The 46289-nt window shown below is 63.8% G+C and carries 36 protein-coding genes and 1 pseudogene; 10 read left to right on the top strand and 27 right to left on the bottom strand.

Annotation, left to right across the window (positions count from 1 at the left end; all coding sequences use genetic code 11):
* The coding region (locus FPZ47_RS09470; RefSeq protein WP_246859839.1) for a hypothetical protein at nucleotides 1-640 on the top strand (640 nt) is incomplete at its 5' end.
* A gap of 81 nt (nucleotides 641-721) precedes the next feature.
* On the opposite strand, the gene FPZ47_RS09465 is transcribed toward FPZ47_RS09470, so the two are convergent.
* From FPZ47_RS09465 to FPZ47_RS09455, 3 genes are all read right to left on the bottom strand, one after another.
* A complete protein-coding gene (locus FPZ47_RS09465; RefSeq protein WP_225325865.1) occupies nucleotides 722-1342 on the bottom strand; it encodes a hypothetical protein in 621 nt (206 codons plus the stop codon).
* Between the two features lie 497 nt (nucleotides 1343-1839).
* Nucleotides 1840-2352, bottom strand: a complete 513-nt coding sequence (locus FPZ47_RS09460) for a hypothetical protein (protein WP_225325864.1) — start codon at nucleotides 2350-2352, stop codon at nucleotides 1840-1842.
* Between the two features lie 9 nt (nucleotides 2353-2361).
* Nucleotides 2362-2874, bottom strand: a complete 513-nt coding sequence (locus tag FPZ47_RS09455) for a hypothetical protein (RefSeq protein ID WP_007172179.1) — start codon at nucleotides 2872-2874, stop codon at nucleotides 2362-2364.
* 295 nt (nucleotides 2875-3169) lie between these two features.
* On the opposite strand from FPZ47_RS09455, the gene mobF reads away from it, so the two are divergent.
* From mobF to FPZ47_RS28330, 4 genes are all read left to right on the top strand, one after another.
* The gene (gene mobF / locus FPZ47_RS09450; RefSeq protein WP_046182041.1) at nucleotides 3170-9025 is read left to right on the top strand and encodes a MobF family relaxase; all 5856 of its coding nucleotides are present in this window, start codon (nucleotides 3170-3172) and stop codon (nucleotides 9023-9025) included.
* A 248-nt stretch (nucleotides 9026-9273) separates the two neighbouring features.
* The gene (locus FPZ47_RS09445; RefSeq protein ID WP_197083339.1) at nucleotides 9274-10788 is read left to right on the top strand and encodes a serine/threonine-protein kinase; all 1515 of its coding nucleotides are present in this window, start codon (nucleotides 9274-9276) and stop codon (nucleotides 10786-10788) included.
* Between the two features lie 46 nt (nucleotides 10789-10834).
* Nucleotides 10835-12631 (top strand): DEAD/DEAH box helicase, encoded by a 1797-nt coding sequence (locus FPZ47_RS09440; protein WP_007172175.1) that lies wholly within the window; start codon nucleotides 10835-10837, stop codon nucleotides 12629-12631.
* A gap of 553 nt (nucleotides 12632-13184) precedes the next feature.
* Entirely contained in the window at nucleotides 13185-13358 is a 174-nt protein-coding gene (locus FPZ47_RS28330; RefSeq protein WP_154074410.1) for a hypothetical protein, read from the top strand.
* Here the strand turns inward: FPZ47_RS28330 and FPZ47_RS09435 are convergent.
* The 7 genes from FPZ47_RS09435 to FPZ47_RS09405 form a co-directional block, all read right to left on the bottom strand.
* Nucleotides 13348-15153, bottom strand: a complete 1806-nt coding sequence (locus FPZ47_RS09435) for an AAA family ATPase (RefSeq protein ID WP_007172172.1) — start codon at nucleotides 15151-15153, stop codon at nucleotides 13348-13350. The two genes, FPZ47_RS28330 and FPZ47_RS09435, sit on opposite strands and share 11 nt — an antisense overlap.
* Nucleotides 15150-17252 (bottom strand): hypothetical protein, encoded by a 2103-nt coding sequence (locus tag FPZ47_RS09430; RefSeq protein ID WP_047323961.1) that lies wholly within the window; start codon nucleotides 17250-17252, stop codon nucleotides 15150-15152. The genes FPZ47_RS09435 and FPZ47_RS09430 overlap by 4 nt, the downstream gene beginning before the upstream one ends.
* A gap of 53 nt (nucleotides 17253-17305) precedes the next feature.
* Entirely contained in the window at nucleotides 17306-20221 is a 2916-nt protein-coding gene (locus FPZ47_RS09425) for an ATP-binding protein (protein WP_225325408.1), read from the bottom strand.
* Nucleotides 20215-20505: a hypothetical protein gene (locus FPZ47_RS09420; protein ID WP_225325409.1), complete on the bottom strand. Its 291-nt coding sequence runs from the start codon at nucleotides 20503-20505 to the stop codon at nucleotides 20215-20217. The genes FPZ47_RS09425 and FPZ47_RS09420 overlap by 7 nt, the downstream gene beginning before the upstream one ends.
* A gap of 61 nt (nucleotides 20506-20566) precedes the next feature.
* A complete protein-coding gene (locus tag FPZ47_RS09415; RefSeq protein ID WP_073877513.1) occupies nucleotides 20567-21490 on the bottom strand; it encodes a conjugal transfer protein in 924 nt (307 codons plus the stop codon).
* A gap of 10 nt (nucleotides 21491-21500) precedes the next feature.
* Nucleotides 21501-22583: a hypothetical protein gene (locus FPZ47_RS09410; RefSeq protein ID WP_046182038.1), complete on the bottom strand. Its 1083-nt coding sequence runs from the start codon at nucleotides 22581-22583 to the stop codon at nucleotides 21501-21503.
* Nucleotides 22580-23116: a hypothetical protein gene (locus tag FPZ47_RS09405; RefSeq protein ID WP_144947711.1), complete on the bottom strand. Its 537-nt coding sequence runs from the start codon at nucleotides 23114-23116 to the stop codon at nucleotides 22580-22582. The genes FPZ47_RS09410 and FPZ47_RS09405 overlap by 4 nt, the downstream gene beginning before the upstream one ends.
* A gap of 40 nt (nucleotides 23117-23156) precedes the next feature.
* Between FPZ47_RS09405 and FPZ47_RS09400 the strand changes: the two genes are divergently transcribed.
* From FPZ47_RS09400 to FPZ47_RS09390, 3 genes are all read left to right on the top strand, one after another.
* Nucleotides 23157-23540 carry a helix-turn-helix domain-containing protein gene (locus tag FPZ47_RS09400; protein ID WP_073877511.1) on the top strand — a complete coding sequence of 128 codons (384 nt, stop codon included), beginning with the start codon at nucleotides 23157-23159 and terminating at the stop codon, nucleotides 23538-23540.
* Entirely contained in the window at nucleotides 23530-24348 is an 819-nt protein-coding gene (locus FPZ47_RS09395; protein WP_007172163.1) for a hypothetical protein, read from the top strand. The genes FPZ47_RS09400 and FPZ47_RS09395 overlap by 11 nt, the downstream gene beginning before the upstream one ends.
* A 99-nt stretch (nucleotides 24349-24447) precedes the next feature.
* Nucleotides 24448-24726: a hypothetical protein gene (locus FPZ47_RS09390; RefSeq protein WP_007172162.1), complete on the top strand. Its 279-nt coding sequence runs from the start codon at nucleotides 24448-24450 to the stop codon at nucleotides 24724-24726.
* 199 nt (nucleotides 24727-24925) lie between these two features.
* On the opposite strand, the gene FPZ47_RS09385 is transcribed toward FPZ47_RS09390, so the two are convergent.
* From FPZ47_RS09385 to FPZ47_RS29345, 16 genes and pseudogenes are all read right to left on the bottom strand, one after another.
* Nucleotides 24926-26329, bottom strand: coding sequence for a type IV secretory system conjugative DNA transfer family protein (locus tag FPZ47_RS09385; RefSeq protein WP_040624275.1), 1404 nt, complete (start codon nucleotides 26327-26329; stop codon nucleotides 24926-24928).
* A 94-nt stretch (nucleotides 26330-26423) separates the two neighbouring features.
* The gene (locus FPZ47_RS09380; protein WP_080691135.1) at nucleotides 26424-27245 is read right to left on the bottom strand and encodes a DUF2637 domain-containing protein; all 822 of its coding nucleotides are present in this window, start codon (nucleotides 27243-27245) and stop codon (nucleotides 26424-26426) included.
* A gap of 65 nt (nucleotides 27246-27310) precedes the next feature.
* On the bottom strand, nucleotides 27311-28855 hold the full coding sequence (gene eccE / locus FPZ47_RS09375; protein WP_007172159.1) for a type VII secretion protein EccE: 1545 nt from the start codon (nucleotides 28853-28855) through the stop codon (nucleotides 27311-27313).
* Nucleotides 28855-30492, bottom strand: coding sequence for a S8 family serine peptidase (locus FPZ47_RS09370; RefSeq protein WP_040624272.1), 1638 nt, complete (start codon nucleotides 30490-30492; stop codon nucleotides 28855-28857). The genes eccE and FPZ47_RS09370 overlap by 1 nt, the downstream gene beginning before the upstream one ends.
* The gene (eccD, locus tag FPZ47_RS09365) at nucleotides 30492-31988 is read right to left on the bottom strand and encodes a type VII secretion integral membrane protein EccD (protein WP_007172157.1); all 1497 of its coding nucleotides are present in this window, start codon (nucleotides 31986-31988) and stop codon (nucleotides 30492-30494) included. The genes FPZ47_RS09370 and eccD overlap by 1 nt, the downstream gene beginning before the upstream one ends.
* Nucleotides 31985-32866 (bottom strand): MinD/ParA family ATP-binding protein, encoded by an 882-nt coding sequence (locus FPZ47_RS28325; protein WP_007172156.1) that lies wholly within the window; start codon nucleotides 32864-32866, stop codon nucleotides 31985-31987. The genes eccD and FPZ47_RS28325 overlap by 4 nt, the downstream gene beginning before the upstream one ends.
* 768 nt (nucleotides 32867-33634) lie before the next feature.
* On the bottom strand, nucleotides 33635-34576 hold the full coding sequence (locus FPZ47_RS09355) for an ESX secretion-associated protein EspG (RefSeq protein ID WP_007172155.1): 942 nt from the start codon (nucleotides 34574-34576) through the stop codon (nucleotides 33635-33637).
* Entirely contained in the window at nucleotides 34573-34839 is a 267-nt protein-coding gene (locus tag FPZ47_RS09350) for a hypothetical protein (protein WP_232060647.1), read from the bottom strand. Before FPZ47_RS09350 ends, FPZ47_RS09355 begins: the two co-directional genes overlap by 4 nt.
* Nucleotides 34840-34914: 75 nt before the next feature.
* The gene (locus tag FPZ47_RS09345) at nucleotides 34915-35217 is read right to left on the bottom strand and encodes a WXG100 family type VII secretion target (RefSeq protein WP_007172153.1); all 303 of its coding nucleotides are present in this window, start codon (nucleotides 35215-35217) and stop codon (nucleotides 34915-34917) included.
* A 78-nt stretch (nucleotides 35218-35295) separates the two neighbouring features.
* A complete protein-coding gene (locus FPZ47_RS09340) occupies nucleotides 35296-36777 on the bottom strand; it encodes a PPE family protein (protein WP_007172152.1) in 1482 nt (493 codons plus the stop codon).
* A gap of 15 nt (nucleotides 36778-36792) precedes the next feature.
* Entirely contained in the window at nucleotides 36793-37089 is a 297-nt protein-coding gene (locus FPZ47_RS09335; protein ID WP_040624290.1) for a PE domain-containing protein, read from the bottom strand.
* A gap of 236 nt (nucleotides 37090-37325) precedes the next feature.
* A complete protein-coding gene (locus tag FPZ47_RS09330) occupies nucleotides 37326-37742 on the bottom strand; it encodes a helix-turn-helix domain-containing protein (RefSeq protein ID WP_007172150.1) in 417 nt (138 codons plus the stop codon).
* On the bottom strand, nucleotides 37739-40837 hold the full coding sequence (gene eccCb, locus FPZ47_RS09325; RefSeq protein ID WP_007172149.1) for a type VII secretion protein EccCb: 3099 nt from the start codon (nucleotides 40835-40837) through the stop codon (nucleotides 37739-37741). The genes FPZ47_RS09330 and eccCb overlap by 4 nt, the downstream gene beginning before the upstream one ends.
* Complete coding sequence (locus tag FPZ47_RS09320; RefSeq protein WP_007172148.1) at nucleotides 40827-41882, bottom strand: hypothetical protein; 1056 nt, start codon at nucleotides 41880-41882, stop codon at nucleotides 40827-40829. The genes eccCb and FPZ47_RS09320 overlap by 11 nt, the downstream gene beginning before the upstream one ends.
* A 73-nt stretch (nucleotides 41883-41955) precedes the next feature.
* A complete protein-coding gene (gene eccB / locus FPZ47_RS09315) occupies nucleotides 41956-43446 on the bottom strand; it encodes a type VII secretion protein EccB (protein ID WP_007172147.1) in 1491 nt (496 codons plus the stop codon).
* Between the two features lie 177 nt (nucleotides 43447-43623).
* Nucleotides 43624-43796 (bottom strand): annotated as a pseudogene (locus FPZ47_RS29345) (type II toxin-antitoxin system prevent-host-death family antitoxin); the annotation flags it as partial.
* A 135-nt stretch (nucleotides 43797-43931) separates the two neighbouring features.
* On the opposite strand from FPZ47_RS29345, the gene FPZ47_RS09305 reads away from it, so the two are divergent.
* Complete coding sequence (locus FPZ47_RS09305) at nucleotides 43932-44159, top strand: ribbon-helix-helix protein, CopG family (protein WP_042910679.1); 228 nt, start codon at nucleotides 43932-43934, stop codon at nucleotides 44157-44159.
* Nucleotides 44156-44461 carry a hypothetical protein gene (locus FPZ47_RS09300; protein WP_007172144.1) on the top strand — a complete coding sequence of 102 codons (306 nt, stop codon included), beginning with the start codon at nucleotides 44156-44158 and terminating at the stop codon, nucleotides 44459-44461. The genes FPZ47_RS09305 and FPZ47_RS09300 overlap by 4 nt, the downstream gene beginning before the upstream one ends.
* Before the next feature lie 371 nt (nucleotides 44462-44832).
* On the opposite strand, the gene FPZ47_RS29340 is transcribed toward FPZ47_RS09300, so the two are convergent.
* On the bottom strand, nucleotides 44833-45768 hold the full coding sequence (locus tag FPZ47_RS29340; RefSeq protein WP_109413176.1) for a hypothetical protein: 936 nt from the start codon (nucleotides 45766-45768) through the stop codon (nucleotides 44833-44835).
* Nucleotides 45769-46289: the final 521 nt, after the last annotated feature.

Below are 46289 nucleotides of genomic sequence, written 5' to 3'. Positions count from 1 at the left end.
CCGCCACCCCACCCGCACCAGCAACCCCCGCTTCGGAGGCCACCGCATGACCACAACCACCGACACCACGTCGAATCACACACGCGCACAATCTGTCTCGTCGAGCACACGCACCCGATCGATGCTCGACGGCCGTCGCGGCGACTCGATGCGCCGACGCCGGCGCGTGCTGGCCGCGATCGACCAAGCCGCAGCCGCCGGCGACCGGCTCAGCGCGGCCGCGATCGCTCGTGCGGCCGGAGTCGACCGCACATTCCTCTATCGGTACCGCGACCTACTCGAGAAAATCCATGCGCTGCAAACAGATCCAGTCCCCGACGAACACACCGGCCCCACGGTCACCCAAGCCTCACTGCAGGCCGACCTGCTCGCCGCCCACGAACGCGCCGCCCGGCTCAACGCCCGCATCCGCCAACTCGAGCAGCGGCTCTCCCAAGCACTCGGCGAACAAACATGGCGCGAGTCCGGGCTCGACGCCCCAACCGACATCGATGCACTCCACCAACGGATCACCCATCTCGAACAGCAGGTCCTCGACCAACAACAACAACTCGACGAACGCGACGAAGACCTCGCCGCCGCCCGCGCTACCAACCGCGAACTCATGGCCCGACTCAACGCGCCAGGCCGGCCCCGCTGAAACCGCGAGTCGACTTGCACCACACCTGTTGCAGCAGATAGCATCCCAACATCAGCTTCTGAACTGCACAAACTCAGAGAATCACGCCGCTGCATCTGGTTGAGCCCCGGAGAGCAGCCCATACGCGTAGACGGTCTTCAGCAGCGTCGAGTCCCGCAACGCTGACAACGCTCCCTTGCGGTGGCGAAGTCGCGCCTGATCTACCAAGCCATCGGCGGCATCGAAGAGCTCTTGAACCTCGTCATAGCTCAGCGGGCGCCGTCCCGGCCGCCCCTCAAACTCGTTGACGTGACGCACGGTGTTCCAGTCATGCAGGATCTGTGCCGGGGCCTGCCCGAACCGCTCAGCGCACAAAGACGCCCATCCATATCGCGTGTCAGTAACGAAGTCGCCGAACAACCGCAATGCGTTTTGGTATCCCCGTACCGTCGAGTCAGCTTTTGGCTCCGCACCGGAAAGCAGTTGGGAGAAAAACGCATCCGCGTCATCTGCTTGCCACTGCCAGGGATACGTCCCGGTGAACTCGGCGAAACGGCGCACCACGCTCGCCCGCGCCTGCACCGTCGGTGGCTTGCACACCCGGGCTCGCTGCTGATCAGCCCAGCCAGACAGCATCGCGGTGAAGACCGTGGCTTCTGGATCCAACGGAAGCACTTTCGACACCAGCGACAGCGCTGCTGACCCCGGCAACTCGACGCCCACCATCCTGTTGTACTAGATGCGACAATGATGCGCCAGACGTAAGTGTCGAGACAGCACCCTTTCTGAGGTGTGATCCGATGTCCGCGGGACGCGCTTTACTGGGCGCTATACTCGCTCTCAACCGAGCAATTATGTTGCAGCAGATGCAATTCCGCTCGTCCTGCGGCAGAAGTGAGTACGGTGCATCGACCCGCAAGTGCACTGAACTAGTCCGACAAGCACCCTGTTGGCGCCAAGCGTCGCCTCACACCGCCCACAGCGCCCCGGCCAGGGTTCTTCCCAGCCCCGAGCAGTGCGCCGCAGCCGCATACGGTGAAGCAATCCGGCCGACGTGCGGGCCCGTCTTAGCCAGCGTGATACCCGGGGCCAACATCGTCGCCGTCTACTGGGCGATGCATACCGCCGTCTATCGGCTGGATCGCATCCACCCCGTTCCCACAGCAGCGCAGCACGACCGGCAGTACTCGCCGGCTAAATCACCAACAGTGCTTACACCCTCACCACAACATCGGCATATCACCGAGGCGCGCCGCCTCCACTGCGGCCCGATCCCAGCCGCGTTCCCGCAACACCGTGTGCAACGCGACCGAGCGCTCCCGCCGAGCCCATAACCCATCACTGGGAATCGACCTGCGGCCTCCTCCGCGCCGCATCCGGGCCATTCGTCGCATATTTTCACTCTGAGTGCCGATTACCACATGCTGGAATGTCGCCTCGGCCGCACAGACTTTCACGCACAGCGGGCTATCGCACTCGTGCAGGCCCAACTCGTCTGGCTGAAGGAGCACACTGAGTCGACGCGCCAGCGCGTACCGGTGCGGCCGCACGCAAATCCCTTTACCCCCACGGTAAATGAAGAACCGGCCATATCCGTCTTTACCGATAGCCCCCGTGAAAAAATCGCAGTCGTCAGCGCCGGGTCCTTGCACCACGTCGGAGTCAAAGCGCCGGCATTCGTCGGCGTGCACAACAGGATCGACCCACAGCGGCATCCCCAGATGAACACGCACGCGCCCACGCTAAACCCGGCCACCGACACCTTCGTCATGCGCCGCAGCGCCATTCGCACCTAGTGCTTGCGCCGCCGCGCCATCGTCATGCGCAGTAACGCCGTTCGCACCTAGTGCCAACGGCGCCGCGCCAGGGGCCGCCGCGCCGTTGCCCTCACCTAGTGCTTGCACCGCCGCGCCAGTGTGCGCGCTCGCCGCCTTTAACATCATCCGAACGCTACCGACTTTGACCCCAGCCAATTCCGCTATCGCCGCGAGTGATTCGCCGCGACCCTGCATTCGAGCCACCGCGATGCCGCCGGCCTGGCGGTGCGTGTGCCGACGCCGCTCTGCCTCTGCCCGAATCTCGAGGATGCGAGTTGCCTCCCACTCCTCCACGGCCGCCAGGCGACCCAGCTCAACGAGTAACGACGCCGCGTCATCGACGTTTTGCCGCTCGCACTCCACGCGTGCCTCGTTCGCTCTAAGCTGCGCCTCGCGAACCCGCCTACGCGCCGCTGATTTCGAGTTGATCGTTCCCATCGCCGCACCATACGACGAACCGGCTGTCCCGCTCTACCACACTGACCAACATCAGTGCGTCCACATTTGTCCACCACCAATGTTTCCCGATCCCCCAGTCCCACAACATAAGCCGATCCCACCCTCATGCACCACACACCAATGACCACCGGCATCAACCGTTCTGAACCACCCCAGACACCACACACCTCTTGCATTAAGGTCACAGTTTCCTAAGAACCGCCTGATCTGTGTAGGACAGATCTGCGGTGTCGTCTCTAACGTGCGCCTCGAAAGGGATTGCACTGCAGTGACGATGACTAGCCACAAGCTCACCGCCGGAGACGGTTACCAGTACCTGATCCGGCAAGTCGCTGCTGTCGACACCACCGCGCGCGGCCGGGCCCCGCTGATCGACTACTACTCGACCAAAGGCGAATCTCCGGGCCGATGGGTGGGATCGGGTCTGGCATCGCTGTCCTCGACAAGGGCACGTCCGGTGCCCCCCGAAGACCTCGCGAAAGTTTGGGCCGTACCGGTTGATTCGCCGGTCACCGAGGCCCAAATGAAGGCCCTGTTCGGGGAAGGCTTGCACCCCAACGCCGATGCGATCACCAAGTATGTCGCCGAATGCGGCGTGCGCGGCCTCGCGGCCGCCGAAGCCGCCAAACTGGGCCGCAAGTTCCATATCCGCGACAGCGAAACCACCTTTGTGCGCGCCCTGGCAGTGGCCTACCGCGATCACAACGAAGAAGCCGGCCTGCACTGGAACGCGCCCATCGCCGCGCCCACGCGCGCCGCGATCCGCACCGTTGTCGCGCGCCGAATGTTCGCTGAGCAGTACAAGCGCGCGCCCGCCGACGATCGCGAACTCAGTGGGTTTATCGCGCGGGAAACTCGCGCGCGCACGACCGCGGTCGCCGGCTACGACTTGACGTTTTCGCCCGTGAAGTCAGTGTCGACGCTGTGGGCGATCGCACCGCGCGCCGTCGCAACAGTGGTAGAGGAATGTCACGACGTAGCGGTCGGTGATGCGCTGGCGTGGCTAGAAACTCACGCCGCATTTACCCGTTCAGGTAAGGGTGGTGTCGCCCAGGTCGACACCACCGGGCTGCTCGGGGCGGCGTTCACCCACCGCGATTCACGCGCTGGCGATCCTGATCTGCACACCCATGTCGCGATCTCCAACAAGGTCGCCACGGTGGGCCCTGACGGTGTGTTGCGTTGGCTGGCGCTTGACGGGCAGCCTGTGCACCAGTTCACCGTGGCCGCCTCCGAGCTGTACAACACGCGCCTGGAAGCCCACCTTGGACAGCGACTGCAGCTGCGGTTCGCTGATGTGGTCGGCGAGGGCCGCGGCAAGAGGCCGGTGCGTGAAATCGTGGGAATCTCAGTCGAGCTGATGGCCGCGTGGTCGTCGCGGCGGCTGGCCATCGAAGCCCGCACCGCCGATCTGGCCAAGCAGTTTCAAGCCGCCCACGGCCGCGAGCCGACCCACGTGGAAACCATCGCGTTGGCTCAACAAGCGACCCTAGAGACCCGCGAAGCCAAACACGAACCCCGATCATTCGCCGAGCAGCGCCACATGTGGCGCGGCCAAGCGATCGAGGTGCTCGGCGCTGTGCGGGAGCTGACCGCGATGCTGGGCACCGTCTTGTCCGCGCCGGCGCCCCAAATCGATGCTGTCGATGACGACTGGATCACCGCGCGCGCTGCCCAAGTCATCGCCACGGTTGCCCGGTCCCGCGCGACCTGGCAACGCCACCACGTGTTCGCCGAGGCGCAGCGCCTCGTTCGTGGCAGCGGGCACGCCGCCGACGAGACGCTGGCCGACAAGATCACCGAGACTGCTTTGGCCGAGCCGCTGTCGGTTCAGCACATCGATATCGACGACGGTGAAATGGGAGAACCTGCGCAGCTGCGTCGCCGCGATGGAACCAGCGTGCATAGCCGCCACGGCAGCGCTACCTACACCTCTCAGGAGCTGCTGGCCGCTGAGCGACGCATCGTTGCTGCCGCCCTCCGACGCGGCGGGCGCACGGTCGAGGACATCGATATCGAGCTGGCGCTGGCAGACTCGGCCGCACGCGATAAGCAACTCAACGAGGGCCAGGTCGCACTGGTCCGGGAAATGGCAAGCAGCGGGCGCCGAGTGGCGTTGGCGCTGGCCCCGGCCGGTACCGGGAAGACCACGGCGATGGCCGCGCTGTCGCATGCGTGGCGCTCCTCGGGCGCGACCATCGTCGGCTTAGCCCCCACCGCGGCGGCAGCCATCGAACTGGGCGAGGATCTGTCGGCCCCGACCGACACCATCGCCAAATACGTCTGGTCGGCCGACCCGGCCAGCGGGTCGAGTCGCTCTGCCCCACCGCCATGGTTCACCAACGTCGGACGCGACACGCTCATCATCATCGACGAGGCCGGCAAAGCCGGAACGCTCGAACTTGATGCGGTGATCACCCACGCCTTAGCCCGTGGCGCCAGCATCCGGCTGGTCGGTGATGACTGCCAACTCGCGTCGATCTCAGCCGGTGGCGTGCTGCGCAACATCGCCCACAAGACCGATTCACTGACGCTGTCTCAGTTGGTTCGCTTTGGCTCCACCGCCGAAAGCGCAGCGACCCTGGCGATCCGCAGAGGAGACCCCTCTGGACTCGGGTTTTACATCGACCACCAGCGTGTGCACGTCGGTGCCGATCAGACCGCCGCCGACATGGCCTACACCGCGTGGGCCGCCGACCTCGACGCGGGCCGCGATTCCCTCCTGTTAGCACCCACCAACGCCATCGTCGATACCCTCAACGCCCGAGCCCGACTCGATCGCCTCGCCGCGGCTGACCCGGCAACACGGCGCGGCCACGAAATCACCCTTTCTGATCGGCTTGCCGCCTCTCCCGGCGACCTTATTCGCACCCGCCGCAATGCCCGCCGGCTGCGCTTGAGCCCCACCGATTACGTGCGCAACGGCTACCGCTTCCAAATCCTGGAAATCCACCGAAACGGCAGCATCAAAGCCCGCCACCTCGGCAGCGGCCAAACAGTGCGCCTCCCCGCCCACTACGTCATAAAGCACGTCACCCTCGGCTATGCGGCAACCATTGACTCCGCACAAGGACTCACCGCCGGACACGCCTGCCACATCGTCGGTGCCGGGAGTCTCACTCGCCAACTGCTCTACGTGGCATTAACTCGCGGCCGCATCGAAAACCACATCTATCTATCCACCGCGGAATCCGACCCGCACCGGGTGTTGTCGCCCAAAGCAACTCACCCCGAAACGGCCGTCGATGTCCTGACCAAAACGCTGTCACGCGACGGCGCACAAGTCTCGGCCACCAGTGCCGCACGCGAAGCCCGCGACCCCTTCGTGCGGTTGGGCCCGGCCGCGGCGATGTACTACAACGCCTTGGGCGACGCCGCCCAGGCCCTGGCTTCCCCGGCCCTGCTGGCCCAACTGCACATCACCGCCGATCAGCTCTATCCAGGGTTGACCCGCGCCGAAGCATGGCCAGTGCTCTGCAAACACTTGGCGATCATCGGCGCCGACGGGCGCGACCCGTTCGCCACACTGACCGAGGCCGCCAGCGTAGGCGAGCTTTTCAGTGCCCACGATCCCGCCGCGGTGCTCGACTGGCGCATCGACCCCACCGGCGGACACTCTGCCGGTATCGGGCCGCTGCGCTGGCTGCCCGCCACTCCCACTTTGCTGGCCAACGACCCCGCATGGGAGAACTGCCTGACCGGTCGCGCCGTGCTGGTTGCCGAGCTGGCAGACCAGATCCGTGAAACCGTCACCCACCAATGGACACCGGCGACCGCGCCGGCCTGGGCCAAACCCGTGCTGGCCGCCAACCCCCAACTCGCCGCCGAAATCGCGGTCTTCCGCGCCGCCCACAACGTGGTTGCCGAAGACACCACCCTGCTCGGCCCACCCCAATACGCCGTGCGCGCCCGCACCATCCAAAAACTCCTCGAAAACCGGGCTCAAGCGGTGGTGCGCACCCAAAGCCCGCATGCTCGCCGCTTTGAGCAGCTGATCGACTCCATCGATCCGCGCATCCGCGCCGACGGGTACTGGCCCCAACTGGCCGCCCACCTCGCCCAAGCCGCCACCAGCCGGCCCGACCTGCCCGGCCTCGTTCGCGCGGCCGCCATCCAACGTCCGCTCCCCGACGAGCTGCCCGCCGCCGCGCTGTGGTGGCGTCTTGCCGCCGAACTCACGCCCGCGGCCACCGTCGATGCCCCCCACACCGGCCTGCGCCCTGCCTGGATCGCTGACTTGCACAACGTCTTTGGGTCAGCAACCGCGCAATCCATCGTCGCCGATCCCGCCTGGCCCGGCCTCGTCTCAGCTGTCAATGCCGCCGACCCCACCCGCTGGACCCCCGCCGACCTTCTTCACGTCGCCGCCGAGCACCTGGCCGACGTCGACCCCGACCACACCATCCCCGCCTACCAATACGCCCGCACCATCACCTACACCGTCGACCTGATCGGCGGCCACCACGACCACGCCGACCACCCGCTACCCGAACAACCCCCACTGCACCCCGAGGAAGAAGAACAACTTCCCCCCGACCCCCACGCAACCAGGATTGACATGCCTGCCACCGACCTGTCTACGCAACCGTGGCACCCCGAACTCGTTGAGCCCGACCCGACCAACACCCCGCTTGAGACCGCCGACGAACTCGCCGGCCTGGACTTCGACGACCTCCCCCGCCACCGCGTGGCACCCCCGCCACTGCCGGCCGCTCTGCTTGACCTCACCAGCTTGCGGACCCAATACCAGCAGGCGCTGGCCGACCATCAGGCCCTGCATGCCCGCGCCGCAATTGGTGACGGACCGGCAATGCGCCAAGCCACCCCGCGCATCCGCGAACTGCGCCAGCGCGCCGACGCCGACCGCCCCTACTTGATCGCCGTTCACGACGTGACCGCCGAATGGGCCGACGCCGAAGCCGAATACGAGACAGCGCTAAGCCATGTCGACTGGGCGCGCAACCAGCTCGACGAGCTGCAGGCTCAACCTGACGTCGACCCACTTGACATCGCCTCGGCCAAACTCGATGTCCAACTGCGACTCATGGCACTCCCCGACACTGCGCCCGCCGAGCGCTATCAGGCTGCGCTTCGCGAAGCACTCGCGGCGCGTGCAAAGGCCGCCGGCGGCGCGGACCGCGTCATCAGCGGTGACGACGTCGACAACGTCATCGCCGAAGCACGATCCGAAGACGATCGCGCCGTGCTGGCCGCCCGCCGGCGCTCCAGCCAGCTGCGCCGTGACCTTGACCGCGCAGAACTGGCTGCCGCCGCCGCGTTCGCGGCCGCCGAAACCCGTTCGGCCGAGCACATCACCGCCCAACTCGGCCAACTGGCCATCGAGCTACGCGTGCTCGAAGCCGCCAGCCGCTTCCAACCGCACCGCCCCCTCAGCCTTGCCAACAGTGCCGCCGCCGACCTCTCCCCCGCCATAGCCGCCGCCATCACCAGCACCGCAAGGCTGCCCTTCGCCGTCACGGTCGTGCACGCCCAACCCTCGCCCGAGCGCCGCGCCGCCCTGCACACCCTGCACAGCGCGGCTGCAGCCTCCGAACGAAAGATCCTGTGGTGCAGCCCTACTCGCGAACAAGCCGAGGACGCCGTGACCAACGAGCTCGCCGACACCGCTGCCACCATCACCGAAACCCACGCCACCATCACCAACAAAAAGTCGCAGTCGCCGTTACCCCCCGGCAGTCTCATCATCATCGACGACGCCGCCAGCGCCGACCCTGCAATAATCGCCGACCTCGCCGAACACGCCGCGGCCAACCAGTCCGGCCTTGTCCTGCTCGACACGACCGGCCAAACGTGGCCACCCAAGCCTGCCCAGCGGCTCCTGCGACTCGTCGCCACCGAATTACCCTGGACGACAACCATCGGCGCGCCCCCAACGTCGGCTGTCATCAACCGCGGGACCCCGCCCGACCTCGACCCCGCGCTCACCCAGGCAGGGCGCCTGCACCCAGCCATACTCGACGAGCGACTGCGCGACAGCCTCGCACGCGCCGCCCAGCTCCACGCCACCATCCACGCCGCCTACCAGCGACACCTTGAGGCCACCTGGCTTCGCGAACGCGGCCCCCACGCCAAGCAACAATCTCCAGAAATCGGCATCACCGATGACTGAGTGATCTGCTTAGAACAGGGATCCGTTCCGTTCGGGGTCTCTCGCAGCCAAATTACCGACTCGTCGTCGTCCCCACCGTGCTACGACGCGCGGACGTGGGCAACCGGTTTTGTCGCCGCTCGGCGACGACGCGATAAATAGTTGAGCCAACCACAACCAATTCGGTGTTATACTTGATTTGAGAACAACTATTTCTGGAGGCAACCGTGCGTCTTGGCGGAATATCGGAGGTGGCCGAGGAGCTCGGCGTGAGCACTCAGCGCATCGCGACACTGCGGCAGCGAAACGACTTCCCCGACGCGGTGGGGGAGATTGCGCAGGGCCCTATCTGGGACCTCGATGTTGTCGCTGGATGGAACAGCTCAGGCCTCCGTCAGACCAAGGCCGGCAGGCCGAAGTCGGACGAGAAGACCCGCACGCTGGGTGGGCGATTCCTGCTGGAACACGCTCGGATCGGTGGTGGCGGCTTCGCCGACGTCTTCCGTGCCACCGACCGCAAGACCAGCGAACTGGTCGCCGTCAAAGTGCTGAAGGACACCGTCGCGGTTGACCCCGAAGCCATCAAGAGGTTTCGGCGTGAGCTTCGGCTCCTCGAAGACCTGCACCACCCCAACGTTATTTCGGTGCTTGCCCACGGCGAGACCGACGACGACAACATCTGGTATGCGATGCCGTTGGCGCAGGGCAGCCTGACCGACTACGTCGACACGGTGGGCGGCCAAGCGCGATTGATCGTCGACATCATGCGTCAGATCTGCACGGGGCTCGGTTACGTCCATGATCGGGGCATCTATCACCGAGATCTCAAGCCGGCCAACGTTTTGCGGCTGAGCAACGGCGATTGGGCGGTATCGGATTTCGGGCTTGCCGTTGAGGCCGAGCGGCACACCGACCCGCTGACCTCAACGCTGCGACAAGGGTTGGGCACGTGGGTCTACACAGCACCGGAGCAGTGGCAACGGGCCCGAAGCGCCGACCACCGTTCCGACATCTACGGTCTGGGCAAGATCCTGCAGGAGCTCGTGACTCAGGACTTCCCAGTGAACAACGAGGTGGAGCCCGGCCCGCTGCGACCTGTCATCGAGACCGCGATCGCCAACTCGCCTGATCGCCGTTACCAGTCGATCGAGCACTTCATGAATGCACTCGAGCGTGCTGTTGATGCACACGAGGAATACGTGGCCAACGAGTCGAAGGAAGAGGCAGCGGAGCGCCTGCAGGACCGCATGCGCAGTCCGTCGGTCGCCGACGCGGACTTGATCGAGATGATCGAGTGGGCAGCCGCGTTGGATGAGTCCAGCCACGACGACATGCACGTGCTGACCCGAGTGCTGCCCTGGTGCACTCGAGGGTCCGTCAAATTCCTCTGGAGCGAACAGCGGGGCGCGTTCCAGCGCGTCTACCAGCGGTTCACCGACTTTCTGAGGCATGGGAACTTCTCGTTCGAGTACTGCGACGTGCTGGCTGACTTCACCCGCATTGTCGTGGCCGAGACGAAGGACTCCAGCGTGATGCGGATGAGCGTGGGCGCGCTCGCGTCGCTGGGGCCCCGCCACAACCGGTGGCACGTGCGTGACGTCCTGGTCAAGATCCTGCAGGAGGTCAAGTCTGACGAGATGGCCTCGGCAGCAGTGGAAGCGTTGCGGGCGGCCGACGCCGATGACGTCGAGTGGTCGATCAGCGATTTCGCGATCCGCACGCTGCCCCCCGCGATCCGTAGCGGCGTCGAGAAGCTGCGGCCTCCGAAGAGTTCCGCATCCTGAACCAGATCGCCTTGCCGACAACGTTTTCCACAAAAGGGGTAGCTTTATGAAAATCGACCAGTACGTCACCCTGCGACCCACCGTGACGGGCAATGCGTCCTTGCGCGAGCCGCAGATCGAGGCATACGAAACGCTCACCGGGCACGACTTCGACGCTCCCGAGGGCCGCGAAGTCTCCGTCGTGCTGCCGGTGGGCTGCGGGAAGTCAGGCCTCCTGGCTCTCACGCCGTTCGCCGCACAGTCTCACCGCGCACTGCTGGTCGCACCGAACCTCAAGATCGCCGACCAGCTGCTGAAGGATCTGACACCTAGCGACCCGAAGTTCTTCTACCTTAAGCGCAAAGTGTTGGACTCCGCGCCGTTCCCAGAGCCCGCAGAAATCCGAGGCACGTCGACCAACGTCACCGATCTCGAAGTGGCTGACATCGTGGTGACGAATATTCATCAGCTCCAGCGAGCCGAAAACACCTGGCTTGCAAAGCTTCCTGCCGACTTCTTCGATCTGATCATGTTCGACGAAGGCCATCACAACGTGGCCGAGAGCTGGGACACTCTGCGGCGGCACTTCCCGGACGCACGCATCGTGAACGTGAGCGCCACCCCCGGTCGTGCCGACGGGCGAATCATGGCCGGTGAAATCATCTACAGCTACCCCATCTCTCGCGCGGTGGAGAAGGGATACGTCAAGCGCATCAACGGCTACCGCCTCAACCCGACCACGCTGCACTACGTCCGGCGCCCTGACGACAACACCGAAGTCGAGGTGTCCTTGGAAGAGGTCCGCCGCCTCGGCGAGCGCGACGCAGGCTTCCGGCGCAGCGTCGTGAGCTCAGACGCCACCCTCACCACCATCGCCGAGGCCTCCCGCCAGAAATTGTTCGAGCTGCGGGAAAAGACCGGCGAGGCCAGGCTTAAGATCATTGCGGCGGCGTTGAACATGGAGCACTGCAAACAGGTCGTCGCCAAGTTCCGCGAACTGGGGCTCCGCGCCGACTTCGTTCACAGCCTGATCGAAGGCAAGAGCAAAGCGAACGAGCGAGTTTACCAGCGGTTGGAGAACCACGAACTCGACGTGATCGTACAGGTGCGCAAACTCGGTGAAGGATACGACCACCCGTATCTCAGCGTCGCCGCTGTCTTCAGCATCTTCAACAACCTCAGCCCTTTCATGCAGTTCGTGGGGCGCATCATGCGGGTGATTCCAGATGTTGACCCCTTCGATGCCGTCAACGATGGCGTCGTCGTTTTTCACGTCGGCGGCAACATCACCGGGGTCTGGAACGACTTCCAGGAGTTCGCCGAAGCAGACCAAGAGTTCTTCGCGCAGCTCATCGACGAGACCGTTGTTGAACCCCTGCCCACTCGCGAACCCCCACCTGGAGGTGGCCAGAACGCTCCGCTGCCGGTGATCACTGGCCAGGCCGACATCCAACTCGAAAACCTGACCCTGATCGCCCTCAGCGCCGACCCAGATGTTGCGCAGGCCCTGACCGTGCTCAAGGAAAAGGGTATCGACACCGGAGTCAAATTCGATCAGCTACAACGCGTCCAGCCCACCAAACAACAGACACGTCGATCCAAAAAGACCCTGCTCGACGATTTGGTGAAGAACGAGGCTGGCAAGTTTCTGGCCAAACACAGCCTCAATCGCGTTGGCCGCGAGCTGGACCGCACCCGGGAGAACTTCGTCACCGTGAAATCGGCCATCGACAGGCGGATCAAGACAATGGTTCCCAGCGGTGCCACCAATAGGAAGGATTACACCGCGGACGACTGCGACTACCTCATCGCGCGGTTGCCTCAGATCGTTGCTGCGGTCGAGGAGGAACTGCGACATGGGTAAGCCCCGCTCACTGCTGCGAACGCTGTCGATTGGCACGGCAGGACGACGGCACCCGTGTCGGTCAGACAAAAACCACGTGCTCAATAAGGGCGACCCGATACTTATCGTCAAGGTCGACCGTGACACTGCCCACTACTGCAGCGATTGCGCTCGAACGTTCATCAACACCGCCCGACAACAGCTGTCTGCCCTTGAAGAAGAGCTCGGGCGAACAACCCCGCCAAGCAGCTGACATCCAGAGTCGCACTCAGGATCCCGTCCACCTCTCTAATCGTCGGGGACAGCCTTACAGACCTCCGATGGTTCTGGCGTGCCAAGGCGGTAGTCCGTGATGTCGGGCTCGTCGACCACAGGTCCCATCGCAGTCGCGACTCTCGGCAGCGCGGAAAGCATTGTGAGAGCGTCGAAGCGGTCACGGTCGCGACTCATATCGTCGTAGACGATCTGAAGGTCCGAGGTGGGCAGTTGTTGCTGCAGTTCTTCGAAGGCTGCGGCTGCCGCGCCCGGCTCGGGCAGGCCCGACCGGACTACCCAGACATCTAGATCGCCAGGTGTGATAGCGGATGCAGCCAAGTGCGAGGTAGTCGATGAACGTCGCACCGACGAGCTCACGGCCGGCGACCACCACGAGGCCATGCTGACCCACGTCCACCTGGACAGCATCCCCAGCATCAGTGTGGCCTACAACGATCCGCATTTCAGCGCCCACGATGGGCTTAGGGCGTGACGAGCTCAAAGGCCGCCAGGACGTCGGTGAGGGCAGCGTCCATGTCTGCCAGCGTGATTGTGCTAATGCTGCTCAGGTCGGCGGTGAGCAAGTCCACCGTCGGGTCCGCTGCGATGCGGGCTTTGGCTTTGCGCAGGGCTTGTTCAATGACGGTTCGGGCGAACCGGCCGTTGGCGGCGACATCGATGAGCATGTGTGGTTCACCGGGGCGTGTACTTGGCGTGTTGCATAGCCACTCAGCGTTGCTGCTGAAGCGCGAAAGAGCGGAGGGTTCGATGGCCACATGGAACCGCGCTGCGAACAGCTCAGCGATCCGTACCAGGTCGTCGGTGTCGCAGGAGGTGAATTCGAGCTGGAACGGGAACCGTGACCGCAGTCCCGGGTTAGCGCTCAAAAGCCGGTTCATTGGGCTGGCGTAGCCAGCCATGGCGATCATTGTGTCGTGGCGATGGTCTTCTGCCCACTTCATGATGACGTCAACGGCGATGTGGCCGAAATCGCGCTCATTATCCGGTTTGTAGAGTTCGGGTGCCTCGTCGATGAACAGTGCACAGCCTTTGGCAGCTTGCAAGATCGCTGATGTTTTCTTCTCGGTGCCACCGATGTGCTCGTCGACAAGATCCTTGCGGGAGACTTCGATGAATTCTGGCGATTCGAGGATGCCCAGGCCGAAATACATCTCGCAAATCAGCCGTGCTATCGAGGTTTTCGCGGTCCCCGGCGGGCCGACCAGAGTCATGTGCAAGGTGTCGCGCTCACCGATCTGGACGCCGCGCTCGGCCATCTTCTGGTCGTAGACCTTGACGAACTTGAGTTCCTTGACATGCTCTTTGACGCGGCGGAGCCCAATGAATTCGTCGAGTTCGCGTTCGGCGCGCTCCAGCACACGTACGGCTTCCTTGCGTTGCCGGGCTCTGCGCAGGTCGGCCACGCTCGGTCCAGAGTCCGGGTCCCACCGATTGGACCGGGCGGCAATCACGTCTGGGGTCGTGACGGTGACGCCGTAGCCGGGGTCATCGAGCGCGGCGGCGGCGTCCGGGCGCAGTTGACCGTCTACGCTGGCTGCGCTGAACTCTTTGCGGGCGGCGGCCTCGTCCCCCAACGCGCGGTGGCACAAGCCGCGATATACGGCCGCCTCGGCCAGCAGGTGCGAGGTATCGATGCCGCTCTGGTCGAGCTTGGCCTGGTCGGCCTGCGTCACGACGGATGTCAATGTGGCCAGCGCCGCCTCGAACTGTCCCAGCCCGGTTTGGGCGATTCCTTTGAGCAGCCGTGTGGCGGCCTCCACGATTCCACCGCTGCTCGACGAGGCCTGCGAGGTCCACGTCAACAAGTCTGGCCAGCGGCGCGTCAGGAAAAACATTGTGGCCCCGATGAACCGGTGTATCTGCGCTTGCGCGGGCTCGACGGTGAGGTCAACCCCGTCGAGGATCTTTTCGGCCTGGTCGTAGTCGCCTTGGCTAACAAGTGTCGCCGCGTAGGCGATGGTGATCCCGGTCGGAGTGTGCGGGTAAAGGTCAATGAGGAATGGCGTAGACACGGTTGGCGCTAGCGCAGAATCTGCCAGGCCAATCCGACGCGTTTCGCGATGCAAAGTCGATAGCGCATCATATGCGCCGCGCATGGTGTTAAGGCTGACGTCGCCAGCAACCGCCAACCCCATCCACGCGTCGCACATGCCGGGATCCATGTCGGTGGCCTGCGTGAAGGCTTCGCGCGCTCCCGCGTGATCGGCCACGGGCCCACCGAAGCCCAGGCGGCTAATCCCGATGTCGAAATAGTCACGGGCACTCACTGGTGATAGTCCCTTGCTCGTGGTCGAGGTGGTGACGGAAATTCTACGGGCGACTCAGACAGCTCGAACGATCGCTGCTGCTCAGATGATGTATCTAGCGGCAGGCCGGGGTCCTCATCAGGGGTTGCCGACGGGGGCGCCTGGTGGCGACCCACGCCCTGGGCCGGGCGGCGCGGATGGCTCGGTAGCGATGGCAGCCCATCTGAGCCGGCCATCGGCGCCACCTCGCCTTGATCTGGTTCCCCTGGCTGGCCGTTGCTGAGGGCATTGGACGCCGCCAGGTGCGGGCTGGTGTCGCTGTCCGGGACGCCTTGTTGGGACCCGGGGTCTGAGCCGTTGCGGTGGTGGTGTCCGCGGATGTGCTGGACGGTCTTTTCGGTGATGACGGCGGGAATCACCACCTCTGGCGCGGCGGCCGCGGCGGCGCCTTCTGCCGCTGTGGCGCCGGCCCCCTCTGCTGCCGCAGCCGCGGCATGTCCACCTGCGGTCGCCGCGGCCTCGCTCGCCCCGGCCTTTTCTGCTGCCATCCGGGTGGTGGTGGCCCCGGTCGTCCGGGTCGCCGTGGTCTCCTCCTCACCGCGCATCCGGCTGGGCCGAGGTTTGACCGCATCGAACCCCGGCGTTGAGGTGTCGGCGTCGCCGTTAGAACCGTCATCGTCGCCGGCGCCATCGCTATCGCCGCGTCGCGCGACCCGTCGAAACAGCCCGCGCGCTTTGCGTCCCGCCTCGGCGTAATCGTTGTACTCATCGCGCACAGCGCCGCTTGTGGAGCACCACGCCCCAGTGATGTGGTGGGCGATCGTGCCCAAACTGTCTGTGTAGAAATGCTTGTCGATGTAATGGAACAAGAAGATGCCTACGACCGAACCCAGGCTCACCAACAACAGGCGCGGGACCGCGGTGGCGCCATGCCCCAGTTGCGGCGTGGTGAGCGCCCACCCCATCCCGACCGCACTCAACGCCAAAAAGACAGTGAAGATCATCATCTCGACGCCATGCAACAACACCTGCGAGACGCAGCGCACCGCGTATTTCTTGCCGCGCTGCCAACCGCTCATGCCGACCATCGCCGCGGGAACCACCACGATGCAGTAGTAGGTGGCTTTGGCACCGACCAGCAACGTGCTCACCCCGACGTACCAGATGAACAGGCCGATCCAAAACGCGGCGAACAAGAACACCAGCCCCAGCACAAAGTCGTTGGCCCCCAATTGTTGAGCGTGCGCCAAGGCTTGGGGAGCACCGCATCCGGCCATCGCGTGCGCCGGTCCAGGACCTTGGCTATGCGCGGCCAAGATGGCCTGGGACCAGGCCTGGCGGCAGGTGCCCACATCATCAACGACCATGCCGAAGTTCTGTAACTGTAGAGCTGGTCGCGCCGTCGAAGACACCAGCTGCGCCAGCAGGGCGTCGAGCTGGGTATCCAATGACTGGCCCGGAGCGTACGAACTCTGGCGGGCGTCCTGGGCGATCTGAAAGCCTGTCGCTCGACCCATGCCCAGCAGGCCGTGATCGCTGACTAGATCGTCAATGGGGTCACGAAAGACCGTCCACACCAATGCAGCTAGCACCGCGGCGGTGCCTAGCAGATTGCGGGCCTGGGCCGGCCGCCCTCGCTGTTGGTGATACCCCGCCAACACCACACAAACCGCGACCGCCAATGGCCCCAGCCACATCTGGTTGACGAGCATGTTCACTGTAGCGAAAACGGGGCGCCCGATTTGAACGAGGGCCAAGAGCCACGAGCTCGACATTGCAAATCGCAGAAGCCACAGCGCAATCCCGATAGCGAATACGACAAGAGCAGCTTCATTGGTCAGCCACCAGGCTGCGGTGGTATGCGCGATCGCGGTTTGGGTGGCTTTGACGATCCACGACCCCCACGATTCGGGATCGAACGCGCTGACGTGTTGGCCGTTGTTGAAGGTGGCTTCGGTGGTATCGACCATCGAGAGGAAGTAGTCAGCGATCGGCACGTTGTCCAAGTCATGCAGTCCCGTCCACCCCAGAGCAGCGGCACCCACCGCCGCCGAGGCTTTAGGTGCGGCCACCACCGCCCACAGACACAGCACGTAGACACCTGTCATCGCGCCGATCACGCGGCGCAACCGTGGGTGCTCAACTAGCCAGACTGCGAGGGAATCGCTGGCAGTCATGCGATCACCGATGCGGTGCTATCGAATGCGCGTGCCTGCTCTTCGGTTGGCGCGCCGAAAAATTGAACGCGTGCGGGACGTCCAAGTTCGTCGACTAAGAATCCCTCGCCGAGTCGGGCACGATCGACCGCCCCGGCCTCGGTGGCGTAGCCGCCCCATTCCCCGCGATCAGAGAACACGTCTTCATCAGCGGTGGAGCCAGGACTGGTGTCCTCGCTTAGTGCGCTGACAAGCTCTGGATACATTTCTGGGTCGATGCGCGCCCACTTCAGTGTCGCGTAGGCCAGTTCAGGGTCTTGAACACGAAAGATCCATTTTTGTGTGACAAACTCATCCCCCATGCGGGCAAGGTCCCTGAAATCCTGTGTGATGAACCAGATTCCACTCGCGTGCTTACGGCCCCGCCGAGTGAATTTGTGCGCAATGCGTGCCGTGGTGGGAAAGGCAAGCAGTTCGGCGCACTCCTCGAAGATCATGACGTCGAATACGTCGAGGCGGTCGAACATGTATCGCTGCTCTAGCTCAATGAGCAGGCCATAGATAGCCATTCCGGCGCGCTGGGTCCCCGACAGTTTCGCGTAGAGATCGGCGTTGGTGAGATCCTCGGTGCTGGGCAAGCCCAGGTTGCCGGTCAGGTAGACCGTGGCCGGGGAGTCTTCTGGCCGGTAGGGCGGCAAGTGGTCATCGAAAAGCCCGGGAAAATCCTCCTGGGCTGTTTCTAAGCGCAGCAGCAACTCGTCGTTGTCGGCGTCCGGCTGTGAACGCAGATAGTCCAGCAGTGTGCGGTGGCTCGTAATCCCTTGCCTGGCCCGGGTTTCCGGTCGCACCAAACGTCGGTAACGCTTGGCAAGCAGGCTGTCATAAGACAGCCCAATCCAGGGCAGGATGTGCGAGGCCGCGATGCGCCCTGCCAGGTGCGCTGGGAAGATCACCAGCGGGTCATACAAGTACTGCGGCGTTGTCGGGTCGATGAACCGTACACCCTCGATGGGTGTGAGGGCCTGCTTCCATTCAGCGATTGTGTCTGGCTCGAACACCACAACGCGTCCGCCACGCAGGATCAGTTCATACGCCGAGAGTTTGGTGCGGTTGGACTTCCCGCCGCCGGGATCGCCGACGACGGCCAGCCCGGTGTTCTTGTTTCGGCGCGCAGTTCCCTCGGGATCGTGAAGGATGATCGCCGGTCGCATCGTGGTCTGGTCGATGGCCAGCGCACTGCCCTTGACGTTGCCCACGCGGCCCGAAATCAGCGGCAAGAACAGCGACCACTTATGTGCGCTGGTGGGATTGCGAAATTCATCGAGCGGGCAGGTGTTTTCACTTCCGGTATTGAATGCCTTCCACAGCAACGCCTGGGCGCCACGGTGGCGTTTGACAGCGATGCCGACTGTGTCAAGCTCCTGGCGGACCTGTTTGACCGCATCCTCCAAGACCCGCGGTGAGTCGGCACCGACCGCAATCATCACCGTGTGGTCAAGCTCGCGTTCGGCGGGATTGCCGTTCAGATGCGATGTGTAGGCCCGCGTGCGCGCTAGCTTCCTTGGCAATTCGTCGTTTTCAGCTCCGCGGTGACCACGCTGACGCATCTGGTCTTTGATGTTTTTGGTGTAGCGGAAATTGCGGGCTTGCGCATCCTGGGGTGTGCGAATGTAAATATGTTGGGTCCACTCAATACTGGCCTGGGTGTTCACGTTGAGCAGCGCATTCAGATACGAAGCGCGTGGAAAGGCCAGGCCTGTCTCCGGGAAGTGCTCGACGGTCAAAAACGACTGGTAGCTCGATCTGCAGGTGGGCTCGTGGGGATCATAGACGCGAACCAAGGCTTTGAAACTGGGTCGCCACCATGGCCGCCCGGCGTTGTCGCCTTCATCGAAAGCGATGGTAGGGAAATCGTGAGCGCTCAGTGAGGACGGCCCCGTGCTGGCCGCTGGCATCGGCTCATGGATGACGCCGAGCATGGCGCGATGTCGCCGATACCAATGGATTTGCGCTGGACTAGCCGCGCGAACGTGAAACTCATCAGGTAGGGCACCACAGATCTGGCGGGCAACACTGGCGTAGTGCTGAATCGATGTGCTTGAGTCTTTGTCACGCCCGCTGACCCAGTCCCAAGCCCGCCTGCCCTGTCCGAGCGGTGTGCGTCCCGCGGTGCCAGCATCGACTGGCACCGTTAGCCAAAACCGTGGGCGCACGGGACCGCGATATCCCTTGGTGATCCACTTGTTCGCTTGGGCGATAGTTGGGACCCAGTGCTTGCACTGCCCAATCCATGTCGACTTGTTGGTGTGCGGACCCACCATTGCCCGCATGATGGCGTTTTGGTCCTCGGCGACCAGCAACCCGCGCACTTGCGAGCCTGAGGGCAGGTAGCGCCCCAAGTTCCGCGTCAGCCTGGCGGCTCGCCGGTGGACGTCAAGCGAGCGCATATTGACCGACAAACCATCGATCAAGAATTCGGCATAGACGCCTCCGCCGGTGAAGACCAGATTGTCCTCGACACGTTCAGGAGGGTCAAAACTGGAGTCAACACGCAGCTTCCTCTCAGCGGCACGAGGCTGCGAGGTGATCAGGTGAGGTGGCCGAATAGTGTTGCGGGCAAAAACGAGACGTGCTGAAAGAGATGGACGTCCCTTGGGCAAAAGTAGCCGCATCAGCCCAACGGTCACCACACAGAGCACCACCCCGCCGGCGAGGACCGGAAGCGTGGTTCCGGCGGGCTGGCTGTCGACCCATAGCAGCGTGGGACCCGCGATCGCGGCAATGGCCACCCATTCCACCCCGCGGTAGGGCCCGCCGGGCCATTCCTGCCCGGGAGCGGCTTCCCCGATCTGGATGTCGATGTCGCGGATGCCCGACCACGCTTCGGCCTTGTCGACGGGCCGTGGTGGGGCAACTGGGCCGGTGGTCACCATCCGCGGGTATTGGAGTGGCCAACGCTGCCGGGCAGGTGCTCAAATTCCTGGTTACCGCGCTGATACAGCCCGACGATGTGGGCTACGACAACTGCAAGAGCCACCCCGCCGGCGATTGCCGACAATCCGGCACCGGTGCCGCGCTTCCAATGGTCTCTCATACCGCGCACGATGCCGCTGCCCAGGAAGTATGTGCCGCCGACTGCGACGATGATGTAAAGCACTTCGTGGCTCATGTTGATCACGCCGGCCCCGGCAGCCACATTTGTCGTGTGGGTAGCCAACGTCTGTAATGTTAGCTGTCTAATCATGATCAATCCCTCTTTCTCTCAACGTGAGTGATGGTCAGTGCGGTGCTACCGCCGTGGTGGGCACCGGTGTCGGTGTCGCGTCAGCCAACAGCGGGATCGCGTCGATCTGGGCAACAAACCAGGTGCCGCCCACCGAACGCAGCGTCAGGGAATAAGACAGCGATACGAGGGTGTAATCGGATCGGCGCGCCGAAACATCGATGTGCGTGGCTAATTCGTTGTTATCGGAGGGAGCATCGGGTGGAGTGTTGTCGGCCTGAGCAGCAGTCACTGTGGCCGAGGAGTACGACCCTACGGCTGTGATGCCCGAGTCGGTGGTGATAAACCGTTCCAGTCCACCCGAGGTGGTTAAAAACGACGTCGCAAACCCAGACAGCATCGTAAAAAGTGGGCTGTTGGCAGCGATTGGTGCTGAATAGCCCAGCGGCACATAGGCTCCCGGAGGCGGCATATCGACTCTGCTGATCCGATCAAGAGCCTGAATGCCCATATCCCGGTATACCGCCACCGGCAGCTGGTAGAAAGCCGTCGTCGGCGGCGCCGACGGGTAGGGCAGTTCGTCGATTTGAACCTTCACGCTATAGAGCACGATGTCGTTGGAAGAGGTCTTGCGCTTAGATGCCCACGCCGCCGGGTTCGACACCGTCATCGACGATGTCGTGGGCAACTCGTACTTTTGTCCCCCGGGAAAGCAGCGTGTCAAATTCGAAGCACCCGAGGTGGTTCCGACAAGTAGCCCTTTCACGCAATTCACGGCGAAAGCCTTCACGGGATCGGTCTCGTTGATCACGTCGCGGGCCACCGCCGCCACTGGTGCTGGTTCAGGGGGAAAGACAAACCCCCACAGCAGGGCGATACCGTTGATGGACGAACTGGCCACAAGAATCACAAGAGCGACCCGGCCGGCGCTGTGGCCCAGCACCGTGATGCGCTTCTTCCATACGTTGCTGATTCTCACCACATCGTCCTCATGTCGCCTGGTGCCCAATGACTTTGATGCTCGACACCGCGAAGGTTCCATCACTGGGATCGGTGTCGTGTCCCGACCCAAAGCCGGTCGGGTCAGGCCCGTTGGTCGGTTCCGGGCCGGTGGCCGGGGTGGGCCCACCCAGGATTCCGCCGAACGGTCCGCCGTCTGGGGCCGACACGCTGGGCTGGGGGGCTGCGACCGGACGGCTGGTGTGCCGAATGATCACAGTGATTTTTGAGGCGCTGATCCCGGGAATCAGTTTGACCGCTTCGCCGTGAGCATTGCCGGTGTCCTGGTCGACGACCGTGTGCGCAGTGTCATTGAACTGCCACTGCAGCAACGTGACCACCCGATGCTGTAGCCATGGGTCACCGCCGGACCCCTGGGCCGCAGCAGTATCCCCCGGCACGATACTGACCGCCGTGATCACGTAAGCGCGTTCGATTCCGGCGGGCCCGAGCGTGATATAGAGCGGTTGTCCATCCGTATGCCGCACGCAGATCCACGGCGATGGCTTGTCGGGATCGGCAATCGATTTCGCCGAAGTTGAGGCGCCCGCCGGGCAGTCGGCTGAGGCGGTAAACGGCAGTGGGTGATCGCCGCCATCAGCAGGAGTCGGCGCTGGTGCTGCCGCCATTGTCGGTGCGGGGCCCGATTTGACTGCGTGCTGGCGCAGACTCGGCGAAGGGTTGTCGGGACCTGAGAGTGTGACGCCCAGCGTGGTTATCACCGTTGCCAACAACACGACGCCAGCGAACGCGCCGAGTACCCACGGCGTAAATCGGCGCGTACGCCGCTCCGCCTCGTGATCTAAATCAGCGTCGGCACCGGGGCTTTCGTTTTCTGCCGAGTCGGTGTGGTCGTCGCCGTCGGAAACGAACGCACCCGCAAAGGCGTCGGCACTTTGATCCTCGCCGAAGGGTGCGGCGTCGTTGTCGCTGATCGCGCCATCATCATCGGGATGCTCGTCGGCTGACTCCCCGGCCGCGCCGCTGTCGAGGGTGTCTTGGTCGTGTTCTGCATCGGCGTCGAGATTCACCCCAATCTGACGCAGCCATTGCTGATCAGAAACCGAGCTCACGGCCGCCGCCGCCCCGAACGGTGCCCGCTAGCCCGGCGCGGCGTGAATTTGCGCCGGTGATGGTAGGTGGCCGGCAAACGCTGCACACGCGGCAATGCCGTCGCCGAAACCTTGACATAGCCGTCGTCGCGGTCAGAGGCCAAGCCGGTGTCCTCACCGCGCACCACATACATGCGTTCGCGATGAGCAATTACCGGCGGCAGCGGTGTGGATGGCGCCGCCTGCGGTGGGCCTTGGGGAGCGGTCCGGCTCCAGTCCTGCTTAAGACGCTCCTCGTCGGCCGCCCCTCGGGCGCGGTGTGCGCCTATTAGCTTGGCCGCTCCCCACAAGCACGCCGCCGCGACCAGCAACGGAGCGAGTTTGATGAGCAGTTCGACGATCGCCAACACGATCGCGGCGATGACTGTCATCAGCACTGCGGCCGTCGCCACAAGCCCCTTCATCGCGGTGTCCCTTCGTCGTCTCGGCGCCGCTAAATCGGGTGGGCGCCTATGCACGCAACCGTAAGCGGTAATAGGCAAGGTTGTCCACATGGTTAGACGATAATGGTTGCGTTTAGGTAGTTTTGTGGGCGTGATTGCACCTAATGATGGGCCAGCGCGACTCGACTACTTCGTCTCTGAACGGCTGGCGGTCCTGCACATGTCCCGTGTCGAACTGGCCCGCCGCGGCGGACCCAACCGCTCGACACTGCACAAATCCAGTAACGGCTCACGCACCATGTCGCTGGCCACGCTGGCCCGACTCGATGAGGCGCTCGGGTGGGCCCACGGGTCGTCAAGGGCGATCCTTGACGGCGGGGTCCCAGCCACACCACCGCCCCAAGACACCCACGTACACACCGTTTTGCACGCCGTCGAAGGCCTCGTCGAGCAATGCCACTCAATCTTGGCCGACGCCCGTCAGCTGCTCACCGAACTCCTGACAAGCCGGGACCCGGCCGAGCATGCCCGCTGACATTTTCGACGACCAACGCCGAGCATGGATAGCCGCACACGCTGGGATATTTGTCTTCCAAAAGCGTCGCGCCGAGCTGCTCGCCAAAAAGATTCGCGCTCGCACACGCAGCCATGTTGGTGCCCGACCCGACCCACACGACGACGTCGTCGCCCTGCCACTACCGATGCGCTCCGCCACCTCAGCCAGCGGATCATTTGAAGTCGCACTGGTGCTAACCTGTGCGGCCATCGCGCCGCTGGGCTGGTTGGCCGGCAAACTCGCCTACGGACTAATCGTCACGCTCATCCCCGAGCGGCTCCGCGCTTACCCGATACCGGCACTGCTCTGGGGCGCCGCGCTCGCAGCGCTGCCCTTGCCGTTCTATAACCCCTCCCCTAGTCTCTGGGGCGAGCTGATCATCCCCTGGCTTCTAACACAACTGCCCGCAACCCTGCTCACCGCAGCCGTCTGCGGGGTCCTCGAAGGCTGGCTAGCCGTGGAAGGATCCAGCGACTGGTGGCCACTGACACCCCAAGCTGTCGAGGTTGACGACGACCTCATTCTCGGGCCGACGCTGCCCATCACCACCGTCTTAGATCCACTCCCCGAACCGGGCTCCGCCCGCCGCATACCGCCATCCCTGCACGCGCGCCGGCGAACCCCACCACCTATCCACTGGGTCCCCATCCTTGGCGGGACTGCGGTCATCGCAGCGATCTCCATCTGGTGTCTCATTTGCGCAATCAGCGTCCTGTTCGGCTCCACCAACCAGCACCTCGACACGGTCAGCTCCCGGTCAACCTCGATGCAGCTATTCGCGAACTGAGTTCGCTGCTCGGGGCCAACTCTGGCGCGCTGATGCCTACACCGCTTTGCAAAAATTGGGGTGTGAGCGGGGGGTGGCGGCACAGATACGGTTCAAGGTATGGATCGGGGTACGACCGTAGACGCAGTTGTGCATCGGGTGTTAGCCGCGCTCGAGCGAGCTGGCCAGGTTTGTGACACGCCGCCGGGTTCGCAGTCGCTCGAGGCGATGCGGCAACAGATCATTGCCATGCTCAGCGATCCGCCGTGGTATCTCAACACCTCGGCCGGGCAAGTGCTGTTCTTGAAGATCCTGCGTCAAATCGCCTCAGACGCAAGCGATATCGTGAAAAACACGCGTCAGGACCCAGGGTCATGTGAGGGCAACATTCGTCGGTAGGTCCGCAGCTGGAGTGCTACTGCGGACACGGCCAGCGTCGAGAAACGCTTGATCGCGTCGACAGCAAATTAGTTGCAGCACAGGCAGATTACACGGTGCAGCTACCCGGAGCTGCCCAGCGGTCGCACTTGGGAAGCTGGACGCGAGCACCGAGACCAATGCGTCAGTCATAGATTGCGCCCGTCGCGGCAACCGCCCGTCAACCCCACTGCGCCTTTTTGATTCGCCGCTGAACCGCCTGGTCGAACAGAGCCAGGAACTCGGTCCAGTCTGGAATATGAACTCGCTCGCCAGCCGTGCCGCGCTGCAACAGCTGGGCTTCTTCCCGGCTTTGGGGAAGCAGTTCCTGCCAACCGATCGCCTGGCCGAATTGCGACGATTGGCCCCGACTCCCCCCTGTGGGCTCATAGGCTTCGGTACGTCGGGTTGTCTCTCCCAGCCAATGTGAGGCCTGTTCGAGCAAATGGCGCTCGTGAGCTCCATACATGATCAGCGTGCCCGGAAACATCTCCCGCAGCGCTTCAGCGTACTTGGACCCAAATACAACGTCGAAATGCGCCGACGCCTGCACCGTCGCCAAGATGTTGACACCCAGTCCCGCTGACTCCCCCACGTAGGTCAACAGATCCGGCAACGGACATGAGTTACATACCTCGTCGAGTTCCAGCAGCAGCGGATGCGTCAGTTGATGATTGGCCATCTTGCGGCGGAAATGACGCACGATGGAATCGATCAGAGCCACCGCGGCTCCGGCGACCGAGCCGGTGTTCGGGGCGATCACAAACAATGTGGCGTCCGGCTCATCAAGCATGTGGACGTCGAATGACTCCACAGCGACACGTTCGACCGCGCTCAAGTACGGTGCTCCCTCGTCGGCGCTCAAACCCAAGCGCAGCCACGGTGTTACGGCCTTGGACACCGTGATCTTGATGCTGTCACGCAGCCGGGAATCCATCCCGGCGATAACAGAATACAGCGGGGCCGCGAGTTTCGGTTGTTCGCAAAGCCCGTAAGCGGTCAGCCACGACGGGCGTCCGAGCTCGGGGATGGGTTGGTCGCCGCCGGTTTCGTCGATACCGAAATCCTGCACGGCATCGAGCACCCAGGGCATTCCCAAACTGTTGCCCTGCGGGCTGGCCGCGTACAGCAGGCATGCCAACGGCGGTGCGGCCTGACTTTCCCAAAGCCCGCCCGCAGCAACAGCGTTGCCGCCCGATGCGCCACTGAAACCCACGCCCGAGGTCGCGAGCATGGTCTCAGCAACGGTCAGTGCTTCATGGGCGCTGGCGATCGTGCGGGTCGGGTCGGTGACCATACGCCTAACCCCGGCCGGCCATACCTCAGTGTGCTCAGGCCGCAGATCAATCACACCGGTAATCCCGATATTGCGTCGTGTTAGAACAAGCTCTGCCAGGTCGGGTTTCGACGACACCAAAACTTCCGGCCCAGGATGCACGAGCGCCGCCGGGGCCAAAATCCTGCGTGTTTTACCCGTACGTGTTGGTGCGCTTACCAGAATGTGAGGTGCTGTCTCCGCACGCACGGCAACGTTTTGGCGATTGTAGGTGAGGCCGCAGTACGGGGTGTACGGTTCGTTGACCACTACGTCATCATGGGCGCCACTGGCCGCGAACGTCTATCAAAGCAGCGACATTCGCGATCGCCGGACGTAGGTCACTGCGGCGGAAGCTTCGGGTTTACACCGCCGCTGCCGAGTGGAGCGCCGTCGCCAGTATCCGGTTCACCGTTGTGTGGTGCAGCTTGAGTTCCTCTGAGATTTCACCCGGCTTTTGCCCGTCAGCGTGGCGGCGCAGCACAGCGTCAATGATTTCTGCAGGCTGCTTGGTTCTTTTCGATGCCATCACTGTGCGTACGGCGTGTTCATGACGCTCTCGCGGGGGCACAGCGGCGTCCACTCTTGGAACCGATGACAGCGACCGGTCCGGCTCGACCGCCACCATGGCCCTATCACGCTCACCTGCTGAGGACCCAGCGACTGGCAGAGGTGTCGCCGACAGGGACACCGGGACGTCCTCCTCGACGAGGGCCGGCGGCGCCTCGGCGCGGCTGTGTAGGAGCCGGGTCAGGGCTACCAGCGCAACGGTGGCCTGCGCGGTCGTGACGTCAATGATCAGCGGCCACAACCATGCCAAGCTTGGGCGGATACCGCACCGGATAGCCAAGCTGCACAACGCATCAAATGACAGGCGAAACGCACCGGCCCCCAGTAACAGCGTCATGATCACCGCCGCCCAGAACGTCAAGGTGGGCCGGCGGTGCACCTTGATGAGCAGCGAGAGCCCTTCCGTGGACCCGAGCAATACCAGAGGTGGGGCCGTGGCCACCGCGGCCGCCAGCGCCGGGGCGACGTGATCGGCCTGCACGATCGCGTGTAACGCGTTGCCAGCGATCGAGGCCGCGCTTGCTCCTATCAACACCACCCAAAAGAAACGCACTGCGCGCCGGTGGGTTTTCGGATCGGTATCGGCGGGAGTGCTGCGGGCGCTATCGCAAGCCATACCCGCAATCGTGCACTCCCACCCCGGTATTCGTCTACCAAAGTCAGCCACATTGGGAGGATCGATTACCGCAGATAAGCATCCTCGTTGCGGAATGTCACAGACCTCAACGTGGTGCGAAAACGCTGTGTTTTCACGGTGATTCGCTCGCCCCGCTGTTCGATACGGATATCGGGTGCAGCGCTGGCGGGCACATCGCCGACCGTGATCGATGTGCGCGCGGGTGGGTAGTTGTTGACGCGACCATTGTGTACCACCATCGTCGGAGGACGTGGCGGCTGGGCTGTGACGTCGCGCGTCGTCCAGATCCGTGGGGAAGCAGACGTCATTGTCCAACGCCCAGTGGGGTCGTAAACGGCGACCTGTTCGCCTGCTGCGGCCGCCCGGCGAATCAGCCGTTTCACCGCCTGGTCATCATCGGCGTGCAGAGCAATTCGGGTGGGGGCCGCGGGATCTGATATCGGCATCAACAGCATAGCGTCTCGCAGTTCACCCAGCAGAACACCCGATGCGCCGGCTACGACAGCTGTGTTGAGTTCGGTAGTTACTGGCGTTGATGGCAACCTCAGCCGCCTGCACCCAGGCAAGGTCAGCGCCAACGCTTCCCACTGTCGGCCCGCCATCGGGTTGAGCACCAGCCGCGGCGAGCTGGCAAGCGGTTGCACGGTGGTCAACCGGACGAGGGCTGAAGCCCGCACGCCGGCAGGATCGCTGCGCAACGCGATCACCAGGGTCGTGTGGTCGCTCTGGTAGGCCCACACGTCGTCGAGTTGAGCAGAGCGCACGTCACTGGCGCTGAAGAAATACGCTGTGACATAGGCCTTCCCGCCGCGCTGCAGATTCGTCCAGCGGTCCTGGTAAGAAGCTGTCGCGTTTTCGGGCCCACCCAGGCTGGCCGCTACCGCGTCGTTCATCTGCGCTGCGGTCAAAAGCCTTGCACGACAGTTTGTTTGGCACAGCGCTCTGGTGATGCGCTGAGAAGCCGCCACCGCCGCGCCGATCGTGTCTCGCCGCCACAGCAGTCCAGGCAGAATGCGGTCGCTGCGCGTATCGAAGCGGACTACCAACGTCACGCTACGCTGACCGGCCGCCGGCAGCCCCCGTAGCGCCGCTTCATACAGTTCGGCATAGTTGTCTCTGGCTGTGCGGCTGCCCTCGCAGATGATGTCGACATCAACACTCAACCCGCAGCGCTGCATCTCTTGTGCGATTACGCTAATCGGCACGGTATTAAGTGTTTTGGTGTGGTCGGCGTGCAATAGGGTGGGGATGTAAGGCTTGCCCAGCACAGTGATCATCGTGGACACGGTGTGCCCGTCGATCACAACACCGACTGTGTGCTCGTTGAGGGTGACATCGACCGGTTGAGGCAGCTGGAGTCTGCGCACCCGGCGGCGCGTCCAGGACATGGCCCGCCACGCCCACTGCCACACGGTGCGCTCCCGGAAGGTCAGCACACAGATCACCAGTCCGGTCGCGGCGCCGCTGGCGACGGCGATCGGCCACGAATCCAGCGTGGCGCTCAGTGCCAGCGCAACCAGACCTGCGACCACTTCGCCGGTGACCACGGCGCGGGGTGCGATACGGGCCGAGACAAACCGTTGCTTCATCAGATTCGCTCCCTGCGACGCGAGACGGTCAGGCCCACAGCAAGTCCCAATACGCTGACGACGGCGAGACCGGTGATGGCCATCGCGACCCAGCCCGGACGTGCGTCGCGTGGCGGGGGCGGGGCCGGCACTTTCAACTGGGCGCGCTGAACCCCGGGGGCAAACGTCTCACCCGGCGGCACATCCCAGGTCAGCGCCGCAACGGGGTCCACAGTTCCATAACCGACCACGTTGTCACGTCCACCAGCGGGAGGGTGCGCGGTGGCCTCTAACCGGTGGATCACTTGATGGGCTGTCAGGTTGGGAAATTTGGCCCGCACCAAAGCCGCCACTCCCCCGACGAACGCCGAGCTAAACGAGCTACCAGCGATAGGGTGCAGCTTGTCGTCATCGACTGAACCGTTGATCACCTGCCCGCTCGTCGACAGCCCCACGATGTCGGCTCCCGGCGCAGCCAGTCCTACCCACGGGCCGTGCAATGAGGCGGCGTCGCCGCTGGCGGGAACGCCGGTCGAATCGGTGGCCGACACCGCCAACGCGTAGTCGCTAAACCATGCTGGGGTGGCGATCGTTTTGACTGACGACCACCCCCGAGTGGGATCACCCGGTAATGGGTCCGGGTTTTGCCCATTGCAGCCCTGGGCATGAACGTTGCCCGCCGCGGTCACGATCACCACGTCGCGGTCAACCGCGGCATAGTGGACCGCGTCGGCCAAGGCGCTTTGATCCTGGGGCTTGGCTGTCGAGATGCACGACACCACACTGATGTTGATCACTTTGACGCCCAGATTCGCCGCGTGCACGATCGCGCGAGCCAACGAATTGATGTCACCGGCGCGGCGAACATCCTCGGGGTTGTCGACCACGCCGGGATCAACCAGGCCGAAAGTCTGCGCGGTCTGGCGAATCGACAGCAGCACCGCGTCTGGGGCGATGCCGATCAGCCCGTCTGGACCACCACCGGGCGACGGTTCCAGCGGCGCCGGCCCGCGAGCGTGGCCGAGAGTAACCGGAGACGGCGGCATACCCACCCATGATGGCTCGTCGGGCGGCGGCGGCGGCGGCGGTGGTGGCGGCGGCGGCGCCACCGTTTGGGTCACCGTGACCGTCGGCGGAGGCGGTGGCGGTGGAATCGCGCGCGGCGGCGGAGCCCCGGCCGGCGGGGCCGCAGGCGCCGCCCACGCCGGCTTGGGGACCAGTGCGAGCCCTGAAGGCGCCGCCCCAATCAGTGAAGCCACTACTGTGCCGTGCCCGTCGCAATCCGATAAGCCGTCGCCAAACGGGCCCATGACATAGTCCCCGCCAGAAACTAGGTGCGGCAGCCGAGGTTGTGCAGCCACGCCGGTATCGATAACCCCGACGACCACGCCAACACCGGTGGATTCTTTCCACGCTTCTGGCATGTTCATCAGCTGCAGCGCCGCGGGCAACTCACGCAAATCACTGCCGGGCAACACGCCGGTTGTTGTGCACGCCGCGATCTGGCGCATCGGCTGATCCGGCCCGGGTGCGGGATCGGGCGGGGGTGGCCCAGGCGGCACCACCGGGGGATCAATCGCGCCGGCCACGCCGCCAGATACGGCAACCAGTGCTGCGGCGAGCCCGATCGCGCCCAGCGTACTCACGGCTTTAATCATCAGCCGTGGACCGCATTTCGTACCACCCACAGCAGATTCAGCAGCCAGATCGCCCATGGCACAACGAAAATCAGCAGAATGTACTCGCTGACTTCGACGGCGCGGTTTACCGGTGCGCTGATCCGCGCATTGGGCACCACCAGCGCTCCAAGCAGGCCCGCCCCGGCCAACATTAGCGCTGCGCCAACACATATCAGGGTGACAACCGGCGAAGCCGGGTTGGGAGCGCTTGCGTATCGTCCGATCACCACCGCTACCGCGACGACCGCACCAACGGCCAGCATCACCGATTGATTGCGATCAACAAACGAGCGCGCCCGGAGCAGAAAGATTGCGCAAATCCCCAACGTGAATGCCAAAAACCGCCACCCGCCGCCAGTTTCGGGCATCACTGCATAGCGCGCGGCCGCCACCAACACCACAGCGCCGCCAGCCAGCAGACCCGTCACGATGGCGGTGCCGCGCCGAGCCCACGTCGCGATCTGCTCAACGGTTTCATTGCCCGGACGCTCCACCGGCGACACCGTGTTTAGGGCAGCGCCTTCTCGAGTCTCAAACACCCCCCGGTTAGTGACCGAAGGAAACCATGGCCCGGGCACTCCGGCCCCCACGATCCCGATGCTGGTTGCAAACGTCACTAGCACCAGGTCCGCTACCAAGAAGACGACCGCCAGATGCGCTGGCAGCACTCGCCAACCGCTGGCGTGGATCGCCGCCACCGCGCCCGCAGATAACCCGACCACAGCCATCCCCGCAAACACAGTCAGATAGCGGCCGGTCAGCATCGTCAATGCCGCCACGCCGGCCAACACGGTGGCCGTCGCGGCCACCACATGCCAGCCACCGGGTGGTCCCGGCACCGACATCGCCGCGCCTGCACCGGCGCAAATCAGCGCCGACCACACCAGGAAGTCCGCCGATCGGCGTCGCTGCTCATCTCGTGCCCGCGTCGCCGCCCTCGCCGACACCAAGAAAACGGCGGCTAATCCCCACGACACCGCCGCGGGCAGCCAGCCGTGCTGTTGCCACCACAACTGCGCCAACATCACCTCGGCCCACGCGACCAGCGCTGCGAAAAGCCCCCCGGCTACCCGACGCGCGACCGTGACATCGACTGTGGCGAACTGCTGGCGTGCTGAACGAGCCAGCGCCGTCGACACCTCCTCAATGACAGGTGCGAAGCGTTCGGTGGCGTCAGTAGGCAAGAGACACAACAAGTCCCCGTCGTAGACACGGCTGTCATCAAGGGATCGCTGCGGATCGAGCGGAGTGGCGTCTGCACGGCACAGTTGAAAGGTCAACGTGTCATCAAGAGGTGCCCGCCCGCGATCTTTGAGAATCGCATTGACCCGCGGGATGAGGTCCTCGATCACCGCAATCAACGCCACCCCAGCAGGCAGGACGTAATCGATGAGCGTGTCATCCCCGACCAGCAAATGAACCTTGCACAGCCGAGGGACTTCCGGCGCCTGTTGTGCGGAATTGGCGGTGGTCATCGGGCATCGGCCGCTGTCGAGAACCCTGCCGCCAATGCGGCGGCGGTCTTAAGCACCGCCCTGGCGGTCTTAGGGTTGACCCTTCGAAGGTCCAACTCGCCCGCCGAGGCGATGTGGGGGTCAAAGGGTACCTCGATAATGCGATCGTTTTTGACCCAGCTCCCGAAATGCTCCCTGAGTGTGGCGACCAGTTTGGCCGCCTCCTTACGATCCTTCCGATTGCGCGCCGGGCGAATGTGGTTGATCACCAACACTGTTCGCGACAGCAACTGGTGATAGCCTTCGTCGCGCAACCACTCGAAATTGGTGCTCGCGCCTTCGGCGCCGTCCGGGACGGCCGAGGCCACCATCAACACCGCATCGGCGCGCTCGAACACACCCTTCATCACCTCGTGTTCGAGATCGACACCGCAGTCAACGAAAAGCACACTGTAGAACCGTTGTAGACGCATATGGCCCTTGCTGAACTCATCAGCGGTCAACCCCTCCCCGCGAGCGCCTCCATGGCGCGGGGAAGCCACAACGTCTAAACCAACTTGGTTGTGGCCCGTCAAGGCCCCAACATCGGCGTAGCGATGAAGATTAAGGTCGTCGTTAATCGCACGCAGCGATGACGCCTTGGGATCCACCCGAGCCGCCAAATTTGCGGCCTGTGCCGGATCGGCGTCGACAGCGACCACTTGGTCGTTACGATTGCGTGCAAACTCACTGGCGGTCGCGACAGTCATCGCGGTCTTGCCCGAACCGCCCTTGCCACCAAGCACCACGACGGTATAAGTGCCACGCAAATTGGCCCCGATCGCAGCCTTGAGGCCACGCACTGTGCGCTCGTCGCTGGACTCACCGACGTTAATCAGCCCACCAGAAACCTTGAGCAACGCCCTGCGCCACCCCTTGGATGGCGCCTCCTTGTGTGGGGCAATCAAGTCCGTGGCGCGCAGGTGCTCTCGCAGCGCGTCCGAAGACCGTGGCGTGCCCGCGGTGCGAGGCGACGGTTGGGGTGTTGGCGCACGCCAACCATGTTCTTCTGCCGGCGGATACGGACGCGCAACCTGGCTGGGATCTGCGTGACCGGCTGGCTGCGGTGCGCCGTGACGCCCACCGAGCGCCGCCTCCGACACTCCCTGCGGTGGGCGGCCCAATTGACTTGAGGAACCGTAGCTTTCGCTGGGCGTCCCCTGCTGATGGGGACCGGCCTGCTGCGCCCACGGAGGTGGCGGAGGGGTGTCTTGGCCCTGGGGTGCCAAGGTGCCCTCCGGGGGCGAAAACCGCGGCGGCTGCCAACCCGGGGCTTGTTGGGGCGCCGAAGACGGCGCCGGCGTCGCATCCTGGGCGGGGAGCCCAAGAGCGGCCTCCGGGGGTGAAAACCGCGGCCGCCCATCATCGCTCGTCGGTTCGCCGCTGTTGTTGGGATGGCTGGGCTCAACTGCGCCTGGCGCGGGCTGCGTCTCGGGCGGCGGACCTGCCGCCAGGCCATTGAAAAAGTCGCGTTCCTCACGCTCATGCGGACTTGTCATACCGTGTCCCCTCGTCACCAGACGTATTCGAATTTCGCTTAGCGCCACATAATTTGGCCACAGCGCGACAGTAACAACCACGGTTTTCATCCGTCTACAACGGACACCATATTCGCCTGTATCGAAATTTTATGTCCGCTGATGAGTCGCCCAGCCGCGTCCCGAGGGCAAAGTTTCGAGCAGCTCGACCACAGCCGTGTGGATTGCGTGATCGGCGCCGGGCAGCAGTGTGGTCCATTGCCTGCCGTCAGGACCAACGCTGTTGCTGACAACGACGCGGCCGATCAAGGTGTCAGCCACGGTCACCGCCATCGGCGCCCGCGCCGGGCCACTGATAGAGAATTCGGCCGCGCCGATAACCGCGCGGGTGGTGCCCCGGTCGGCGACCGCTTCGACTAGCCGCGCCTGGGGAACTGAAAGTCCAACCTCTACGAGGCCCGCGATGATGTCGATGGCGGGGTTGGCCTGCCAGGCCGACAGAACTGTATTGAGTACCGCTGCTTCGCTATTGATGCCGTGGAATTGGGCCGGGTCGGCCGGCCCTATCGTGTCGACGACGACGTGCGCGATCTCGGTCCCACCCAGCGGGGTGACCACAACCTCATCGCTGGTGTCTTGGCCCGGGCGCCAGAGCCGCGCGGCGGCCACCCACGCGTTATCGCGCCGGCACAATGTCACAACTCGCTGGGGAGGCCGCTGGGCGTACCACCGTGCCAGCGCCTCGGCGGCCTCAATCGCGTCCTCCGGGGCGGTGAAGACCGCTGGTGGGCCTTCAAGCCGCTCCGGTCGGATCTCGGGGCGGGTAATCGTCACGTCAATCTCGACGTCGGGACGCCCCAAGGCCCGCACCCAAGAGGCCACGCTGGGGTCAACCTCGCCGCCCTGACAAATCCCCGCGTTTTCGAGCACCTCCATCCCGGGGTGAGCCGCGATGGTGGCCTGCACCGCCCCAATGGGCCGGATCTTGAGGGCAGGTGGCAATTGAGCCACACCGCAAAGCGCGGCTGTCAACCACAAACCTTCCGACGTGGTCGACAGCCGCGCTGCAACCGCGGTTCCGGTCTCGGTCACAAGCCCCGGAAACCAGCCTGGACCGCGTGGTCGGTGCCCAGCGCATTCGTCGACGCGTGCCCCTGGGCCTGTCCATGGCGCTCGATCGTGGTGAACACCGCCTGGAACGCCTGATCGATCTCGTGCATGGCGACCTGGGCAGCGTCAGAACCATGCTGCGTCCAGACTGTGGCGACCTGGTTGATTGTTCCCATGGCCCGGGTACGCAGATCGTTCATGTGAGCGACCAGCTGCGCCTGGGCCGACACGTGATCGGCGATCATGGCGTGGTCGTAACGCATTGAATCCATAACCATTCTCCTCTGAAAGTCGTTCGATGTCTGAAAGATTGGCCGCGGTCAGGTCGACTGGATGGAGCCCAGCGCCGCGCGGTTCTGCGCGTTCGTTTCTTGGTACTGGTGCGCCGAGCGCTTCATTATGTCGATGACGCTCTGAAACCGCTGGCTGACCTGTTGGCCGGTCCGGTTGATGTCCTCGGTGGTGGCCATGGAGGCCAGCGCCGCATCACCACTAAACCCAGTACCGGTGAGGTTCTGGTTCATGGTGACATAACGGCCCAACGCCGACAGCACCTCTTGTTGAATGTTCGACAATTGACTTGCGCCCGAAAGCATCTGGGCGACATCGGCGTTCAACGCCATGATGGTGTATCTCCTTCACTAGCAAGTGGTTACCGCTGGTTCGATCAGTTCAGCAATGACCCGGGCCCCTGCCGGGAGTTATCCTCCCTGCCCGACGTGGACCACGCCCTCAGACGTGAGCACCGGCGCCGCATGCGCGGAGGCCGGTAGCGTGATCGTCTTATCCTGCTCGCTGACATCGGCATATTCACTGCCGCGTCCGGAGCGCCCCGTTGCCGCCATGGGTCCATACATTCCGGGCGCCATGGCTCCTCTGCCCGCTGCCGCGCCGCTTCGCAGTCCCGCAGCCGGTTGCTCGTCTGTTTCAGCGCCATCAGCCACGTCGGCCCACCAGCCGCCCGGCACGCCCACAGGCCCACCTAGCCCGCCAGCAGACGGTTTCGTCAACGCCGCGGCAACCGCTGACGCGCCCCCGGCGAAGCCGCCGTTGGCGCCACTTAGTCCCGACCACGGTGCACTGGCTGCGCTGAATCCCGGTGCTCCCCCGGCTGGGGGCCCACCCAATCCACCGGACATTCCACCGGTCAGCGCCGACAACGGGCCCATCAGGCCGCTTAGTTGGCCACTGGCACTCGACGGGAGCTGCCCCAGTGACTCCAGTGGTGAACTGAGCGAACTCATCATTTCGGTTGGCGCCTGGGTGAGTTGGCCGAGCAACGACTGTCCAGACTCTTCCAGGGGCGGCTGACCGCCTTGACCCGCCTGCAACGGTGGAGCTTTTCCCTGCGGCGCGTTACTCGTGACGCCCTGGCCGGTGCCCGTCGTTGCGGGCACGCCCTGCCCCGCGGTCGTGCCGGTGGTCGCTGGCTGCGGTGCCGGGGTTTGCCCACCAGTGGGCGACCCTGCGGCCTGCACGCCTGCTCCCGTGCCGTTGAACACGCCGCTCGAGATCCCAGTGGCCACGCCTGTGCTGATCCCACTGCCAGCCGACACCACTCCCCCACCGGCGCTAATGCCCGACCCTAAGGCCTGCACGCCAGCACCAACCCCGTCGCCGACCAACCCTGCCAAGCCGGCCGTCGCCCCCAGCGGATTGCTCATATCAGGCAACGTCGGCAAGGGAACGGTCAGCGCGCTCACGACAGGGGCCATAGCGCCCAAGTAGCCGACCATGGCCCCGGCGTTCTGCGACCAATACTCCCCATATTCAGCATTCGCCTCGGCGATCGCTGGGGTGTTGATCCCCATGAAATTTGTTGATTCCAAAGTGGCCTCGCGGACCCGGTTGGCCACCACCACTTCATGAGGAATGGTCGCGGACACGGCCGCGCTGTACGCAGTCAACCCAGTTTGGATGGTGGCCGCCGCAGTCTCTGCATGCAGCCCGGCGGTCTGCTGCCAGGCCGCCATCGGCGTGGCACTATCGAGCATCCCCATTCCGCCAGAGCCCTGGAAAACCGGCGCGGTCGCGATCGCGGTCACCGACTGCTGCATCCCTTGCTCGAAGTGCGTGGCCGCAGCAGCCGTGTAGGCGGTGATCTGTGGGACGTGCGCCGTTGGACCCGCGCCCATCCTGGTCAACCGAAATGCGTTGATCTCTGGTGGGATACCCCAGTACATCAGTGCACCGCCGCGCTACAGCGACAGCAGCGCCTTGCCGACCGCATCCATAGCGGTGTAGGTGGCCGCCGACGTAGCCACGGTGGCTGCGAACGCCTCCCGCTGAGCCACACCTAGAGCACCTGCCGCCAAGAACTGCGCGCCGTGCGCGGCGATAGCTTGAGCGAACATTGCCGACACTTCCTCGCCGCCCATCGGCAGCACAGCGCCCATCGCTGGTGCCCCAGCGGCAAGAGTGGCCGCCGTGGTCGCCCCGCCTGCGCCCTCTGATGCTGCCTGCGCCGCCAGCGCCGGCGCCTCAATGAACATCATTGCAATCCCACCCCTGTCCACATATCCCATTCGCCCCACGAGCAATAAAGCCGCCGTTTGATGCGACGATAACCGCCCCCAGGGACACCGGCAACCAAACCTCCGACATTCCACACAAGGCAACACCCCCTGTTTCCCGACACCCTCTACGGCGCCGCTCACCTGGCGAAATACCGCCACGCATCACCGAGCGACAAAGGCCCATGCCGACGCATGAATCGGTCCAGATCGACCGCTTAATCAGCTACTGAACCGCCCAGCACGAACTGCGCAGCCGCACGCGCACGCTCCTCGATGGTTTTCAGCCGCAGAATCGACTGCTCGGCAGCACCGGCGGCCGACCGCGCCTCCTCGGCAATCTCGGTGAGCCGCGCTGCGACGAGCTGGGCCGAGCGAGTCACCGGCGCGCGTGGACCCGGTAGGGGTTGGCCGGCCAACAAGGCCGCACACGTCCCGGCCTCCCAGCCCAGCGCCGAGCCGATCCTATCCAGCGTGGCCGCACGAGACGGGACCATGCCATGGTTGATCAGCCGCGAGATCGTAGGCCGCGCCACGCGCGCCAGGCGTGCCAGATCATGTTTGGACAACCCCTGTTCTAAGCGGGCTTGTTCCACCGCGTGGACGAGCAGCCACGCGGGGTCATCCTCGCTCAATGGGCGCTCGCCGGGAACGCGATCTGCACCGGCGCCACCATCCGGTCAGTGACGTACAGGCCACGACCGGGGTCAGCTGGCACGGCTTTCGTTTTGCCGACGATCGGCCCTTCATCAGGGTCGCCGTCCATTACCACGACAGGTGCTTTGGCCTTGAGCAACTCCCCGATTATCGGATTGGTCAGCGTGCGGCCCCACTGAGCGATCCGCCGCGACACGACCAGGTGCAGGCCGACCTCTTTACCCCGCGCAATAAACCGCGCCAGCGGGCCCAACGGGTATCCGGTTCCTGCCACGAACCCACCAGTGTCCCAACTAGCAAGGGTCTCTTCACGATCGATGAAGACAAAGATCTCTGGCCCGCTCCAACGCCGCGTCCCCGCAGCCAACTCCGCCTGGCTTAGGTCTGTCATCGGCATACGTTCAGTCAGGATCGCCCCCAGGCTGTCACCCAAGGCACGCACCTGGTCCTCCCGGAAAACGTAGGCGCCCAAATGTTCACCTTCGACCACGCGCAGCAACTCATTATGAGGGTCCACCACATAGATCTGGGCCTGCTCGGGCCCGTACACCCGCATCACAGCTTGGGCCACCGTGGCCAACCCGCTCGACAATCCACATTCAGGCCGACCGGTAAGCAGCAGATGCGGGGTCGCAGCGAAGTTCGCGACCGCCGGCTCCAAACCGATTTCTGAAATCCCGAACGGCACGACACCACTCCAGTCGACCCCACCCGGCCCATGCTCACGCTGCTCCCATTGCGCGAAGACCTCGTCGATACCGACGATTTTGGGCAGCATCCGTACCCGCGCGGCCGCACTGTCAGGTCCAGCGAGCCGCTGAATTGGCTCAACGGCTGCTGCCACGTCGGCGCGCCGCCCTTGCACGGTTATCTCCGGTAACCCGGCCTGAAAATGGTACCCCTCCATCGTCGTGCCGCGGCCCCTGATCTTGACCACGTTGACCTGCTCGACCTCACCGCCAGTGTCGTCCTCTTCGTCGAGGAACATCTTCTGCTCCCCGAAGGGAACGTCGCGCGCGACCTTCACATTGTTGACCGTCATGTCATCGTTGTCACCGAGCTTGAGCTCCACGTTGCTGGTGAAATTCTTGGTCATTCCTGACGGGAATTTGTTGGCCACCCAGCCACTGGTCGACACAATGGCGTGCACCCCAACATCGGGTCCTTTAGCCAAGATTCGTTCCACGTCAGAAACCAACAGCTCCCAGTTCTTCACAAACGTTGGCCAGCCATCGATCACCAAAAACACATCGCCGAACGAGTCTTGAGGCACCTCACCTGGCACGCCGCCAAATTTGCGTTCACGCAGCTTGGTTAGCGTCAGACCTAGCTTGGTGAACGCCTGCTCGCGCTGATCGATCAGCGCCAGCATCTCGGCGATGATTCGTTTGACCTGCTCGGGGTCCACCTCGCGTGCGAAACCACCGACGTGCGGCAAACCAGCTACCAGGTTGAGGTCCGGCCCGCTGAGTGCGATGACGTAGAACTGAAGCCGCCGAGGATGATACAACAAAGCGGCACCCGAGATCATCGTCGCGATGGCCACCGTCTTACCCGATTGCCCCATACCAATGACCGCGCAGTTACCTTCGGCCAGATTGGGCGCATAGACAAGCTGGCGGTGGTCGCGCGGCCTGTCTTCGATCCCGACCGGAAACATCAGCCTCGAGAGCTCGCTTTGGGCCGAGCCATAGTCGACATCCCACGGTTGGCCCCGCAACCGCCGCACCAGCTCATCAGCAGGGACCGGCTGCAGCGGCGGCAGCCACATCGCTTGCAGTGGAGGAAGATTCAGCCGATTCAAGCAATCCACCGTTGCCTGCACCTGTTTGACGGTGCGGCCATCGGCGCCAATGATGGCGCGTGGTTCCGGGATTTTGGTCTGCTCGCCCTCGCCGTCGCGGGCCATCTGCAGAGCAGGCATACCGACCGCCTGGAACTCTTGTGGCTCAAGGTAACCGGCTTCCTGCCTGGCCGCAGCAGCTGCTGCCCGTTGGGGCGGTACATAGCTCTTGAGCACGAACGCCGTCTGAAACCTCGTCAGGTTCTTGTTGGCACCTACCTTCAAAAGCCCAGCCCCAGCAGGTTTTTTGGGCAGATGATTGGCCTCATCGCTACCCAACACCTCGTGGGAATCGGTGTCGCCGACAGTTCGCAGCGCCACCCGCACCGGGATGTTACTCATGATGCCGCCCTGCATCTGGTGGCCCAGCCGCTGCGACCCCATCACGAGGCGAAGCCCCTGCGAGCGGCCCTGGCGGCCGACCTCGTCCATGACCGCTTTGGCTCCGTCATGTTCAGCGAACATCTGCGTGAACTCATCGACAATCAGCAGCAGGTGCGGCATCGGCCGCAACTTCTCCTTCTTGTGAATGCGCAAATACTCATATTCAGCGATGTCACTGACCCCAGCCCGGTCAAGCCAAGACTTGCGGCGCTCCATCTCGCCGTAGAGGACATCTTCCATCCTCACAATCCACAGGCGATCGTTACGCAAGTTGCTCATCGCCGCGACGCAGTGCGGGAATCCCGCCACCAAATGCGCCAACGCACTACCCTTAAAGTCAAACACCGCGACCTTCAACGAGTCTGGCGAATGCGTCAAACACGCCGACGTAATCAACGCCGTCAAAAACACCGATTTACCACTCCCAGTCGTGCCGACGACGACGACGTGATGGCCCATCCCCTCGAACTCGTGAGTCTCCTTCAAGTCGAGGGCCACGGGCTGTCCATTGCGTGGATCAATACCGATCGGGAACCGCATCCACTCCCGACCCCACTGCAATTCGCCCTCGTCGTCTTGCAGCGGCGGACCCAGCCGCGTCGCCGCCCAGGCCTCCTCCACATCGATATCGCCCGGATCAGCGTGGCCGAGAATCTCATACAGATCCACGACCTTCGATGCGGCGGCAGTCGAACTTTGCGTTACCCGCGAATCTGCATGGTATCTAGCCATTTTGCGCGCAAACGCGACCGCGGACGCCGTGTCCAGCGTATCGGGGAGCGCGAAAAACCCCTCCTCGTCATATGCCCCGTCGCGCTTGACATGCAATGTGAACTCAGTTGTCATCCGCCGCGCCCTCCTTGACCACTACACGCACAAAGGTCACGCCCGCGACCCCCCCAACGCCCCTGCGATTCAACGTGTCCCATTCACTATCCACACGGAGCTGGTCGTTGATCACAAGCCAATGCGGACGTACCCCGTCCGCGGCGCCAGGGTCCCCGTAATTCTTTCGAGCGCCATGCAATTCGTGACCAACCGCCGCATCCATCGCCGTCGGCGACGTCCACACCATTCGCAACGGCCCGCCACTATCAAAGAGCTTGTCGTGTTGGCAATGCGGCAACCACTTGACCCAATCCCATCGTGCTGGTTCGTCGGTGACGACCATGACTTTCAAGTCCTGCGGTGAATGGAAGCAGGCCGCCTGACAAATCATCGCCCGCACCACACCGTGGACTGTGTCCGGACCATCCTCACCCACCAACGTCATCAGCGGAATCACCTTGAGCGACAGCGGTTTAGCGATCCCACTAATCTTGGACTGCTCCAACAAAAACTTGCGCAGCGCGTCATAGCAGACTGGCTCATAATCGGCCGACTCCCCCAACCGAGGCTTAGCCAGCTTCTTCGCCAAATCCGAAGTACCGGTTCCGAAACGGACAAAACCAAAGTGCATCGCCAAGTCCTCAGCAGAACCCGATCGCTCCCACATCCGCGGCGACCCGACCAACCCACGCAGCATCGCCGGTTCGGGATGCAAGAACTGGTAATTGGCGAACTGACGCTCGGCGTCACTTTGAATCACATCACGTGTCTGGTCGAGCTCGTCCATGTAGGCACGGCGCTCTTCTTCCAACGCCTGCGGAGACAACGCCTTATCACCGCCACCAAAACGGCCCTGCATAAACACCCCGGCGAACGACACAATCATCATCACCGGCACAAACAACGAAAACAAACTCATCGGCCCCGAGCGCAGCCCCGGTTGAGTCAAGATCATGGCCATCATGCCCAAAAACGCCGCGCCCATGACTGCAGGCAAAATGATCTGCGCCTTCGTCATCGGCAACCGGCGCGGCGCGATCGGAGAATCGCGTACCGACTGCATGCCGCCATCAACTTTGGGCGCCCTCAGCCGCCGAGACGGGCTGAAACGAATCGTCGACAACCTTCTCCCCCTCCTATCCGCCGGCCCGTACGTTGGTCTTCGTCGGCAACACAGCCACCGCGTCCGACGGGCTATGCACCGTCAACGCGGCCGCCCGCGACAACTCCGGTCCCGCAGGCCACACCTGCAGCATCGACCACGGCGCCGGACGAACCTGAGATAACACCAGCCCCAACGCCTGCACGCTATTGTCGTCAAACGGCACACCATAGCGCGACCCGGTGGAGCTAGTCAGCCACATCGTCTCGCGCGCAGGCGAATCCAATGCCTGACCAGTAGTGCTAACAAACGTCGATGCACCATCACCGACCAAGACCTGATTCGCTTGCACCCCGCCATTGCCGGCACCCACCAACGGCACCATCTTCGCCCGCTGATCCGCGCGGATGGGCAACCCCCGACCCGAAATCACCGCGAGCCGCGCCTGACGCTCGCTCACACTCCACTGCCACGCCACACACGAAACCGGCCGACTGCCCGCATCAACCAGGCGCACAGGCGACCGCGGATAATAATCCACATCAAGAACATGACGCAGCGGAATATGCGCCAAATGATCCGGCGATATCTGCGGCGGCGTGGCTAAACCAAACGAATCATGCTGGCGCAGCATCGAAGCCACCACAGGCGAGACCTCTTGAACCCCATCTGCCAGCACCACATAAAAGCGGTCCGACTGTGCAGCCACATCCCGGCTCGCCACCACCGCACCGACAACAACCCCCGCCCCCAAATCCACCTGACCGGGCCCACCGGCGCCAGGCACCGCGGGAACAGCCAGCGGTCCCCCCGCCGGCAACGCGTCAAAAAGGGCCCGCGACATCCCCGTCGCCTGCGCCCCGGGCGCAATCCCCAGGGGCCCGGCGACCGCGGACTGAGACAGATCAATCGGCATCCGAACACCATTAGTCACCAGGTGTACCTGCGGCCCATAAGACAACAACAAGGCCTCGCTGCCGGCGAGCTCTCCCGCCGCCTCCCCGAGCAACAACTGCCCATTGATGCCCGTCACCAACGGCGAACCACCAACCGTCGTCGGCGCCGTGTCGCACACAGCCCAGCGCGAAACCTGCGGAGACACCACCGCCGGTGTCTCCACCGGAGCGCCCTGGATCCCCACCGTCGGCCCTTTGGGCCACTTCGCAATCTCCCCCGATGCCACAAACGTCGGCCGATCCGGCGACCCAGCAATCAGCTGCGCCGACACCAGATTCAACGCCGGATACAGTCGCTTGTCGACCACCACAAACAACGCCCCCGACGAACGATCAGCAACGATCTTCGACGAGTCGTCGATCACCCCCGCCGGGCGAAACCACCCGTACACGAACGCCCCCACCACGAGCACCACACCCAACACCGCCGACAACATCAACAGCGTGCGGTGCCAGCGAACCGGATTGATCTCCATGCTCACCGAACGGCGCAGCAACGCAAACGACAAGCGTCGCCGAACAAAGAAATGACCCGAAACCTGCGTCTTAGACGCCAACTTCAACGGCACACCGGCACCGTACCGCCCCCCGCTACACCCCCGCTACCAGCACGTCCAAATTGAATGAAAACCCAGAACACCGCAGTGGCGCCAGATCGCTACAGGTACCGGGCTTTCAGGACCTTGACCGCCAGCGATCGGAGTCCGCCCCAAAAGCGAAGTCGCCCTACCCATCAGGATCGCAGCTCACTCCTGGCCGCCGACCATCTCCTCGAGTTCGGCCATCGACTTAGTAAGGCTCGCCAGCCCGGGACGACGGCCCTATCCCGTGCGACGGCCGCCATGAGGCGGCGCGCATTCTCACGCGAACCTAGCAGGTACACCGTTTCGCGCCCCGAATCGTCGTCATCGGCGTACATGGGCCCGTCCGTAACCGTGACTGGCAAGCTGAATCTGTGGTAGGTCGTCCTCGCACCATTTAACGCAACCTGCGTCGGCGCCACCAGCCGGAGTACCCTCACGACAACTGTCCTGCTCAGAGTAGGATAAATGGTATGGCGAAAGCCAAAGTGTCCGTAATGATTGAAGAGGCCGTGCTGGCGGCGGCCGATGCGGACGCCCAGGCGGCCGGGCTGAATCGTTCAGAGATGATCGAACGAGCCCTGCACAACGAGCATCTCCGAATCTCGCTCGAGAACTACACAACACACACTGTGCCAACGCTCGACATCGACGCCTACGCGGAGAAGATCTATCAGGCGAACCGGGCCGCTGGCCTGTGATCACACCCGGAGACATCACGCCAGGCCGCGACACCAACCAGGAACTGTACGTTGTCGTACTATCTAACACGATTCACCTCGCAGCCGCCACCGGCCAGGTGATCATCTGCCCCTTCATTCCCGGTGAAATCCCCAGCAGCACAATGGCTATGATCGTCACAGTGCTGCAACCCAAAGGGGTTGTCTTACCGGAGCTCATCCAGTGGCTTCCTGTCGCGGCCCTCGACCAACCCATCGGCAATATCGGCGGCATCGCGCTCGCTGACACGACCACGACCGCCGTCACCGCGCTCATTTCCTGACCCTCAACGTACTATCCCCGATCGCAACTTGCCCCCAATCCGATAAGAATGTCCCCGAGATTGCGTGAGAACAGACACCAATTTCTCGGGCAACCCTGCGCGCGTGGCCGCGGCGGTGGATGGATGGGTGCTTCCAGCGAATACCGCTTATTTCGTCACTGTGACGACTCGGCGTCTCTCCTCCAACGATCCGGCCATCACCTCGATCGCCAAATCGAGGCCCAGCTACCACGTACTTATAAGGCGTGCTCCTATAACGGTTTTCGCCAGCGCTCGGCGGTCAATCCTGATCACTGCATCCCACGTCGCACGCCGCGGCACCTCACGCTACGCCGCAGCCGAGCTCGGATTCGACCACGCGCCATAACAATTCAAATTTGGTGCCAAAATCTCCATGGGTAGGCCGTCGCCGCAGCGTAGACCATATCCGCTACGTCGACCGGTCGCCGCTCCCAACCCTGCAGCAACTCCATCGTGCGTGCGGTGACCCACTGCGCCTGATAACGCTCGCGATCTCCTGTGGAGGCCTCCGGCCGAGGCCGGTTCGCGCTGAGGTTCACGTAGTACACGGTTGAGGCGATCCGGTACTGGTTCCATACCTCCTCCGAGATGTGGTCGCCGGTGCCCAGCACATCCCACATCTGCCGCAGATCGAGCGTCATCTCCCCCGACATCTTCACAGCTTCGATCATCTGCACAGCCAGCGGCACAACGACCTGATTTTCAACCATGCGCGTCTCAGGTTCAGTGGAGGTCGTCTGCTGAACCCGGGCATACACCTCCGGGTGCAACGCTTCGAGACGATGCATATGCATATCGTCGAGAATCGGGCGGATGTAAGCACCGTCATCGAATTCGCGTTGACAAACCGCGTATTCGACCCCTGGCACCCGACCGTAGGGGCTGTCCGCGGTTACTGCCATGGCAACCAGATGCGTTCCGCCGCGGCCGCGCAGCCGTGCATATTCGGCTAGCACCTCGGCAGGATCGGATGACCCGAACCAGCCTTCCCGAAATTGGTTGTCTACCAACTTATCTGCCGTCAACAGACGGGCAGTACGTGGCAAGAACACTCCCCGCGGAATGTAACCAAAGCCTTCGTTGGACATCACCACGCACTCGGTGGCCCCGCCAGCCTCGCGGCGAAATACGCCCACGGCCCACTCAATGCACGCGTAATTAACAATGTCGCTGTCACGACGGAGCTTGCGCGCCAACACTTTTGCGGTTGCCAGTTCGGCTGACTCCGGTCGTCCACGGTTGCGGGCGCCAGCTCCGGCGCTGACAACACTTGCCGGCACAACCACCGCCCCACCCGATCCGACCGTCGATCCAGCTGCCGGCCCGGTTGTCGGCGCGGAGCCACCCGGTGTGGCCGTGTTGCCAGCAGGGGCGACGGGGGCTGCAGCACTTGCGCCACCCGCAGCTACGGGGGCCGCGGGAGCGCCCATACCCGGGGGCGGAAGCATCATCGCCGCCGGTGCAGCACTCGTCGGCCCGCCAGACGTGGCAAGCCCCGGCGCTGCGGGGCTGACTGCCGGAGGGGTCGCACCTGCTCCTGTCAACCCGGCCGAAGGAACGCCCGCACCCGAAGTCAGCCCTGCCGCTGGAGTTGCGGCTGCTTGCCCTGCGGCCGGCGTTCCAGTGCCGGTCGCAGGCGGCAGCGACCCCAACGCCGATCCGGCTGAAAGTCCTTGGGAGAACGCCGGTCCCAACTGTGCCGGTGCCCCGGCTGCTGGTGCGGCATTAGCGGGCAGGTTCCCCAGCCCGGCAGCCTGAGTACCGGGCAGCTGCCCCATACCGCCGGGCAGCCCGCCCAAGCCCCCAC

Source organism: Mycobacterium helveticum (assembly GCF_007714205.1).
In the GTDB taxonomy this organism is placed as follows: Bacteria; Actinomycetota; Actinomycetes; order Mycobacteriales; family Mycobacteriaceae; genus Mycobacterium; species Mycobacterium helveticum.
Note: the sequence above shows the minus strand (reverse complement) of the source record. Positions and strands in the feature narration are given on the sequence as shown.

Coding starts and splice junctions, on each gene's coding strand:
- FPZ47_RS09455 (WP_007172179.1), bottom strand. CDS start 2,874: ATGGGAACGATCAACTCGAAATCAGCGGCGCGTAGGCGGGTTCGCGAG.
- mobF (WP_046182041.1), top strand. CDS start 3,170: ATGACTAGCCACAAGCTCACCGCCGGAGACGGTTACCAGTACCTGATC.
- FPZ47_RS09440 (WP_007172175.1), top strand. CDS start 10,835: ATGAAAATCGACCAGTACGTCACCCTGCGACCCACCGTGACGGGCAAT.
- FPZ47_RS09425 (WP_225325408.1), bottom strand. CDS start 20,221: ATGGTGACCACCGGCCCAGTTGCCCCACCACGGCCCGTCGACAAGGCC.
- FPZ47_RS09405 (WP_144947711.1), bottom strand. CDS start 23,116: ATGTGGACAACCTTGCCTATTACCGCTTACGGTTGCGTGCATAGGCGC.
- FPZ47_RS09395 (WP_007172163.1), top strand. CDS start 23,530: ATGCCCGCTGACATTTTCGACGACCAACGCCGAGCATGGATAGCCGCA.
- FPZ47_RS09390 (WP_007172162.1), top strand. CDS start 24,448: ATGGATCGGGGTACGACCGTAGACGCAGTTGTGCATCGGGTGTTAGCC.
- FPZ47_RS09380 (WP_080691135.1), bottom strand. CDS start 27,245: ATGGCTTGCGATAGCGCCCGCAGCACTCCCGCCGATACCGATCCGAAA.
- eccE (WP_007172159.1), bottom strand. CDS start 28,855: ATGAAGCAACGGTTTGTCTCGGCCCGTATCGCACCCCGCGCCGTGGTC.
- FPZ47_RS09370 (WP_040624272.1), bottom strand. CDS start 30,492: ATGATTAAAGCCGTGAGTACGCTGGGCGCGATCGGGCTCGCCGCAGCA.
- eccD (WP_007172157.1), bottom strand. CDS start 31,988: ATGACCACCGCCAATTCCGCACAACAGGCGCCGGAAGTCCCTCGGCTG.
- FPZ47_RS09350 (WP_232060647.1), bottom strand. CDS start 34,839: ATGATCGCCGATCACGTGTCGGCCCAGGCGCAGCTGGTCGCTCACATG.
- FPZ47_RS09345 (WP_007172153.1), bottom strand. CDS start 35,217: ATGGCGTTGAACGCCGATGTCGCCCAGATGCTTTCGGGCGCAAGTCAA.
- FPZ47_RS09340 (WP_007172152.1), bottom strand. CDS start 36,777: ATGTACTGGGGTATCCCACCAGAGATCAACGCATTTCGGTTGACCAGG.
- FPZ47_RS09335 (WP_040624290.1), bottom strand. CDS start 37,089: ATGATGTTCATTGAGGCGCCGGCGCTGGCGGCGCAGGCAGCATCAGAG.
- eccCb (WP_007172149.1), bottom strand. CDS start 40,837: ATGACAACTGAGTTCACATTGCATGTCAAGCGCGACGGGGCATATGAC.
- FPZ47_RS09320 (WP_007172148.1), bottom strand. CDS start 41,882: ATGCAGTCGGTACGCGATTCTCCGATCGCGCCGCGCCGGTTGCCGATG.
- FPZ47_RS09305 (WP_042910679.1), top strand. CDS start 43,932: ATGGCGAAAGCCAAAGTGTCCGTAATGATTGAAGAGGCCGTGCTGGCG.